Origin of the sequence: Paenibacillus nanensis (assembly GCF_003583765.1) — a bacterium.
Taxonomy (GTDB): Bacteria; Bacillota; Bacilli; order Paenibacillales; family Paenibacillaceae; genus Pristimantibacillus; species Pristimantibacillus nanensis.
On the sequence record NZ_QXQA01000007.1, the window covers coordinates 57672 to 115342 of the forward strand.

23 protein-coding genes (2 of these 23 cut by a window edge) are annotated in these 57671 nt (G+C 53.2%); 21 read left to right on the top strand and 2 right to left on the bottom strand.

Annotation, left to right across the window (positions count from 1 at the left end):
• Both D3P08_RS12890 and D3P08_RS12895 read left to right on the top strand, forming a co-directional pair.
• Window positions 1–459: the final stretch of a GDSL-type esterase/lipase family protein gene (locus tag D3P08_RS12890; RefSeq protein ID WP_162848455.1), read on the top strand. The gene continues 2769 nt to the left of window position 1, outside the view; the window shows 459 of its 3228 coding nt (coding positions 2770–3228); its start codon lies beyond the left edge, outside the window; the stop codon is at window positions 457–459.
• Between the two features lie 166 nt (window positions 460–625).
• Window positions 626–3610 (top strand): sialidase domain-containing protein, encoded by a 2985-nt coding sequence (locus tag D3P08_RS12895; RefSeq protein ID WP_119600102.1) that lies wholly within the window; start codon window positions 626–628, stop codon window positions 3608–3610.
• A gap of 105 nt (window positions 3611–3715) precedes the next feature.
• On the opposite strand, the gene D3P08_RS12900 is transcribed toward D3P08_RS12895, so the two are convergent.
• Both D3P08_RS12900 and D3P08_RS12905 read right to left on the bottom strand, forming a co-directional pair.
• On the bottom strand, window positions 3716–5482 hold the full coding sequence (locus D3P08_RS12900; protein ID WP_119600103.1) for a sensor histidine kinase: 1767 nt from the start codon (window positions 5480–5482) through the stop codon (window positions 3716–3718).
• Window positions 5479–6909 (bottom strand): response regulator transcription factor, encoded by a 1431-nt coding sequence (locus D3P08_RS12905; RefSeq protein WP_162848456.1) that lies wholly within the window; start codon window positions 6907–6909, stop codon window positions 5479–5481. The genes D3P08_RS12900 and D3P08_RS12905 overlap by 4 nt, the downstream gene beginning before the upstream one ends.
• A gap of 293 nt (window positions 6910–7202) precedes the next feature.
• On the opposite strand from D3P08_RS12905, the gene D3P08_RS12910 reads away from it, so the two are divergent.
• The 19 genes from D3P08_RS12910 to D3P08_RS13000 form a co-directional block, all read left to right on the top strand.
• On the top strand, window positions 7203–9098 hold the full coding sequence (locus D3P08_RS12910) for a beta-N-acetylhexosaminidase (RefSeq protein WP_119600105.1): 1896 nt from the start codon (window positions 7203–7205) through the stop codon (window positions 9096–9098).
• 38 nt (window positions 9099–9136) lie between these two features.
• Window positions 9137–10537 carry a sulfatase family protein gene (locus D3P08_RS12915; protein ID WP_119600106.1) on the top strand — a complete coding sequence of 467 codons (1401 nt, stop codon included), beginning with the start codon at window positions 9137–9139 and terminating at the stop codon, window positions 10535–10537.
• Between the two features lie 358 nt (window positions 10538–10895).
• Window positions 10896–11171: a dockerin type I repeat-containing protein gene (locus D3P08_RS12920; RefSeq protein ID WP_162848457.1), complete on the top strand. Its 276-nt coding sequence runs from the start codon at window positions 10896–10898 to the stop codon at window positions 11169–11171.
• Between the two features lie 239 nt (window positions 11172–11410).
• On the top strand, window positions 11411–12349 hold the full coding sequence (locus D3P08_RS12925; RefSeq protein WP_119600108.1) for an ABC transporter permease: 939 nt from the start codon (window positions 11411–11413) through the stop codon (window positions 12347–12349).
• A gap of 30 nt (window positions 12350–12379) precedes the next feature.
• Entirely contained in the window at window positions 12380–13276 is an 897-nt protein-coding gene (locus D3P08_RS12930; RefSeq protein WP_119600109.1) for a carbohydrate ABC transporter permease, read from the top strand.
• A gap of 68 nt (window positions 13277–13344) precedes the next feature.
• Window positions 13345–14967, top strand: a complete 1623-nt coding sequence (locus D3P08_RS12935; protein ID WP_119600110.1) for an extracellular solute-binding protein — start codon at window positions 13345–13347, stop codon at window positions 14965–14967.
• 212 nt (window positions 14968–15179) lie between these two features.
• Window positions 15180–16952: a sensor histidine kinase gene (locus tag D3P08_RS12940; protein ID WP_119600111.1), complete on the top strand. Its 1773-nt coding sequence runs from the start codon at window positions 15180–15182 to the stop codon at window positions 16950–16952.
• 122 nt (window positions 16953–17074) lie between these two features.
• Window positions 17075–18430, top strand: a complete 1356-nt coding sequence (locus D3P08_RS12945) for an ABC transporter substrate-binding protein (protein WP_119600112.1) — start codon at window positions 17075–17077, stop codon at window positions 18428–18430.
• Entirely contained in the window at window positions 18402–20057 is a 1656-nt protein-coding gene (locus D3P08_RS12950) for a helix-turn-helix domain-containing protein (RefSeq protein WP_162848458.1), read from the top strand. Before D3P08_RS12945 ends, D3P08_RS12950 begins: the two co-directional genes overlap by 29 nt.
• Window positions 20058–20285: 228 nt before the next feature.
• A complete protein-coding gene (locus tag D3P08_RS12955; protein ID WP_119600114.1) occupies window positions 20286–21302 on the top strand; it encodes an S-layer homology domain-containing protein in 1017 nt (338 codons plus the stop codon).
• 90 nt (window positions 21303–21392) lie between these two features.
• Window positions 21393–26276: an endo-alpha-N-acetylgalactosaminidase family protein gene (locus tag D3P08_RS12960; protein WP_119600115.1), complete on the top strand. Its 4884-nt coding sequence runs from the start codon at window positions 21393–21395 to the stop codon at window positions 26274–26276.
• A 123-nt stretch (window positions 26277–26399) separates the two neighbouring features.
• On the top strand, window positions 26400–30344 hold the full coding sequence (locus D3P08_RS12965; RefSeq protein ID WP_119600116.1) for a family 20 glycosylhydrolase: 3945 nt from the start codon (window positions 26400–26402) through the stop codon (window positions 30342–30344).
• 33 nt (window positions 30345–30377) lie between these two features.
• Window positions 30378–35264: a discoidin domain-containing protein gene (locus D3P08_RS12970; protein WP_119600117.1), complete on the top strand. Its 4887-nt coding sequence runs from the start codon at window positions 30378–30380 to the stop codon at window positions 35262–35264.
• 137 nt (window positions 35265–35401) lie between these two features.
• The gene (locus D3P08_RS12975) at window positions 35402–40414 is read left to right on the top strand and encodes a discoidin domain-containing protein (protein ID WP_162848459.1); all 5013 of its coding nucleotides are present in this window, start codon (window positions 35402–35404) and stop codon (window positions 40412–40414) included.
• Window positions 40415–40492: 78 nt separating this feature from the next.
• Window positions 40493–44287, top strand: coding sequence for an alpha-L-fucosidase (locus D3P08_RS27300; protein WP_162848460.1), 3795 nt, complete (start codon window positions 40493–40495; stop codon window positions 44285–44287).
• A gap of 72 nt (window positions 44288–44359) precedes the next feature.
• A complete protein-coding gene (locus D3P08_RS12985; RefSeq protein ID WP_119600119.1) occupies window positions 44360–50242 on the top strand; it encodes an Ig-like domain-containing protein in 5883 nt (1960 codons plus the stop codon).
• Window positions 50243–50306: 64 nt separating this feature from the next.
• Window positions 50307–53312, top strand: coding sequence for a DUF4838 domain-containing protein (locus D3P08_RS12990; RefSeq protein ID WP_119600120.1), 3006 nt, complete (start codon window positions 50307–50309; stop codon window positions 53310–53312).
• Between the two features lie 85 nt (window positions 53313–53397).
• Window positions 53398–57315, top strand: a complete 3918-nt coding sequence (locus tag D3P08_RS12995) for a glycosyl hydrolase family 95 catalytic domain-containing protein (protein ID WP_119600121.1) — start codon at window positions 53398–53400, stop codon at window positions 57313–57315.
• Window positions 57316–57577: 262 nt separating this feature from the next.
• Window positions 57578–57671, top strand: partial view of an extracellular solute-binding protein gene (locus D3P08_RS13000; protein WP_119600122.1) — the 5' end (the start) only. Its footprint extends 1271 nt past the window's final position; 94 of the gene's 1365 nt are visible here — the first part of the coding sequence; the start codon lies at window positions 57578–57580; its stop codon lies off the right edge, out of view.

A 57671-nucleotide genomic window follows, 5' to 3' on the forward strand; every position in this document is an offset into this window, starting at 1 on the left:
TTTCTAGAGGCTTCCCCGCTCGCAGAAGGACTTAACGTACTCCATGCGTCAGCGGAAGCGCCAGGCGTCATCCGCATTATTGCGGCCAGCGCGGGCAGCGACCATGCCGTTGCGGAAGGCGGACCGCTTCTGCGGTTGAGCTGGTCGGCTATGCAGACGGAGACTTCAACGATCGGAGCGGTCGGCGTCTCCTCCTATACGGTTGGCGACGAGGCCGGTCGGGAGACGGAAGTCGCGCCTTCCGGGCATGCGGTTCGAATAGAGCCTGAAGCGCTTAGAACGCCGGACGTAAACGGCGACGGCAAAGCTTCAATAGGGGATCTGGCCGTCATTGCCGCTCATTACGGGAAGTCCGAATCGAGCCCGGATTGGAACGAGATGAAGAGGCTGGACCTTGACGGCAGCGGAAGCATCGATATTGGGGATCTATCCGTTGCGGCAAGAGCCATCATGCAATAGGACGGAGATTTATCGCGCCGGATTTGGCGGTTGGCCCTTCGGGACGTGTTGCCGGCTTGGCATGGAAAGGGGGTGAAGCGTTCGAACGCCCGGTCATTCACGATTGGCGAAGCGGTTGGAACGTAACAGGCAGTAGAGTTTATTAAAACAGAAGGAGTTGAATGAGTTGAAGAGAACATTGAGTCTGTTGCTGGCCGCCGTCATGTTGTTCGGTTTGCTTCCATCCGTCGGGGCGGCTGCAGAAGAAGCGCCCGAGCAGAATAGCCCAGCCCCTGTGTTCAGAGTTGAGAATCAGCGAATTTATAACAATCATTACCCTGACCTTAATCCCTACTTGGACCAGCTAAAAGCACTGGAGGAAGGAACAATTATTACACGCTTCCGTTACAGCGGCTCCTCCATCATGACGCTGTTTTCGCTTAGCAATAATACGATGCCTAACGGCCATTTCCAGATGTACATTACGCCTTCCGCGGTCGGGAGCGAGAATCGGCTGCAGGCGCCTGGACAAACCTCGGTTAATACGCATGTAAAAGCTGATGTGACGGTAAGGCCAAACGAGGTTCATACCGTCGCGATGGTCATGGATAAGGAACAAGGCTACAAGTATTTTCTTGACGGCAAGCTGATTAAGACGGACACGACCTCGGCCAAGGTGTTTTTAAACAACATCTATCAGCCGAACAGCGCCAAATTGGGCATGACGGACAGAGCCGCAGGATCCAATATGTACTTCTTCAATGGGGAGATCGATTATGCGGAAGTGTACGGCGAAGTGTTAAACGATGCGGATTTATTGCGGATTACGGGCGTAACCGCGGCGAATCAGACGGAGAACCCGCTGCCGGACGGCGCGCTCATTACGGAGCCGTATCACGTGTACAGCGCCGGTCTTTACGGCTCGAACAACTATCGGATTCCGTCGCTTCTTTATACGAAAGAAGGCACGTTAATCGCGGGCATTGACAAACGCGTCCCTCACGGCGGAGATTCTCCCAACAATATTGATATGATGGTTAGACGTAGCTTAGATAATGGCGACACATGGGAGCCGGGCATTGTTATTAACGACTACCCGGGCGCAGCGTCCAATATTGACCAGGCCCTGCTGCAAGACGAAGAGACGGGAAGAATCTTCTCGCTTGTGCTCGGCTTCCCTGAAGGCATCGGGTTCCCGCAATCCGTCAAGGGCTCCGGCTACAAGACGATAGACGGCAAATTGTACCGCATTCTGCGAAATGCCGCTAACGCGGAATTTACGATCAGAGAAAACGGAGAGGTGTACGACAGCGCGGGCTTGAAAACGGCTTATCGCGTAGACGAGCTTCGCAATCTGTACAACAACGGCGTGAAGGTCGGCAATATTTATTTGAGCAATTCTCCATTGAAGCCGATTATGACGTCCTACCTCGAGCTGTGGTACAGCGACGATGACGGGGTCTCATGGGAAGGCCCGGTCGATATGAACCCCGGATTAAAAGAAGATTGGATGGCGTTCCTTGGCGCAGGCCCGGGCAACGGCATTCAGATCAAGGAAGGGCCGCATGCGGGACGCCTCGTGTTCCCGGTTTATTTCACGAACGAGAACCGCTCCCAGAATAGCGCGGTTATTTATAGCGACGATCACGGCGCGACATGGCACCGCGGAGAATCGCCGAATGAAGGCCGAATCGTTGGCGGCGTCACAATGAACGAAAGAACGTCGACCGGAAACGAATTAACGGAGGCGCAGGTAGTCGAGCTGCCGGGCGGCCAATTGAAGATGTTCAGCCGCAACTACTCCGGCTACGCCCAAATCTCGACGAGCCTCGATGGCGGCGAAACGTGGGAAGCCGAAGTCGTGACGGAGCGCGATTTGGTTGCCGCCTATTGCCAAATGACGGCAATCCGTTATAATGGGCGAATCGACGGCAAAGAAGCGGTTATTTTTGCCAGCCCAAGCAGCTCCACAAGCCGCATTAACGGAACCGTTAAGGTCGGTTTGATCGAGCAGGACGGCACGTATCCGAACGGCGAACCGAAATACCGTTTCGACTGGAAGTATTCCCAGCTGGTGAAGGAAGGCCATTACGCTTACTCGAGCTTGGCGAATCTCGCAAACGGCGAAATCGGGTTATTCTACGAAGGCACGGGCGATACAAGCATGAGCTTCATCAAATTTAACGTCGACTACTTGAAGTGGCAGCGCCAAAGCGAAAAGCCAGTACCGCAGTTGACATCCATCGCGATCGAAAACGCGCAGCCGAACGGTTATGAGGCGAATGATAAGCTAGCGGTAAAAGCGGTATTTGACCGATACGTGATGCTGAGCGGGGATCGGAAGCTGCAAGGAACGATCGGAGAAACACCAATTGAATTCTCGATGACGAGCCAGAATGAAGCGGGAACGGAATTCGTGTTCGAGTCGGACTTTCCGGAGCTCGCGCCGGGCTCCTATGAGTTAAACGCTAACTTCTCGGATGAATTGAATATTTATAACGTGTTCGGCATCGCGTTTGAGAAAGAAGGCAGCGGCTTGCAGACGCAGGTTCAAGCCGGCCAGGCAGAGCCTGAAGGCGCGGCTGCCGTATTGACGGGCGACCGCGCGGTAGAAGCGGGCGGTAACTTCCAATTGTCGCTCGGCGTAGCCAATTTAGAGGAGACTGCGTATGCAGGCGACTTCACCGTACAATTCGACAGCGGCGCTCTTGTCTTCACGGCAGCGGAATCCGCAGCCGAAGGCATCAGCCTCGTTGAATCGAAGGAAGTCGAAGCGGGCAAGATTCGTTTCATTATGGCCAGCTCCGGAGCGGAGCATGGGATCAGCGGCGATAAAGAGCTGCTCGTTCTAACGTTCCAAGCGAAGGAAGCGGAAGAGAAGACGACGACGGTTATCGAGGTGACAAGCGCAGCGTTAGGCCATGGAGACGGCACGGAGACGGCTGCTGCTGGCGCGGCACATCGTGTTACTTTGACTGCAGCTAACGGCCTGCCAGGCGATGTGAACGGCGACGACAGAGTCAGCATCGGCGACCTCGCGATCGTAGCGGCTCATTACGGCAAAACGTCAAGCAGCCCGGATTGGAATACGGCTAAGATCGCGGACTTGAACCGCGACGGCAAGATCGATATTCAGGACTTGGCGGAAGCGGCAAAGCTATTGTTAAATTAAGCCCAAAGTCTCGTACCGAATACATGGACAAAGGCGCAAAAGAAGAAGCCGTTCCCATAGGGACGGCTTTCTTCGCGCAGGCATATGGAGTGGGGCATGAACTGCTCAAGCCGGCGTTATCGGCAGCAATAACCGTACGACAGTGCCGCTTCCTAGCCAGCTGTTGATCTCGATGCCGTATCCCTCCCCGTAATGGAGACGAATCCGGTCGTTAACGTTTTTAATGCCGATGTGTTGATTGGCTGCGCGGTCTTTGGAGCGCAGCGCGCTCCTGAGCTGGTTCAGACGCTGCGGCTCCATTCCGACGCCGTTGTCTGTTACGATGATTTCCATATGCCGATCTTCCCGAAGCTCCGCTTGAATGACGACTTTCCCTCCGCTCGCATGGGGTTCAAGCCCGTGGGTTAACGCATTCTCGATAAGAGGCTGAATGATCATTTTCGGGATAAGGACGCTCTGCAGCTCTTCCGTAATATATTCCTCGAACTGGATTCTTCCCGGGAATCTCCCTTGATGTATAGTAATATAGGAGCTAATAATTTTCAGCTCTTCCTCCAGCGTGACCTCGTTCGCCCCCTTAATGCTGTAGCGCAGCATCCGGCTTAAGGCCGCAGTCATTTCGTAGATATCCCGGTTTCCCTTCACAATGGCAATCCCTTTAATGGCGTCGAGCGTATTGCTAAGGAAATGCGGATTGATCTGACTTTGCAGGAAGGACATCTCCGCGCGCTGCCGCTCGATGTCAGCTTGGTAAAGCTCGCCGGTCGTCTCCACCAGTTGCTGAGTCAGGTCATTAATCCGGTTGAGCATCGTGTTGAACTGAGTGGAAATCACCTCAATTTCGGCGTAGCCCTCCAGCTCGACCTTCGTATGCAGCACCTCGAGATTGCCGCTCTTCAGCCGTTTCATAAATGCGATCAGCTTCCCGAGCGGTTTCAGTATATTCATCATCAGGACGATATACGGAATGGTGACGAGCGCGAGCGTAACGATAATCATGATATAGCTGGTTCGTTTCAGCCCTTCAAGCTCTTTTATCAGATTGCCGATTGGAACCGCGGAAAGAATATTGCCGTTTATTTCAGGCAGTGCGAAAGATTGAATGGCGTATGATTTCCCGCCGATCTTTTCAATAACGGCATTTTCCCCGTAATCGGAGTAGAGCGCTAGCTGGTCCTCGTCCAAATTCAGGACTAACCCGGCCGCGTTGGCGAAGGCAAGCTCGCCGTTCGTTCTGAGATAAAAGCTTGTGCCCGAAAGGCGGGGAAACTTTTCAATCTCCGATTGGATCGATTTGGCATCCAGCACAACCGCAATGAAGCCGATTTTTTCTCCATACCGGTACGTGTCGCGGGATGCGAACAGGTTCATGCCGAATAAAAAGGAGTCGTTGACCAACTTCGGATCGTCATGAATGAACCCGCCGTAACGAACTTTAACTTCTCTTTCGTCAAGCTTGCCCATCAATTCGTGCGCCAGTCCGATTTTTCCGGTTAGCGTGGTGTGCTTCCCGGCGGCGTTCACAATAATAATGTCCGTAATATCGGGGTTGGTGCTTTTAATAACGCCCATCAGGCTGTTTACTTTTTTTGAAAGCTCGTATGTTCGCAGCTTATCGTTCTCCGCAAGGAAGTCTTGGACGGTCGAATCATAGCCGAGATTAATCATAATTCCCGAAATTTTGGCGTAGTTATCCGATACCCGCTGCCTCAGATTAGACACAAGCTCCATGTTGTACTGCGTATTTTGGCCGACGATGACATCGCTGGATTGCCGGAACGCCATGATGCTGACGAGGGGGATGACAGCTAGGAAAATCGCTCCGATCGCCAGCACCTGCGTTCGAATAGAAAGCTTGCTGAAGGCCTTCATCGCGATTCCCTGTACTGCGTTGGCGTCATGCCGTTCAGCCTTTTAAAGATGCGGGTGAAGTAGAAATAGTCGTTGAAGCCGCATTTTTCTCCGATCTGGCTGACCGTCAAATCCGTCTCGGCGAGCAGCTTGCAGGCATATTGGATTCGCTGACGGGATAAATATTCCACGAAGTTTTCTCCAACCTCTTTTTTGAACAGCTGCGACAAATAAGTGGGGCTTAGGTAAAACCTCTCGGACAAGCTCTGGATCGATATTTCCTGGTTAAAGTGATGGTGAATGTACGTAACGATTTCCTTGATGCGGTTATGCGTCACGCCGGCAAGTCTGGAGGATAACTCGTCGGACAGCTGATTAAGGGTGTGCTTCACTAAATAATCAATCATAGCGTCAGCATGGCCGTAATCGTAAGAGAGCTGATCGTAGCCCTCTAGAAACCTTGCGTTTGCTTTAACGCCTTCCCTTGTGAACAGGTACATAACGGTGTTGAAAATCATGTAGGCGTCCTTAATCGATAAGGTATAGCTGTGGAACAACGGCCTGCAGGACTCCATAACCGACACGAAGCGGATCCGGTCTTTCTGGGCAAGCGCCCCGGCAAGCTCCGACAGCAGGTCGTCCATCTTCGATTCCGATGAAGCAATCGGCCGATAAACGCCGCTTTTTCCTGTGGAGAAGCTGCCATAGGCCGCTATCGTTGCCGCTTCAAGCGACGCTTCCAGCTCGGCGGCGCTGGCGGAGGACGTGCCTATCCCGATGCTGTATTCCATGCCGCTGCCGCTCCCGGATAAGTCAAGGAAGCTTAGGAAGTCATCTGCCAAATAGCTGTAGAGAAGCAGCCCGACCCGTTTTTTATTCATCCGGAAGCGGATATGATGAATGTCCTGATTGGGTGATGGCACGTAGCCATGTATGACAACCGGCGTGACAGGCATATCCGCGCTTACCGGCATCCCGGCGGAAGATAGCTTCTCTTCCAGCTGCTGTATGTTCCCGGAGCACAGAACCTCGTACAGCTCTTGTGCGTCACGGTCGGGCTTCGCCCCGGATCGCTCCTTCAGTGACTGCGAGATTTTGGCAAGCATAGTCTCGATTTCCTCGATTTCGAACGGCTTAAGACAGTAGCCGAATGTTCCGTAATTGAGCGCTTTCTGTGCGTAAGCGAATTCCGCATGGCCGCTGAGCACGGCGAATATCGTGTGCGGGGAAATTTCTTTGCCTCGCTTGATCAGCTCGAGGCCGTTAACGAGCGGCATCTTAATATCGGTCAGGACAAAGTCCGGCTGAAGCTTCTCGATTAGTTCTAGACCCTCCTTACCGTTCTCAGCCTCCCCGACGACTTGAAAGCCATATGTTTTCCAGCGAACGCCGGCTTTTATCCCTTCAACAATCCACCGTTCATCATCCACGATAATTGCTTTGTACATAGCAAAGCCCCCTTTACAGCAATCGTACATGAGCTTCCTTACGGAATCGTATAGAAAAAAATAAGATAAATATGCAAAATACTATGAATTCAAATAAAAGTAAGCACTTTCATATTTATTAACCGTGAATACAATGTTTTATCTATACAGCGCAGCACTAATTGTTCATTATAATATGGCTGAATACAGGTTGGAAATCATTTTTCGGATTGGACGACAGGGGTTCCAGTTCCTTCCTTGCCGGCTATGCCGATTGAGTCAGAACGATATTGAAGTGACAGGAGCAGAGGAAGATGAAAATTCATGTGACAGGGATAACGGAGAATCAGAGGCAAGCGCTTTCCGAAGCGGCAAGGTGCTTGAGGGTTTCGTTGTCGGCAGAGGGCCTCCCCTTGCGTTTCGAGAGAGGGAATAGCGGAATAATCGTTCAATACGACGGGCAAACGGCAGTCGTTTCCTGTGAAGGAGGCTCCCAATTTGTTCGAGCGTTCGGACTGGTTGTAGAGGGCATTCGAAAAGGGAAGCCGTTCAGTATCCATGAGACGCCCTGGTACAGCAGTCTGGGCGTCATGATTGATTGTTCGAGGAATGCTGTTCTCCATATGGACGCGTTCCAATCAATCGTTCATCGTCTCGCGCTAATGGGCTATACCCATATACAGCTGTATACCGAGGACACTTACGAGATGGAGAGCTATCCCTATTTCGGTTATATGCGAGGACGTTACACGACGGAGCAATGGAAAAGTATGGACCGCTATGCGGCGATGTTCGGCATCGAGCTGGTTCCTTGCATACAGACGCTCGCTCATCTCGGTCCAGCGCTGAAGTGGGCGGCGCATGCGGATCTGGTCGATTGCAACGATATTTTGCTGATCGACGAGCCGAAGACATACGAGCTGATCGAAGAGATGTTCCGCACAATGGCGGGCAATTTAAGCAGCAGGAGCATCAACATCGGGATGGACGAAGCGCATATGATGGGGCTGGGCAAATATTTGGACAAGCATGGCTACCATGACCGGTCTGCGCTGATGATGAAACATTTCACCAAGGTGATGGAAATTGCTCGTTCGTATGGCTATAAACCGATGATGTGGAGCGATATGTTCTTCCGGCTTGCGAGCGGAGGCGAATACTATGACCCCGATAGTCCGATCCGCGCGGACATCGCGGCTATGATCCCAGAGGATTTGAAGCTGGTTTATTGGGATTATTACACAGAGGACCGGGCGAAATACGACGGAATGATGAAAAAGCACAAGCAGCTGAGCGACAACATCGTATTCGCCGGCGGCGCGTGGAAGTGGATGGGTTTTACTCCAAATAATGCGTTCAGCCGTCATATCGGCATCATGGCGCATGAAAGCTGCATCGAAAGCGGCATCCGCGAGACGCTCGTTACGGCATGGGGTGACAATGGCGCGGAATGCTCCTTCTACGCCGTTCTTCCTACCTTACAGCTGTGGGCTGAGCTTTGTTATAAGAACACGGGAGACGAATCCGTTCTGCGGGAGCGCTTCGCGACATGCGCCAGCGGCGAATACGAGGATTTCATCTCTTTGGATCTTGCCAATCTCGTGCCGGACAATCCTTCGCCGGGACGAAGCATGGGTAACCAGGTCAATCCGAGCAAATATTTGCTGTACCAGGATGTGCTGTACGGGCTGTTCGACAAGCATGTGCTTCCCGAAGCATATAAAGAGCATTACTACAGAAGCGCGGCGCTGTTGAAAGCCGCAGCAGGCCGCAATCCGGAATGGAGCGTTCTTTTCGAGACGCAGGCTGCGCTCTGCAGTCTGCTTGAGCTCAAGGCGGTGGCCGGAATCGAAATTCGAGAGGCGTACCGCAGCGGAAACAAAGAGGAACTCGCGATTTACGTGGAGATGCTGCTTCCGGAGCTTAAGGCAAGGACCGAGCGGTTTATGAACGTTTATAAGAAGCAATGGATGCAGGAGAACAAAATCTTCGGTTTGGATGTGTTCGATCTGCGAATGGGCGGCCTTCTTCAACGGATCGAAACCGCGATGGCTCGCATCAGCCAATATCTTGGGGGCGGGGTTTCGCACCTGGAAGAGCTGGAGGAACCGATTCTGACGTTCGACGCGAGGGAGGAGAGCGAGACGAAGGTGATCAGCGCGGCCTTGTGGCATGCGATCGCCACGCCTTCTGTTCTTGCCGGCATATAGACATAGGCTTACTACGACATCAGGGAGATGAAATGATTATGAGAATTTTATTATTGGACTTGGACTCGCTACGTCCCGATCATCTTGGCTGTTACGGGTATCATCGAAATACGTCGCCCAATATTGACCGCATTGCCGGGGAAGGTGTGCTCTTCACCAACTACTATTGCTCCGACGCGCCTTGCATGCCTTCCCGGACGGCACTCATGTCGGGCAGGTTCGGGATTCATACCGGTGTCGCGGGTCATGGCGGCACAGCGGCGGATATGCGGCGGGACGGTGCGGGACGGCGCTTCGAGGACCGGCTTAAGCGGGAAACTCTTCCCTATGTGCTGCGGGAGCAGGGCTATAAAACGGCGACGATCAGCACGTTCGCGGATCGGCATTCCGCATGGACATTCAATGCCGGCTTTCACGAGGTTCATAACATTGGAGAGAACGGGCTGGAATCCGCGCATCAAGTGCTGCCGACTGCTCTCAAGTGGCTGGAGGACAACGGACAGGCGGAGGATTGGTTCCTGCATCTGAACTTCTGGGATCCTCACACTCCATACCGGGTACCGGATGCTGTCGGACATCCGTTTGCGGACGAGCCGCTGCCGGAGTGGCTGACGGAAGAGGTGTTCCAGACCCATCTGCAGAAGGAAGGACAGCATAGCATCACGGATATGAATGCGCTGGCGAGGTCGCACTACAGCAGGTGGAGCCGGCACAGCAAGCAGATCGAAGCTTATGAAGATATCCGTCTGATCGTCGATAATTACGATTGCGCGATCCGGTATATGGATGATCATATCGGTCAGGTGCTGTCGATGCTGGAGCGGCTTGGTGTTATGGAGGATACGGCGATTCTCGTCACCGCGGATCACGGGGAGAACATGGGGGAGCTCGGCATTTATTCCGAGCATGGCACAGCCGACCAAGGCACCTGCCGTATTCCGATGATTTTCCGTTGGCCGGGCGGCGAACGCGGCGTGACGAAAGAGGGGCTGCACTATCATCTGGACCTCGCGCCTACGCTTGCCGATCTTGTCGGCGCCAGACATCCGGAGCGCTGGGACGGTATCAGCTATGCCAACGATATTCGCCGCGCGTCCGACAGGGGCCGAGACTATCTCGTGCTGAGTCAGTGCGCCCATGTCTGCCAGCGCAGCGTCCGATTCGGAGATTGGCTCTACATTCGCTCCTATCACGACGGTTATCATGGATTCCCGAAAGAAATGTTATTTAATTTGAAGGCGGATCCTTACGAGCAGCATGATATGTCGCAGGAGCGGCGTGACGTATGTAAAGAAGCGGTCTATCTGCTGAACGAATGGCATGACGATATGATGGCGACGATGGATTGCGACACCGATCCGTTATGGACGGTTATGAAGGAAGGCGGACCGCTGCATGCCGAGGAATATAGGAGCTGGCGGGAAGAACAGCGCGTATAGCAGAACAGCAGGGCGTCTCCCCGTCTATGGCGGATCAAACGGAGACGCCTTGTTTATGCCTGAGGATGGACCAGACTCTGTTAAGACCGTTGTTCGACTTGCGCGCTTGATCAAATATCATCATGTTCCTTCAAATATGATCATTCTGATTAATCCTTCGATACGGTATGATTCGATTCAGCCGAACAGCATGAAGCGCGTTTACTTGGCTAAATCGACAAAGTGAAGGAGTATTCGCATTGAAAAAACGAAAAAAAGTGACGGGGAGGATCAAGCGATCCGGACAGACGGGACGTTCATTGCATTGACCTTGCGAGCCAAAGTTGTCGATACGTCTTCCAGGGGAGAAATTGAAGTCGTGCAAGTTACGGTGAGCGACCCGCAAGGTGCGGAAAGGAATGCGGCGCCCGTTACCCGGAGCATTACGGTTCAGCCAGTCGATCCAGGCAATCTGCTGGATGTGAATAAGGACGGCAGAGTGAGCATTGGGGATCTTGCGATCGCAGCGGCACATTACGATAAAAACGTCGATAGTCCGGATTGGAGCGCGGCGAAGGCTGCGGACGTAAATTACGACGGCAAGATTGATATTACAGATTTGGCGCAGGTGGCCAGAAAATTGTGGAATGAGTGATTCGAACCTTGATCGGCTTAACAGCCTTTCAAGGTTTCTTTTTTGGACATATGTACAAATTTAAGCCGCCTATGTCGAAATATGCGATTGAAAATGTATGAAAGCACTTTCATGAGGGAGTCCACATAGAAGATGGATTCTGTCCATACTCCGCTTCCGCCGTCCCTACTATACTAAGAAAGCGGAAACAAACGGTTCCATGCTAATAGAAAAATAGAACATGCAAGGAGTGACTTCTAATGCAGAGCGGGGAGAAAGTTAGAACATCAAGGAACCTTTGGAAGACGATGCTTCAGCACAAGTACTTTTATCTGATGGTTCTGCCGGTTCTCATATGGTACGCGTTATTCGCTTATGGGCCGATGTATGGCGTAACGCTGGCTTTTAAGACGTTCGACTACAGCGGCGGCATTTGGGGCAGCCCATGGATTGGTTTCGAGCATTTCCAAAAATTATGGTCGGACGCTGATTTCCATACGGCATTCAAGAACACGATCATCATCAGCTTAATGAAGCTGCTTATCAATTTTCCAATGCCGATTATTCTGGCTATTCTCATTAATGAATTTTCGAGAAAAACAGCCAAAAGGTTTTTCCAGACGGTCTTAACATTCCCGCATTTTATCTCATGGGTTGTGCTGGCCGGTATTATTACGATTATCCTTAGCCGAGACGGTGTTGTGAACCAAGTGTTGATGGTTTTCGGTTTCGATCCGATTTCGCCTCTGACGGACAGCGATTCCTTCCGGCCTCTCCTTTATTTCACGCATATGTGGCGGGAAGTTGGCTGGGATTCGATCATTTACTTGGCGGCGCTGGCTGGCATTAATCCCGAGCTGTATGAGGCGGCTGAGATGGACGGCGCTAACCGGTTCAAACGATTGCTCCATATCGCATGGCCAGGAATGAAGAGCACCGTGGCGATCCTGCTTATCCTGCACGTAGGCCAGATGCTTACGCAAGGCGCAAGCTTCGTCCAAATCTTTAACCTGTACAGCTCGCCGGTTTACGGCGTGGCGGATGTCGTCGATACGTATATTTACCGGACATCGTTCCAGGTAGGCGGAGATTTCGGTTATATGACGGCAGTCGGACTTATTAAATCCGTTATTAGCCTCGTGCTTCTCGTCGTCGCCAATACGATTGTGAAGCGAATGGGCGAGGAAGGACTTTATTAAACACAGCTACGGATAGGAGGTTATCAGACAGTGAAGCTAACGGAAGCTAAGAAGAAAAAAGGACTGAGCCCCTTCGATATTGCCGTATATATCGTGCTCGGACTGCTGTCCCTCATTACATTTTTTCCGTTCTACAACGTGCTCATTATATCTATCGCCAAGTTCGAGGTGATCAGCCAGCATAATCTTTATTTGCTGCCGCTCTCCTTCGATCTGACGGCATATAAGGTCATTTTATCCGACGGGAAGTTCTGGAGCTCCGCGATTAATACGGTTATCGTAACGGTCGCCGGCGTGCTGTTCAGCATGGCGATATCGGTTACGGGCGCTTATGCGCTCTCCAAGAAAGGAATGCCGGGCCGCAACGGGATGCTGACGCTTATTCTATTCACCATGTTTTTTAATGGCGGGCTTATTCCCTTTTACCTCATCATCAAGGATTTGGGACTCGTCAACAATATTCTCGTTATGATTATTCCGGCGGGCCTCAACACGTTCTACTTAATCATTATGAAGAACTACTTCGGCACGCTGCCGGAGAGCTTGGAGGAATCGGCGAAGCTGGACGGAGCCAATGACCTGTATATTTTGTTCAAAATCATTTTGCCGATCTCCGCTCCGTTCATTGCAACCTTCGGTCTGTTCTACGCGGTGGAGCGGTGGAACGAATGGTGGTACGCGCTTATCTTCATCAGCGACTCCGCCAAGACGCCGCTTCAAATTTATTTGCGGGAGACGCTCATTACGAGCAATCAGCTGCTGAATACGTTGGCCCAACAAGCGGCGGACAGCGATTCCAGCAAAGTATATACGCCGGCTTTACAGATGGCGACGATCGTCATCTCCAGCGTGCCGATCCTGATGGTGTATCCCTTCTTGCAGAAGCACTTCGCCAAAGGGATATTGGTAGGCTCCATTAAAGGATAAGGAAATTCATATAGATGCTTGTCCTGTCCTAACAAAAGCTTCAAAATGAGAAAAGGGAGGATTCATGGATGAAACGTATTCAAAAGTTTGGCGTCATCTTGGCATGTATGACATTGTTCATCGGATTGCTAGCGGCTTGCAGCGGCAACAACGGGAACGAGAAGCCGTCAGAGAGCGAAAGCCCATCTGCGGGAGGAGAAGAAAATCCGTATAGCGAACCGATGGAGGTTTCCGTCTCATTCTGGGACGTAGAAGCAGAAATGGCTAAGCTTAAGGACGACCCGATCGTGCAAGAAATTTTGCAAAAGTTCAACATCACGATCAAACCGGTTAATACGACCTGGGACGACTATGGCCAGAAGATTCAGATGTGGGCCGCTTCCGGACAGCTGCCGGATGTATTCGCGATCGACGCGATCGGCACGCAGTATCAGCGCAAGTGGGTTGAGCAAGGCGTCGTTGCTCCGCTGCCGGACCTGGCAAAGTACCCGAACCTAGCCCAATATTTTGAGGCGCCGGATATTGCGGGATTGGCTGTTGACGGCAAGCACTACACGATTCCAAGAAGGATGTTCCCGAGCGTAGACTGGAGCGCGCTTGACCGCACCGTCTACTATCGTTGGGATTTGGCGCAAGCCGCCGGCATTACGAAGGAGCCGGAGACGTGGGATGAATTCAAGGCGATGCTGGACGCCATCGTGAAGGCCGATCCGGAAGGCAAGCAAATTACGGGCCTGACGGCAGCTCAAGTGAAAATGCTGGGCGGATTGTTCTGGCTGTACGGCAACCCTGTGGCAACAAGCGACGGCAGCGGCGCGGACTTCAAGTGGATCAAGGAAGACGGCAAGTTCATTCCGGCCGTATTCTCGAAAAACGCGTTGCCGGCCCTTCAAAATATGAAGGAAATGTATGACAACAATTTGATTGACCCGGACATTGCGCTGACAAGCCCGGATATCGCGTATGACAAGTTTGCTTCCGGCAAAGCGGCAGCGATGCTCTCCGGCGGCGGCTTTGTCAACCTGGACTTGAATATCAATACGAAGCGTTGGGCAGCCAGCTACCCGGATAAGGATATTTCCGAAACGGTCAAAGTACTCAAGCCTTTGACCGGACCTGACGGCGAGCGTCATCATGCGATCTTCAAGACCTACTGGTCCGAGAGCTACTTTAGCGGCAAGATTGATCCGAAGAAGCTCGACCGGATCTTGGCTCTGTATGATTACGTATTATCTCCGGAAGGCAAAGATCTTCTCACTTACGGCAAAGAAGGCGTCGACTACAAGGTAGAAGGCGACAAGAAGGTTTTGCTGAGCGATACTCCGCATGTCGAGAAGTATCCGTTAACCGGCTTCCTAAGAGATCTGGTCGCCTATGAAACGGCAGACCGCTATGATATGAATAACCCGGCAATCGCCAATGAGGGCATCCGGCAGCAAGCGGTAGACTACATGGATTGGATTCTGGAAAATACGAAGGTGCCGGAATACGACATCCGCTTGACTTACTTGTCGACTCCGACCAAAGACAGCTTTACCATTTTTGATCATGACGATTTGTTGAATGTCATGCTGTCTAATGATCCTGTGGAGAAAACGTGGCAAAAAATTGTTGACGGCTATAAATCCAAGGGCCTTGACAAGATGATTGAAGAAGTAAACGCCGCTGCAGCGGAGCAAGGCATCGAGTAATGATGAGCTGTCCATTCAGGCAGAAAAAAACCGGAATGGTGTACGATAATAATTGATATGGACATTCCACGGCGTACGCCGCTGGAATGTCTCTTCTTTATCCTCGAAAGATACAAAGTGTATCGTGCGTGATGCAAAGAAAAAGGATTTTTGTTGGGAAATGTTTAATGAATAGTAAAGGTTTTCTCCATCCCTCGCGATAAGGAGCCCATATGCACAAAAATATGCGGATGTCGACCACGTTAAGGCTGTTTTTCATTCTGGTCGTCATCATACCTGTTATCCTCATCAGCTATATTATTTTGCATATCTACAAGCGGGATATTCTGGAACAGAATAAAGAGAGATCGCTGCAAACCTCGGAGGCGCTCGCCTATTCCGTAAGCCAGGAGATAAGCAGGATGTCGGGCTTATTCGCTTCCATCGGCGTCGACCGGGATGTGTTCGAGACGGTATCCGCCATCCACCATTCCACAGGGATCGAAAAGCAAGCGGCCAGTTATAATCTTAAAATACTGATCGAGAAGTACACCGCTTCCGTCTCTGGGCGCGTTCTTTCGGTTAATTTCTTTTTTGACAATAATCAATCGTATTCTTATCTCAAAAACGTGATGACAGACGAGAACAATATTCGCGGCGAGAGCTGGTATAAAGAAACGCTCAACGCTCGAGGCAACGTCCGGTTTCTGGGAATGATTCCGAATTTGCTTTACGGCAACTACAATTTGTATTTGATGGCTGCAGCCTTTTCGCCGCAAGAGCTGCATTCCCTCTCATCGCTGGAAATGATTTTGTTCACCTTTGAAAGCGGCGCCTTTGACCATATCCTCCAATCTCGCGACAATTCGGAATCGATTCTGCATATTGTGAGTGACGATCATCAAATCATTGCTTCGAATACGATTGTGGACCGTGGCAGTCTCATTACGAACAACTGGATTTCTAACCTCGACAGTCAATCAAAAGGCGCTTTCGTAGACAATGAAAATGGCGGTAAGCACCTGGTCACTTATGCCAGAGTCGACAATACGGATTGGTTCATTGTACAGATGATTCCGTTCAGCAGCCTTATGGAGAAATACAATAATGTAAATTCCTTTGTATGGCTGTTAGCTGTTTTCATTATTTTGGCCCTTGTGCTCATCTCTTTCTATTTTGTTTCCAATGTAACAAAGCCGCTTAGCGAACTGCTTCGGCAAATTGTACGTGTAACGGGGGGAGACTTAAGCGCGAGATGCACCGAATCAGGAAGCTTGGAAATGGTGCGCTTAGGACATTCCTTTAACCTCATGACCGCTCAGATTCAGGACCTGCTGGAACAACATGAGCAGCAGGAGACGGAGAAGCGAAAGGCGGAATTTGCTGCCCTTCAGTCGCAGATTAACCCACATTTCCTCATTAATACGCTAAATTCCATCAAGTTTATGGCTTTAATAAGCAAAGCGGATAATATACGCAGCATGACTCACGCGTTGACCCGAATGCTGGCGTCGTCCTTTAATCGCGGAGGACTTCTGATTACGGTCGAAGAAGAAATCGATTTGCTGAAGCATTATCTTTACATTATGGAAATTCGTTTCGGCAGACCCATTGAGACGGATTGGGATATCGGTCCTAACGTTACCCGCTACTACCTGTTAAAGCTGCTTCTGCAGCCTATTCTGGAAAACAGCATTATTCATGGTCTCAAGGAGGTCAATTATCCCGCGAAGATCCAAATTTCGATCCGTCAGACGGACAATGATCTGCTTATCGCCATTGCAGACAACGGAGTAGGCATGCCGGAGGAGCTGTTCGCTGATCCTCAGGGAAAATCGCCGATTTATTCCTTTAGCGGGATGGGGAATAAAAATGTGCATAACCGAATTCAGCTGCATTACGGCCGGGGGTATGGTCTTCATTATGAGCCGCATCAGCCAAATGGAACGAAGGTGACCATCCGGCTCCCGATAATTACGGAACCGGACGAAAGCGTAGAGCCGTAAGTCCAAAAACGATGACATAAATGATCAAATACGAACCAAAAACGTCATATTGTTCTGTTTCCGTTCCATGTATGATGAGGTTCATATTTTAAAACGCATACATTTATTGGGGAGAGGAACAAATGAGGGGAAGAAGGGGAAGGCTTATCGCTGTGGCGCTCATTCTCTTCGCAGTCGGATGGACGGCCGGTTCCGTTCTTATGGAGAAACAAGATGGGGGGAACCAGGGCGTCTTTACGAACGAATCGTCCCGCGCGCCGAATCATCATCAACCGATCCGCTTGAAACTCGGAATCTGGGAATCGAAGACGGACATCGAGTTTTGGACCAAAAAGGTGAAAGAATATTCTAGGCTAAAACCGAATGTGACGGTTGAAGTGGAGACAATTCCGGATAATAGCGGACAGTACCTTAAGGTTCGTTATGCCGCCAATGATTTGCCGGATTTGTTTTATTTGAAATCCGGTCATTTGCCGGTATACAAGGATTCCCTCCTTCCGTTGAATGGATTAGACGCGGCTCGAAGGAATAAGTTTCCCGGCGATATCGAGGGAGAGATTGTAGGATTGCCGCTCGTTTCGTATTCGGAATATGTCTATTATCATCCCAGCATTTTTCAAGAAGTAGGTATCGAGGTGCCCAAGACCTTGGATGAATTTATGGACGTTCTGGAGAAAATCAAAGACCATGGCCAATATATTCCAATCGCGATCGGCGGCAAGGACGAGTGGACGTTCTACCCGTTCATGGAATTTGGACCGGCGGTTCTAGCCAAGGATGTCAATTATTTATCCCGTCTGGCGAATACGGAGAAGCCTTTTGGTCCCGGATCAACCTTCGAGACATCCGCCAATATGCTTAGCCGGATTGCAGACCAAGAACTGGCGGGACCGAATGCGCTGAACATCGGGTTTGATCAGGCGACGCAATTGTTCCAGTCCGGCCAAGCGGCCATGATCGCGCTTGGGCAATGGTACTACTCCGAGCATCAATCGAAAGTGAATTATGATAGCGACCTGGATGCTTTTGCGCTGCCTTGGAGAGCGTCAAAGACGGAACAGATTTATTCGGCAACCATGCACGACCATTATATAGCAGTCAACAGACATTCCAAGCACACCAATGAAGCCGTCGCGTTTCTGGAATGGATGTTTAGCCCCGAAGTCTATCAAACCTACATTAACACTTCACAAAACACATCTACGCTGATTGATGTGGAATCCACCCTTCCTTTTTTTGCGGAAGTAAGAAACAAGCATCCTTTTGTCCCCTTTCTCTATAACGGACAGGATGAGAACTATATCCGAATTAAAAACGCTGCACAATATGATGAGAAGAAAAGCGGACAGGAAATATTCGCAGGCGCAGAAGTGGCGGACATCCAGAGAAAGCTGAACGACAACTGGTCAAAGGCAGTGCAAGCCTTAAATGATGCGGGAGGCGATAGGGATGGCGAAATTTCAAGCTCTCATCGTTGACGACGAACCTCTAGCCAGGTTGGCGCTTCGGGAGTACATTTTATTGACATCAGCCGATATTGAAATTGCGGGCGAAGCAGGCGACGGATTCGAAGCTTTAGCTTTCTTGAAAGAGCGTCAAGATATTGATCTCATTCTTGCCGACATTCAGATGCCGCGCATGAACGGGGTGGAGCTGCTGAAAGCGGTGCGCGAAGCGGCTTTTCCGCAGCAGCCTTTGGTCATTATGCTAAGCGCTTACAGCGACTATTCCTTTGTCCGAGATTCCTTTGTGCTCGGCGCGTTCGACTACATGCTGAAAGCGAAACTGGACGAAAACTATATCATCCCGGTACTTGAGAAGACAGTGGATGAATTGAATCGAAGACAAAGCCTCCTGGCGGATTCTCTCCCGTCTGATGAAGAAGAAACGGTCTGCTCGATTCTGCACCGCTTATCCGTGCTCCAAGAAACGGGGCAGCCTATGCTGGAGCAGAAGGAGGATTGGAACCGAAGCTTAGCTATCGTACGAAAGCACATGGGCGAAAAAAATCAAGAGGTTGCGCTGATCAGGCTTTCGGAGGCCGTCCCATTCGAGGATACCCACCGCATGATTCTTCAAACAATCAGAAGCGTAACGAATAAAGAGAGAAATGAAGGGATATGCCGAGTTTGCCGCCATGATGACCGGCATTACACGATATTTTTTACGTTCCCCGAGCAATGCAGCACAGTCGTCATCCGAAGACTGACCCATACGGTACTAACCGATGTTCAGATCAGGCTGCGTCAGTTTTTGAACTTGCGGATATCGATCGGAATCAGCCATGTTGCGAACGGCGTTATGCAATGGAGCCGGCTCTTTCAGCAGGCGGAACGGCTATCCGTCCTTAGTTACTTTCACGGCTATGATCATCTTTATTATCCCGAAGCGGCCAGACAAACGAGTATGCCGTCCGACAAACATAATCAATGGAAGGACAAGTGGAACTTGTTCAAGACGGAGCTGCTCAAATCATTAAAAGAAGCGGATCAATCGGTTTATAAGCGGCAGCTGCAGGATGGGTTCGGTTTGCTGATCGAGCGCTATCCTTCGTTTCCCGAACGGATCAAATCGGAGCTGAGCGAGATGATATGGGAAGCGGGGACGGTCATCTCCCGAAACGGTATTGCCTGGAACGATATCCAAGCGGTATTCCCTCATCCCGCCGAACAGGTTCGCCAGCTGGAGACTTGGGAGGAGACCGTTAAATGGATCGAGCAATTTCTGGAGCTGCTGCACGAGAAGCTGCATCCCGTCAGCAAAGGCGCGTCTGCCTGGCTTAGTCCGGTTGTGGCTAAAGCGAAGGCCATTATCGAAAAGCATTATGATGAGGAAATCTTATTGTCCACCATTAGCGAGATGGTAGGGGTCAGCGAAAGCTACCTCAGCAAACAATTCGCGAAGGAAACCGGCGTCAATTTTATCCCCTATTTAACGAATCTTCGAATCGAAAAAGCAAAGCAAGCCCTCGAGAACGGATTGAAAATTTACGACGTAGCCGAAAAGGTAGGGTATGTCAACCCCGAGCACTTCAGCAGAATCTTCAAAAAAGTAACGGGCGTCAGCCCAATCGCGTATCGCAAAAAATACGAGAGGCAGGCCTAGCCCAGCTCCTATTCCGCGCAGGAATCTAGAACAAAAATGATCAATATGAGGTCAAAAATGATCATTCGTAACGCGTCCTATAATTTGTATGCTAAATAAGCACCTAACCCGTGTACCCTCACTTTCCTTCGGGATTGTGAGGGTACACGCTCGTTGTAGGTGACGAATTCGTTTTCGTCTTTTCTAGTCTTGGAAACGTTTTCAATTTGAAGAAGGGTGGGTACTAGGATGAAACGTAAATGGTTGCTGAGCACGATGATTTGTATGCTGTGCAGTATGGTCTGGATGGCGGCGGTCAGCGCAGAGAAGCTGTCGGATTTCTCCTTGCGGACTTCGGAGAAGGAAACGCCGGAGGAATTGTTCACCATCACCTTGCATGGCAGTCAGATTCAAGATATGTACGCGTATGAAGCCAAGTTCGAGTTCGATCCTGCCAAATTGGAAGTCGTAAAAGCGGAAACCGCCATTAAGGGCTTTTCCGTTCAGCCGGTTATCAAAGATAACGTCGTTACGATTGCCCATACCAAAATCGGGAAGGTGAGCGGCGAAAAAGGCAGCTTGGATATTACGACAATCACTTTTAAAGCCAAAAAAGCGGGCTCCTCCAACGTGAAGTGGACTTCCATGAGACTGCTCGACAGCGATTTGAAGGATCAAACCTTCACGCCGAATACAATAACGACATTTACGAAGCTGTTCAAGGACGTCGTCAAGCACTGGGCCAAAGACGACATTATGGAGATGGTATCTCACGGTGTGGTAGAGGGAGTAGACAAGGAGCGTTTTGCTCCGGATAGCCAGGTGACGAGAGCGCAATTCGCGACGTTGATCGCCCGCGCGCTGAAGCTTAAAGCGGGTACAGGCGCGATGCCGTTCAAGGACGTAAAGTCCGGCGCCTGGTATGCGGACTCCGTAAAGAGAGCCTATTCGGCCGGCATTATCAATGGCGTTTCCAGCGCTTCCTTTGCCCCGGAAAAAAAGATTACCCGCGAAGAGATGACGGCCATGCTGATGAGAGCGAAAGCTTATGCGGACGGCGTGAACATCAACAGCCTTACGGCAGGCTCCATTGATTCATTCACCGACAAGAACAAAATCAGCGAATGGGCGAAGCAATCCGTCGGGTATACGATTTCCTCCGGTTTAATGAAGGGAAGAACAACGACGACATTTGCGCCGAAGGAAAACGCGACGAGAGCGGAATCGGCCGTTGTAATCAAAAGATTGCTGGCCGTCATTGACTAAAACCAGCTGCCGCGGCGATGAAACCATGGGGAGGAGGGGAGAAACAAGGCCGAAGCGTGCTAGCAAGCAAAAACGAGGGAGGTTGGCGTTTTGAGAACACGATTGAAGGCAATAAGTCTTCTTGCGGCGATGGCGCTGGGGGTGCAGCTGATGATGCCGGCTGCGCCGCTATTCGCGGCTGAAGGCGGAGGCGAAGTCTACTTCAAGGACTATCATGACAATGACATTACGGGCTGGACGGCAGCCAAAGGAACAGCAACGATTACTCCGGATAACGGAACCGTCAAAGCGGTAACGACAGGCGCTGTCATCCTTGCGGATACGGCCTCTCCAAGCCTTGCCGACGGGGAATACGAAGTGAAGCTGAAGTTCGCGGCGGCACCAAGCCGGTTCGGCCTTGTGTACCGCTATGCAGACAGCAACAATTACAACGTCATTCAGTACGATGTGAGCGGGTGGGGCTGGGACTCGGTCCAAAACGGATCCGAGACTTACGGCAACCTGACATCGGCGAACAGTCCGACCTTCGAAGCAGGCAGAACGTATACCTTCAAGCTTCGTTATGCGGGCGACAACGTTCAGCTGTGGATCGACGGCGTTAGCGTGTTAAACGCAAGCTTGCCGACTGTGCTTATGGGTGAAGGAAAGATAGGTCTGCGCAGCTGGTTCAACAATAAGACCATTACCATCGACGATGTGAAGGTGTCGGAGGTCGAGATTGCAGAGCCAGTCGCCAAACCGATTACCGTAACGGACACCATCGAGTCCGAGCGTATGAGCGTTGTCATTGACCAAGAGTTTCCGCGCGTGCAGAAGTACATATGGAAAAGCGGCAATGCGGAAATGCAGGGACAGATGAACGGTCTTAATGAAGTGAAAATCAATCAGGTTTCCTATTATCCGACTGCCGCCTCCTACCGGAAGTCTGCAGACGGGAGAGCAGCCGAGTATACGCTCGAAATACCCGAAATTGCCGTGACGCTTGAAGCAAAGCTGTCGGTTCAGGATAACGAGCTAACCTTCGAAATGGTCAATCTTCTTGAGGAGGGCACGGAGAAGGTTAGAACGATTGAGTTCCCTAACCATGACTTCATATCCGTTCACGCTGCCGAGCCGAAAGCGCATGAGACGGCGGCATGGATAACGGGCGACTGGGTTCCCGTTCAAGAGGAGTACAAGGATCTTGCGCAGGGGGCGGCGGATGTTAACGCCGGGCGCACATACGCCTTCCTTAATAACGATAAGCTGGCGGCAACCGTCATCACGAATGTCGTGAACGGATTCGATAAAGTCCGCGTGAAAGTGGCGAATGACCCGGTGCTGAATAATAAGAAAGCATCCGTCTCCGGGGGGACATGGATCTATCGGAACAATACCGTTCTGGAGCCGGAGGCTTTACCGAGGGCGACAGTCGTATTAACGCCGGATGCGAACGACGATGAAATCATCGACTGGCAGGATGGCGCGGTCGCATACCGTGAAGTGGCCGAAGCGCCGTACGGCAGCGATTTGATTAACAAAAGCTTCTCGTACATCAGCATGAACATCGGCTCAACAACCACTTCGCCATTTCTGCGCGCATTCGATAACGCGAAAAAAATATCGAATTTGACGGACGGATTTGGCCAGCTCGTATTGTTCAAGGGGTACCAAGCGGAAGGCCATGACGATTCCCATCCGGATTACGGCGGCCATATCGGCATACGCCAAGGCGGCAAGGAAGACTTTAACTTTGTGCTGGAGGAAGGCAAAAAATATAACATTTACGGCGGCGTTCATATTAACGCCACGGAATATATGACGGATGCGTTCCAGTACAAGCACGAAAATATGGTCCTTCCTTTAAGCAAAGGCTGGGGGTGGCTGGATCAGGCTTACTATGTGAACAAAACGAAGGATGTGGAATCCGGGGAGCTTGAGCGGCGCCTTCAAATGCTGAAGGATGATACAGGCGATAATCTGAGCTTTGTCTATGTCGATGTTTACTCCGGGGCGGACTATAACGCGAAGAAGCTGGCGGAGTATATTAACGAACGCGGCTGGATGCTCGGTACGGAATACGCGGGTCCGATTTTTGAGCAGGCGGCTTGGGTGCATTGGGGGACGGATCCGGCTTATCCGAATAAGGGGAATGACAGCAAAATCGTCCGGTTCCTCCGCAATTCGCAAACCGACGGCTTCTTGTCGACTCCTCTCCTCAAGGGGATGCAGCAGGCCGGGGTCGGCTATTGGCAGGGCAATCCGGAATCCAACAGCTACAAAGCGATGACTTCCACCTTCTTCAACCACAATTTGCCGACAAAGTACATGCAGAATTTCGATATTTTGAAGATGGAGACGGACCGCATTCTGTTCGACAATCATGTCAAGGTGGAGCGCCAAGCTGACGGGAAAATTCACTTAAGCAAGGACGGACATGATATCGCCGTTATGACGGACAGTGATCAAGTCACCAATAGCACAGTCTTCATTCCATGGGATCCTCATACGGAGGATAAGATCTACCACTGGAATCCGGCCGGCGGCGCAACCACATGGACGGTTCCAGCCTCTTGGAATGAAGTAGAGACGGCGAAGCTATATAAGCTGACAGATCTTGGACGTGAATGGGTTGCCGATGTTCAAGTAATCAATGATCAAGTGACGCTGCATGCCGAGGCCGGCATCGGATATGTGCTGTACCCGGATACGGCTCCTGTTCAGCCGGCAATGGTCTGGGGTGAAGGAAGCCCTGTGAAGGATATCGGCTTTGACAGCCAAGGCTTCAATTATTGGTCTAAAGCCTCATCTGCGTCTGCAACGAATCGTATTTCATTTGTGAAAAACAGCAATGCGGACGACCAATTGAAAGTAACGGGACCGGCAGACGCAACGATTACGCAAGAGATGACGGGCCTTGAAGCGGGCAAAACCTATACGGCGTCCGTGTGGGTCAGCATCGACGGCAAGCGGGAGGCTGAAATCGCCGTTCGGCAAGGCGATGAAGAGGTCGCGAACCACCTGGACAACACGGAGCTGGGGTACTTCAGCCAGCAGCACAAATATTACGGAAAGGCTTTCCAGCGCATCAAGGTGTCATTCGACGCCAAGAGCGATACAGCGCTGCTCATCCTGAAGGTGGCGGAAGGAGACGCAGCCGTCCTGTTTGACGACGTAAGAGTATGGGAGAATCCGTCGAAGACCGACGCAGGCGAGTCGGTCTTGTTCGAGGACTTCGAGAATGTGGACGAAGGCTGGGGACCGTTTGTCTATTCCCGGTCCGGTCCGGTACGAACGCATCTGGTTGAAAAAGCGGAGGATTCGTCCAAGCAATATTTCACCTATGTGCTGGACGGGAAATGGTCGCTGAAAACGAATGAGGAGGGTGTCGGCAATTGGCTGCGGACGCTGCCGCACACGCTTCGTTTGGAAGAGGATCACAGGTACAACCTGACCATGGATTACAATTCCGATCAAGCAGGCATGTACAGCGCAGCCGTTCGGGTTAATGAGAACGGCGCGGTACGCGAGCTCGCGAAGGAGGATTTGGCGGAAGGGAAACATACGCTGGATTTGAGCTTCGCTACAGACGGCGCGAAGGACGCATACTTAGAGATTGTGAAGAACTTCAACAATAATCAAAAGGAATTGACGGGTACGCTCGTATTGGACAATATTCGCGTGAACGACGAAGGCCGGATCGAGCCGGAAGAAGGCGTTCTGGTTGACCGGATCACGCTCTCGCCAAAAACTTTGGATATGAACAAAGGGCAATCGGCCGTCATCAGTGCGCGCGTTGAGCCGGCCAATGCTTATGACCGTTCTTTACAATGGACGTCCAGCAATCCTGAGGTTGTGAGCGTAGACCGTGACGGTAAAGTAACGGCTCTCGCAACGGGGACCGCTGTCATTACAGCAGCCGCAAAGGATGCCAGCGGAATAACGGCAACGGCAACCCTGAACGTGTATGAGCCAAACGAACAAATTCCACAGTCTCAAATGACTGCGTCAGCTACAAGCTTCCACCCGGGCGACGAGCCGTCCAAGGCGCTTGACGGAGACCCGGCTACCATGTGGCACACGCCATGGTACTCGACGCAATTGCCGGACAGCATCACGCTGGACCTGGGCGGTTCCTATGTCGTGAATCAATTGAATTACACGCCAAGAACAAGCGGTCAAAACGGCATCATTACGAGTTATAACCTGTACGCGAGCACCAACGGAACCGAATTTACGCTTGTGGCCAGCGGCGCTTGGGAAGGAGACGCTAGCGTCAAAAAGCTGCGGTTCGCCGGTACTCCTGCCACCCATTTGCGACTGGAAGCGACGGCCGGCGTGGGCAACTTCGCGTCGGCGGCGGAGCTTCAAGTATTCCGAGTTGCGGGTGACGAGGCTGATCCCGATCCGTCCACTTCTCTCGCGGCCCCGGCAGCGGTCGTCTCCGGTCAAGAGTTCGCCGTAACGCTCGGTCTGCGTCATATCGAACAAAATATTTACGCTCAGCGATATGCGGTCGACTATGACGAAAGCGTAATGGAATTCGTGGCGATGGAATCGTTAATTTCAGGGGTAGCCATTCTGGAACCTTCCGCCGCAGAGGATGGCACCGTTCATATCGTTGCGGCAAGCCAAGGCCAGGGCAACTCGGTTACAGGCAACCCGGATGTAGTGAAGCTGACGTTCAAGGCCAGAAACGTTGCGGACAAAGCGAGCGGTTCAATCGCGGTTGCTTTAGCCGAAATCTCTACCGGGCTAGGCGAAGAATCAACGCCTGCGCTTGTCAGCAGCTTGGTTGAGATCACGCCAGCAGTGAGCTCGGGCGATCTGAACGGGGATGACCGAGTGAGCATCGGCGACCTCGCGATGATCGCGGCACATTATGGCAAGACGGATCAAAGCCCGGATTGGAACGAGGCGAAGATTGCCGATGTGAACAGAGACGGCCAAGTTGACCTCGCCGACCTTGTGTTTGTAGCAAGAAAAATGGTTTAAGCTAAATCCGGCCGGCATATAGGAAAGATCTCAGCATGAGACTAGGCACACGATGTGATGAACATTGCATAATGCGCCTAGTCTTTCTTTTTGCCAATTTCTAACGAAAGAAGGCGTTTGAGGTTGAAAAAAACAGTGAGTTTATTTTGCATATTAGCCATGCTATGCAGCGTGGTCTCTTTACAAGCGGCCTCTGCGGACGGCGTTGTCAATGCAAAACCTAAAGTTATTCCAAGCTTGCAGCAATGGACGGGCGGAACGGGCGCCTATACGATCAATGATACATCTCGTATCGTATATGCCGGCGGCACGGAGCTGAAGGCGACCGCGGAGCTGTTCCAGAAGGATCTGATTGAGATTACAGGGCAGAATCTCCCGGTTGTGAGCGGCGAAACGCCGAAGAGCGGCGATTTCTATTTGACCCTCACCGGTACCGAGGACCCTTCGATCGGCGAGGAGGGCTATCTCTTCGAGGCTGGCGATTATGTGGCCATTCGCGCGAACACGCAGACCGGCGTGTTCTACGGAACTCGAACGGCGCTGCAAATTCTCGAGCAGGACGCGGAGAAGGACAGCATCGCCAAGGGGACGGCGAAGGATTTCCCACAGTATGAGGAACGCGGCTTCATGCTCGATGTCGGCCGTAAGTTTATCCCGATGAGCGACCTCAAGGAATATGTCAAGATTATGTCCTACTACAAACTGAACGATTTCCAGATTCATTTGAACGACAACGAAATATTCAAGGATAACAGCAGGGCGCATTGGAGCAAATACGAGGCCTTTCGCCTGGAAAGCGTCAAATATCCGGAACTGACGGCGAAGGACGGCCATTATACGAAGCAGGAATTCCGCGAGCTTCAGGACCTGGCGAATGTCCGCGGCTTGACGATTACGCCGGAGATCGATACGCCAAGCCATGCGCTGTCTCTGACTAAGCTCAGACCTGATCTGGTCCGGGACGACATGCCGGTGGACCATCTGGATATTACGAATCCGGAAGCGATCGCCTTCATTAAGGACGTTTGGGATGAGTACTTGGACGGCGGCTGGTTCGATACGGACACGGTGCACTTCGGGGCGGATGAATTCGCTCCCAACGACCGTTCGACCTACGAGGTTTACCGGGAATTTCTGAACATCATGAACGACCATTTCAAGTCCAAAGGGAAAAAGGCGAGAATGTGGGGCAGTCTGAATGCATTCCCCGGCACAACGGAAGTGGATAAGGATATAATCGTTCATGCCTGGAACAGCGGCTGGCAAAATCCGGTCACTTCGGTAGCCGAAGGGTTCAAGGTCATTAACACGCTGGATGCTTATCTCTACATCGTGCCGAAGGCCGGTTATTACTATGACTATTTGAATAAGCAATGGCTGTTCAACAATTGGACGCCCGCCTTTGTCGGCGGAAGCTCACAGCTGAATCCGGATGAGCCGAATTTATTGGGCGGCATGTTCGCGATTTGGAATGACATGCTCGGCAAAAAGGTTAGCGCTTCAGACGTACACGACCGCTTCTTCGAGGCAGCGCCGGTAATGGCGGAGAAGATGTGGAGAGGCCAATCCACGGATTCGACCTTTGCCGAGTTTGAGCGTCTTAGCGACCTGCTCGGAACAGGCCCGGGCTCCAATCTGTTCCATGACGTAACTTCGGCCGGGGATCTCGTCGTTCATTATTCGTTGGATGAGGGAAGCGGAGATACGGCCGCGGATTTGTCCGCCAACGCTTACGACGGCCGCTTGAGCGGGGCGGCTTGGACGAATGAAGGGAAGGCCGGAGGAGCGCTTGTGTTCGATGGACCGAGCGACCATCTCGCAACGGAGCTTATGACGAAGGGCTTCCCATGGACGGCCAGCGCTTGGGTGAAGCTTGATACGGATTCGCAGTCCGATGAAATTGTGCTTATGGAATCCGAGTTCGGCGCCTTGAAGCTGAAGCAAAAGGGCACCCCGTACGCGGGCTTCTCGCGCGAAGGCTTCGATTATAGGTTCGAGACAGCCGTCCCAGCTGGCCGATGGGTGCATGTCGCGTTCCAAAGCGACCTAAGCGGCACGTCCTTTTTCATGGATGGCGAGCTGAAGGGCAAATTGGCCGATAATACGCTGCTCCCCGTTGCAAGAATCGGCAGCGAATCGAATGCGCCTCAAGGAATGATCGACGAGGTCAAGGTGTACGATCGTCTGCTGAACGGCAATGAAATAGCAGCGGAAGCAGGTTCGCCGCCTTGGACCATGAATCTCGCATTCAATAAATCGGCGACGGCATCCTCGGTGGAGGCGAGCGCGTTCCAGCCCGGTCTGGCCGTTGACGGAGCAGTGTCCAGCAGCTCTCGCTGGTCGTCCGCGCATACGGACAACGAGTGGATCACGGTTGACCTTGGCGAGCGGCAGGACATAAGCAAAGTTGTTCTGAAGTGGGAAGGAGCCTATGCCAAAGGCTACAAGCTTCAAGTTTCGGAAGACGGGCAGCGCTGGACGGACGTCTATGCGACGACTGCAGGCGTCGGAGGCGTCGAGACGATTAAATTCCCGACGGAACGGGCGAAGTTTGTGCGGATGCTAGGCACGAAGCGTTCGAGCACCTACGGTTACTCGTTATACGAATTCGAGGTGTATGCGCCGAATCCATACGAGCCGGTGCCGGTCCCCGAGCCGGTGCGGTATTCGGAGACCTTCGAGGATCAGAATCTGGACAACTGGATTCACCCCATTGGCGCTGCCGGGACGAAGTCACTGACCGCATCGCCGTCGAACGCGAACGAGCATTCGGTTCAGTTAAGCGCTAATAATACGAGCAACGTGTTCGTGGATCAAAGCTCTCCTGTCCTGAAGGACGGCGAAATCGAATTTAGGATAACGCCGCAAACCGATGGCATTCGCGCCGGATTAATTTTCCGCTATGTGAATGAAGGAGAGTGGGCATCCGTCGGGTATGACAACGGGGCTTGGTATTGGGTGAATGCCCAAGACAGCTACGGACGGATGACGAACAACGTGGGCGCGCAATTGAAGAAAGGCGCGACCTCCACCGTCAAAGTGAAGTTCGAGGGATCGCATATTACGCTGGTTGTGAACGGAACGACTTATTATGAAGGAGCGATCGCGTCGCTGCCGAACCAAGCCGGGCAAATGGGCGCCAGAGTGTTCGGACCGACAGTCGCCGTATTCGACGACTTCCATTACTCGAATAACGTGGCGGAAGTGCCGGTAACCGGCATTGAGCTGAACAAACCGGCCATCGTCTTACAAGAGGGCGAAAGCGCGGAGCTTATCGCGCGCGTGCTGCCGGGCGGCGCGACGAACAAAGCCGTCATCTGGGCAAGCGGCGACGAAGCGAAGGCGAAGGTCGAGGTGGTGGACGGCAAGGCCATCGTTACCGCTGTCAGCGCGGGCACTGCGGAGATCAGCGCCACAACCGAATCGGGCGGCTTTACGGCGGTCAGTCAAGTAACCGTTCTTGCCAAAAACGACGAAGGGCCAGCCACTGCGCTCGTTGCGCCGGTCAGCGTGAAGGCGGGAGAACCGTTCAAGGTCCGACTCGGCCTGCAAAATCTCGAGAGGGCGGCATACGCGCAGGATCTGCTGGTTCAATACGACTCGGCTCTGATGAAATTCGTCTCTGCCAAGTCGCTGCCAGACGGCGTATCTCTCGTGGAGAGCAAAGCTTCGGCCGGAGCTCTTCGTCTAGTCCTGGCAAGCCAAGGCGAGACCAATGGCGTCAGCGGCGACACGGAGGTTATGGAGCTTACGTTCACGGCGAAGCCGCTGAGGCAAGCTGAATCGGGCACTATTACCGTTGCGGACGCGAATCTTGGGTATAGCGACGGTGCGGAGGAGAAAGCGGCCGCTTCGACGGTCACGATCTCTATCGTACCGGGAGAGCCGAATCCGGACGTGAACGGGGATAACCGCGTCAGCATCGGCGACCTGGCGATTGTCGCCGCGAACTACGGCAAGTCGGAGCAGGATGCGGATTGGAACAGCGTGAAGCATGCCGATGTCAATATGGACGGCAAGATTGACCTGAGCGACCTGGCGGCGATAGCCCAATCCATTATGGGATGACAGCTCAAATAAGCGGGAATAGGGGGAATTAAATTGAGAACGTTCAAGCATGCATCGGCGATCACGGCAGCCTCATTAGCCATCGTGTTAACGCTCTTCTCTTTCTATCTGCTGCACGCGGATAGAGCGGAAGCGGCTTCGGTCGGCGCGATTACCAAATTTGAAAAGACGGACGACAAAACCTTCACGATTACGGCCGGCAGCGATAAGGTGCGGGTCATCTTCAACCGGGAAGATATGGTTCGCATCTGGCTCGGCGTCGGGGGCAATTTCACTACGCTCAGCGGGAAATTCGGACCGGAGCCTGCCGAGCCGATCGTCGTAAGCGATGACTTCGGACAGGTGGAGGTCGATTGGTCGGATGAGGGCGATTATTACAAGATGGAGACAAGCGAATTTGTATTGCGGGCTTACAAAAGCCCGCTCAAGTTCGCCATGTACCAGAAGGATAATGAAACGGTGGTATGGGAAGAAGCGGCCAGCTTGACGCATAACGGCACATCGGCCACGCAGCAGCTTGTGCGCGGCGAAGAGGAGTACTTTTATGGCGGCGGCATGCAGAACGGCTTCTTCAACCACCGCGACCGCAAAATTTCGATTGCTGCGAATTATGGGGACTGGGGAAGCGGCACGGTGTCCAATCCGTCGCCCTTTTACTTAAGCACCGCAGGTTATGGGGTGCTGCGCAACACGTTCCAGAACGGCACGTACGATTTCGACAGCACGCTGAGCTTGACGCATCAAGAAAATCGGTTCGACGCTTATTATTTCTACGGAGACAGCATGAAGGACATTTTGGACGGCTATACCGACTTGACCGGCAAACCGACGCTTATCCCGAGATGGGGGATGGGGCTTGGCGACGCGAACTGCTATAACAAGCCGCCGGATACGACGACGGACGTCATCGACAGAATTGCCAAAACGTACCGCGATTATGATATGCCAGGCGGGTGGATTCTGCCGAACGACGGTTATGGCTGCGGTTATACGCAGCTAAAGGAAACCGTTGACGAGCTGGAAAAGCTGGGCTTCCGTACGGGATTATGGACGCAAAACGGTGTGGACCGAATTGCGGAGGAGGTCGGCGAGGCGGGCACGAGACTTGCGAAGCTGGATGTGGCTTGGGTCGGACCTGGCTATGATTTCGCCCTTGACGCAAGCAGGCAAGCGCTTGAAGGCATTGAAAACAATTCGGATTCGCGCGGCTATGTCTGGTCGGTCGGCGGCTGGGCGGGCACGCAGCGGTACTCGACCGTCTGGTCGGGGGATCAGGCAGGGAACTGGGAATATATCCGGTTCCACATTCCGACGTATATCGGGGCCGGCCTATCCGGCATTCCTTATGCGTCAAGCGACGTAGACGGCATTTTCGGCGGAAGCGCCAAAACCCAGGTCCGCGATCTGCAGTGGAAGGCCTTTACGCCAACGATGATTAATATGTCCGGCTGGGCGGCGAGAGATAAACAGCCGTGGGTATGGGGCGAGCCTTATACGAGCTACAATCGCGACATACTGAAGCTGCGCGAGCGGCTTACCCCGTACTTCTACACGTATTTGAACGAAGCGTACGAATTCGGGGTTCCGATGGTGCGCGGGATGGTCTACGAGTACCCGAGCGATGTGAATGCCAAGGGCACGTTGACGCAATATCAATTCATGTCCGGCGAATCGTTCCTGGTCGCGCCCGTCTATCAGGATACAACCGTAAGGAACGGGATTTACTTGCCGAAGGGCAAATGGATCGATTACTGGACCGGCGAGGAGCATTACGGCTCCAAGATGCTGGATGAATATGAGGCGCCGCTCGAGCGTCTGCCGCTCCTCGTCAAGGGCGGGGCGATTATTCCGATGTACCCGGAGGCGCTGTATGACGGCCAGGTGCCGCCGAATCCGATCACGTATGATATTTATCCGTATAAGACATCCAGCTTTACGATGTATGAGGATGACGGAAATACGAAGGAGCATCGCGACGGCAAATTCGCGACCACAACCATTACCTCCATCGCGCCTGAGGAGGGAGCGGGCGACCTTGTCATACAGGTCGGGGCGAGCGTTGGGGATTACACGGGCAAACTTGCGAAGCGTACGAACCAATTCATGGTCCATATGCCGAATGAGCCCGATGCGGTCACTGTAGACGGAAGCGAATACGCGAAAGCCGCTTCGAAGGCAGCTTGGGAAGCATCGGTCGGCGGCTGGTACTACGATGCGGCGGACAAAGGCGGGATTCTCTATGTGAAGACGCCCGACCTTCCTGCGGACGAAGCCTTTGAACTGAAAGTATCCGGGTTCGTCGCGGATACGACGCCGCTTCTGGAGGAAGTGAAGATCGAGCTCCCTCAAGTAGACAATGATCCCAGCCGCATTCCGCAAGGGGATATGATGGCGACGGCGACAAGCGCCGATACAGGGGCGCCTGCCGCGAATGCCCTGGACGGCAACTTTGAATCGATCTGGAGCACGCCGTTAACGGGAACCGCTGCGTTGCCGCAGTCCATTACACTGCATCTCGGATTCAAGCAGCCGGTAAATAAGCTGAAATACATGCCGAGACAGTACGGCGGCGCAGACGGAACGATTACCCGGTATAACGTCTATACGAGCTCGGACGGCATCGCTTATACATTGGCGAGCAGCGGCGAATGGGCGGCGAATAAGCAGGAAAAGTCAGCTGCTTTCGATACGGTGGAAGCGCTGTATGTCAAACTCGAAGCGGTGGAAGGGGTTGGCGGTTTGGCTGCCGCTTCCGAAGTGAATGTCTATCGAGATCTAACGAAGCCGGCTCCAACCGCCATTGCCAAAAACGGGATGAAGGCTTCGGCGTTAAGCTTCCAGCCGGGTGCCGAAGCGGCCAAGGCAATTGACGGCGATCCCAATTCCGTATGGCATACGAAGTGGGACGGATCGGATAAACTGCCGCAATCGATCATTGTTGATCTCGGCAAGCCTTATTCGATCAGTCAATTCCGTTACGCGCCGCGCACGGATGCCGGAAACGGGACGATCACATCGTACAACTTGTACGTAAGCACGGACGGCCAAACCTATACGAAGATATCCGAGGGCTCCTGGATCCGGAACAATCTGAAAAAATACGTCATGTTTGACGCCTTGACCGCGCGTTACGTGAAGCTGGAGGCGGTCGCCGCTGTCGGCGGCTTCGTATCCGCCTCGGAGCTCGATGTCTATGAAGCCCCAAAAGCTGCGCCAGTCATGCAATTAATCTCGGAGGGCAAGCCGGCGTCAGCTGACAGCGAAGAAGCCGCGAACCCGGCCTCCGCAGGAAATGACGGCAATCCTGCAACGAAATGGTCGGCTAATGACGCGCTTCCGAATCATACATGGACGGTCGATCTGGGCGAGATGTATTCGATTCAATCCTCGGAGGTAGCCTTCGAGCACAGCGATAAGCTGTACAAATACAAAATTGAGGTGCGTGAAGCGGGCGGTACGAATTGGATTACGGTCGTTGACCGGACGAACAATTCGACGATAGGCGAGGTCATTACGGATCAATTCGGCAGCCGGGGCCGGTACGCAAAAATTACGATTACGGGGCTGCCGGATGCCGGATTCAAAGCAAGCTTCAAGGAGTTCAAGCTTTACGGCATTTCGTTAGGCGAAGCACAGCCGCCTACCGGCATTACAATCGATCAACCGGCGCTTTCCCTGCAAGTTCTCGGCGAGCCGGTTACGCTGGTCGCGACGGTCGAGCCGGCGGATGCAACGAATAAGACGGTAATCTGGTCTAGCAGCGACCCTGGTATCGCCAGCGTGGACAGCAGCGGTAAGGTTATCGCAAAAGGTGAGGGGACTGCGGTTATCACTGCGGCTACGCAAGAGGGCGGCTTAACGGCAACAAGCGAGGTGACCGTAACCGGCCAGCCAGGACTGATCGAAATTCCGCAAAGCCAGATGACCGCATCGGCGACGAGCGAGCAGTCGGGCGTTAATGACGCAAGTCTGGCGCTTGACGGCAATCCGGAAACGCATTGGCATACCCGATGGTTCAACGTCGATCCGCTCCCGCAGTCTTTAATTGTCGACCTGGGCGGAACGTACACCGTTAGCAAAATCGGCTACTTGCCAAGACCGGAGGCCAGCAATGGAACAATTACGGCTTACCAGGTGTACACCAGTCTCGACGGTGTCCAATATACGAAAGCGTCCAGCGGCAATTGGCTCCGCAACAACAAGCTGAAGGAAGCCAACTTCACGCCTGTGGAGGCAGCCTATGTGAAGCTGGAAGCGGTTCAAGGGGTTGGCGATTTCGCTTCCGCCGCTGAGTTTACCGTGTTCCGGACAAATCCGGTCGCTACAGAACCTAATGCCCGACTAACGGGACCAAGCGCTGTTCGGACGGGAGAGAGCTTCCAGGTCTATTTCGGCTTAGACGGCTTAAACAAGGACGCGTATGCGCAGGACGTTACTATCGACTATGACGCCTCCTTGATGGAGTTTGTCTCGGCGAAATCGGTTATGGAGGGCGTCCAGCTGGTGGAGACCATCGCGGAGGAGCCAGGTAAGCTTCGCTTCATTCTGGCGAGCGAGGGCGCCGGTCACGCAGTAACCGGGGACGCGCGAATATTGGAGCTTAGCTTCAAGGCGAAAGCGCTGGCGGCGGCCGCAAAAGGAACAATTGAAGCTGCGGATGTTATTCTTGGTCATGCGGACGGCCAAGAGACGAAGGCGAAAGCAGCAGCCATGGAAATTGAATTTACAGTCTTTACGCCTGGGGATAACAATCAGGACGGCCGTATAAGCATCGGAGACTTGTCTCTTCTGGCGGTTCATTACGGCAAGGATGAGACCAGCGCGGATTGGACGCAAATCGCGCATTTGGATATTGTGAAGGACGGACGAATTGACATTCTGGATCTGGCGCATTTGGCAAGCAAAATATTGAATGTGTAATTGAACGGCGTATTAGGAAGCGTTAACAGGTCTATGATGGCTAGGCAAGGCGTCATAGGCCTGTTTTAAAAAGCGTCGTTACAGCAGAGGCGGTCAGTCGGATGTATGGTCTTGTCCAGTTAGGGAGGAAGCTTGCCATGCGCAATTTTATAATGATTCTTTTTTCATTCTGTTTATTGATCGCCTGCTTCCATTCATCCGGGTGGTTGCTCAATGCCGAAAAAGCGGAGGCGGCAGAAGGACCAAACACGGCTAATTTGCTTCCTCAAACTAACATCACCCTAAAGCAGGTCAGCAGCGAGGAAACACAGGGAGAGGATGGCAGGGCGGTTAACGCGTTCGACGGCAATCCGAATACGTTCTGGCATTCGAAGTATTCCTCCGGCACCGATGCTCACCCTCATACGCTAGACTTGGGTCTTGGAGGGACGCACGAAATTAGCGGCATTCGGTATCTTCCGAGACAGACGGCTAATTCGAACGGCTCCGTCAAAAGCTTCGAGGTCTACGTGAGTGTGGACGGGGTCAATTGGGGAGAGCCAGCGGCTTCCGGAACGTTCGAGAACAGCAAGGATGAGAAGGAAGTATTGTTCGGAGAGCCGGTTATTGCCAACCATCTTCGTTTCGTCGCATTGAGCGAAATGAACGGCCAGCCCTTTACGACGATAGCCGAGCTGAATGTCCTTCAAACCGAAGCGAATCGTGAGCTGGAGAAGGCGCTGAAGTCAGATCCTGAGTCGGTATCTCTCGAGGTTGGCCAAACGAAGCAAGTTCATGTCTCTTGGTTGTTTGGGAGCGAGGCGAAGAAGGATGTAACAAGCGTTATCCGCTACACATCTCTTGACCCGGAAGTGGCTACCGTAAGCAATAGCGGCGTGATTACGGCTAGAGACGCAGGGACAACGACGATTCGGATGGAGCACGGGGATGCGGCGCCAGCTCGGGTTACCGTACAGGTAACGGGCGGAGAAGCAAACCGCGATTTAACGGTAACGCAAGAAGGGAGTCTCGTTACAATCGGTAATTGGCATATGGCCCGTGTCTTTGATACTTCGAACGGTAAGCTGCGGACTCTAAAGCTCATGAACAAACGCTCCGGCAATACGGCCGAAGTGCAGGGGGGCGAGGAGTTTATTCTGTATTTGGCGGATAATGCCCGGCTGCTTGCCTCCGACCTCAGCCTGGACGGATGGGACGTGCGGGATGAGGAGGACGGCGGCAAAACGGTTACCTTTCGCTTTCAGCCCAAAGACCAGATAACGGTCGCACTGGTTGTAAATATGAAGCCCAATGACCATTTCATGCGCAAACATCTGGACATTCAAAGCGCAAATGAAGGCCTGCATTTGAATCGGATCGAGCTTGAATCGTTGAGCGTTCCGGGTCCATTCTGGTCAACTCCTGTAACGGGACGGGAAGGTTTCGGTCAGCCGGTCTACGCCAACGATCTTTTCTTCGGCGTCGAGTTTCCAGGGGCGGACAATAGGCTGGTCAACCAGAAGGTCGTATCGGCATACGCAGCCGGGAATCCCGAGGCGGGAGCCGGCAGGGTGATCACGAAAACATCGGTGACGGGCGCCGCGCCTTCGAAGGAAGAGATCCGAGCGGCATTTTTGGCTTATGTCGATACGATCGCGCTGCCGCCTCGGTTCCAGCTGCAGTATAACGGCTGGTTTGAGCTCTATCATGACGCGAACTCGCAAAGTCTCCTCAGAACCTATAAGGAAATCGAGAAGGGTATGAGCTCATATGGGGTGCGTCCTCTCGATATTTATGCGGCGGATGATGGATGGGCGGATTGGAACAGAGGCTTCTGGGATTTTAATCTAGCGACCTTTCCGAACGAATTCCGAGACCAAGCCGAGCTTCTGAAGCATTATCAATCGCAGTTCGGCGTATGGCTGGGGCCAGCGGGCGGCTATAAGTCGCCGGGCGCGTTCTCGTCCCGCCTGCAACGCGAATACGGGTACGAAACGATCGGCGGCTACATGGATGTGACGGGTCCGAAATATACACAGGCTTTAAAAGAAAGGATGATGGCGTTAACCGATGAATTCGACATCCAATATTGGAAGCTGGACGGATTCGTTATGGTTGACAACGCGGTTACAAGCGAGCCCTCCTACTTTACGCGATTTTGGGATACCTGGATCGATATTTTTAAAGATTTGCGAGAGCACGAAAAGGAGATTTTCCTGAATATTACGACGGGAAGCAACAACAGCCCTTGGCTGCTGCCGTATGTGAACTCGATCTGGCTTAATATCGGGACGGATGCCGGCTATCGCGGAACGGGCAGCGACCGGGACCAGATGCTTACTTACGTGGATGACAAATATTATACGCGATTCAAGGTGCAGCAAAGCCAAATGCCGCTGCGATTTATTTACAATCATGAGCCGGTTCACGGTATTTATGTCAAAAATCCGGCTGGCCGGGATTATACGCAGACGCTTGAGGAATTCCGAAAGTACCTGTTTATGTGCCTCGTTCGAGGAACCGGATTTGTCGAGGTGTATTATTCGCCTAGCCGCTTTGATGACGCCCAGTGGACGGTCAACGCGGACGCGCTGAAATGGGCCGAAAACAATTTCGACGCGTTATCCCAGACGGATATGATCGGCGGCAGTCCGATTGCGGGCGATGTATACGGCTATTCGGGCTGGACGGCGGAAAAAGGCGTCGTTGGCCTGCGCAATCCTTCCTCCCAGACGAAGACTTATGCGTTGAAGCTGGATACGCTGATCGGCGTGAAGGATCGAACCAAATCCTATTACCGCAGCACAGTTTATCCATATGGTGCGGCGCAGGACGGCCCGTACGCATACGGTGACACGATCACTGTGACGCTTGAGCCGTACGACGCTTTTGTGTGGCAGTTTGAGACGGCTCTCGACGAGACGAGTCCCGAGATCGTCCGGGCGCGAGCGGCAAGCGGAAGCCAACTCGAGCTGATCTTCAATGAGCGGGTGGAACGCGCAGCGGCAATCCATCCCGCGAATTACAGTTTAAACAACGGAGCGGCGGTGGAGAGCGCCGTACTTGGCGAGGACTTCAAAACGGTTATATTGACCGTATCCGGGCTGCGCCAAGGCGTGCCTTATACCCTGACTGTTAACCATGTCCAAGATATGGCGGGTAACGTCATAGCGGCGGACACCGCGCGCGAGCTTTACCGCGCGGACGATGGTCTCGTGGCGCATTGGGAATTCGCCGAGCAATCGGGCGGTATTGCGCAGGACTCCTCCGGCAACGGCAACGCCGCGGTCATTCATGATGCTGAACGCACGGTCAGCGAAGACGCGAATGCGCTTCGTTTCAACGGCGTCTCCTCCTATGTGGAGGCAGGGACGGCAGCCTCCGTCACATCAGCGGGGGATATGGCCGTTTCGGTTCGAATCAACACCTTGTCATCACAGAAGCAGGTCATCATTCAACAAGGCGCCCCAGGCGCTGCGGCAGGGTATTATCAGCTGAGCGTGAACGAGAATGGTTACGTGGAATGGCTGATGAGCGACGGGGCAACCGACGCAGGCTTCCTGGCCGTCTCGGATACCGCAGTGAATGATGGGCAGTGGCACCGCATCGTTGCGGTTAGGGAAGCGAACGGACTTGGCAAAATTTATGTGGACGGCAAGCTGGACGGCTCCGGCTATACGGGAACGAGCGTCAACCTGCAGCCGTCGGATCTATACATCGGTGCGAATGGTCCTGGAGGACCTGGCCAAACGCAGCACTTTGACGGAGAACTGGCCGATATCCGGATTTTTAACCGCAGCCTCCCCTATGATGAGGTTGAGAGCATGGATACGGACGCGCCAAGCTTCCTTGCGCAGGAAAATTGGTCGCTTCATTACACAGACAGCGAGCATACGGCGGGGGAGGACGGAAGAGCCGTTAATGCGTTCGACGGCAGCCCGAATACGTACTGGCATACCCGGTATTCACCGGACGCCCCCATGCCTCATGAGATCCAAATTGATCTCGGCGAAACGCATGAATTGAACGGCTTCGTCTATACGCCGCGCAAGCAGATGAACGGCAGCAAATTCGCGAACGGCATCGTGAAGGATTACGAATTCTACGTCAGCATGGATGGCGAGCGTTGGGGAGAACCCGTCGCGTCCGGTATGTTCGCTCCGGACAACACGGACAAGGAGGTCTTATTCGGCAGCGGCGTGATCGGCCGCTATGTGCGGCTGGTTGCGCGCAGCGAGATTTACGGTCAGGCGTTTACCACCGCCGCGGAGCTGAATGTGATTCAATCCAAGCATAACCGGCTCATGAAGACAATGAAGGCGAGCAAGCCGTCCGTATCGCTTGCGCCAGGCGAGTCCGAGCGTCTGCAGGTTACCTGGCAATTGGGATCGCTGTCCAAGTTAGACTTAACGGAGCATGCCGCTTACTCGTCGGACAATGCGAATATCGCGTCGGTGGATGACCAGGGCAATATTACGGCGGTCGCGGACGGAACTACCATCATACGAATTCAATATGAATCGCTTGAACCCATTTTTGTACCGGTAACAGTAACATCCGGCTCTCCGCAGCATGTGAAGGCGACGCTTTCAGGACCTGATGAGGCGGAATCGGGGGAACAATTTGAGGTGAAGCTCGGACTCCGTAATGTGAATCGTCCCGTTCTCGCCCAAGATATGACGCTTCGCTTCGATTCTTCGAAGATAAACTTGGAAGCTGCCGATTCGTTGACCGGCGGTGTTCAAATTGTAGAATCGAGCCTTATTGCGCCTGGTCATATTCGCTTCTTCGTCGCAAGCACAGGCGAGGCCAATGCTGTGGTAAGCGACTCCGAAATTTTGGAACTAACGTTTACCGCGAATGAGGTTGCTGAATCACTAAGCGCTGACATTAACGTAACGGCGATTACGCTCGCCGGTCGCGATGGGAGCGAGTTTGCGGCGGAGCCCGCCGAAATAAGCGTTACCCTCACCGCCGCTAATCCTGGATTAACCTTGGATATCAATGGCGACGGCAGAGTGAGCATCGGCGACCTTGCGATTGCAGCCTCTTATTATGGCGCATCAGCGGCAAGCCCGAATTGGCAGGAAGCTAAACGCGCCAATGTGAACGGAGACGAACAGATCGACATCGCGGACTTAGCGTTGATTGCCCGTCAGCTTCTACAGTAGACGGAGACAGCATTCAGCAGACACGGGAGGAAGAGCAAAGGCTCTTCTTCGGGATATTTAAGGTTTGGGGGAACGATGATGAATAAACGAATTTTGGCACTTATGTTAGCCATGATGATGGCTTATGTTAGCCTTCCTGTATCCGCTTCCATAGAAGCGGCTGCCGGAAGCGAGGAGCTGCTCGACATCGGGTTTGGCGGAGCCTTCTCGACAGACAAGGGCTATACGTCGGCTACGGGCGAAATCATGGACGGCGACGTCAGCCGGAGGGCGGGAACGGAGCAGCTGGTGTTCGGCGAAGGGGTCGTATTAAACGGAGGTACGCAAGGCATTGAATATGTATCCAATCGTTCTTACGGCGCAACGACGGTAAATGACGCGGTTATCGTGGAAGCAAAATTTAAACCGCAAGCGAATCAAAACGCGCTTAGCACGATTATTGGAGTTATGGGGAATATGTATGCGCGTTATCAATCCGCCACGAGAATCGAATACGGATTCGCTGTAAATAACAACGGCACATGGACGGAATACAAAGGCAATACGGCCGCTCCAGAGACAGGGAAGGAGCATAGCTTCGCCCTAGTCTACCAGCCCACCGCAAACGGAGCCGTGCTTCGCGCGTTTCTAAACGGCGCGGAGCTCACGCCGGCAACCTCTGCGAGCGGGCGCGCGGCGATCAGCGGAGGGGGGAGCGGCAAATTCAGCTTCGGCAATGAAGTGCATGCGGCGGGATTAAATCGCGGCTTCAAGGGCTCGATCGCCCAAGCGGTGGTCACCGGCTTCGATGGAGCCTTTGATCCGTCGCTGCTTAAGACGATGGAGCTCTCCTCGATAGACCGCAGCTTACTGGTTATGGGGCTTGGAACGCTGTCAGACGGAGCATACGCCCCCTCTGCCGATGAGCTGGCCGCTGGGCAGGTTACGGTGACCGGCGGGCAAATATCGGGACTTGGCCGAATTGTTCTAAGCGGCGATAACTCTCGAATCAGCTTCGCGCCGTCAACCGCAATTGTTCAGAATGGCGTTCTGGCAAGCGGTTATGCCGCAGAAATTTCGGCGCATCCCTCTGCGCTTAAGCCGGGCGCTACGCTGATCGACCTGGCCGGCGCGGTCCAGCTGCGACGTTCGGCGGCAGGCGAAAAGCTGGACGTTCTAGCGGCAGGACAATTCGCGGGAGAGATCGATATAACCGGCAAGCTGACCGGAGAATTTAATCACATTTCTCTTATCTACCGACATTTGAGTCCGGCCGAGGCGGAAATAGCAGTATGGTGGGGGAACGAGCAGCTCGGCGCTCCCATTATCCTGGACGCTGTGCCTAGCGCGGCCCATAATGCCGTCATTTTCGGCGGCGACTTAACCGGCGCCAGCGGCGCTAGCGTTGCCGGCGATATATATGGGGCGGCTTTCGGAAAGCTGAGCGGCCAATTTAAGGGCAGCATGCTTGGGCTGATTGGCGGGCCGTGCGTTCTGCCGGAAGGGCTCGAGCCCGGCAACCGAATCGCTATATCCGCCAATGAATGTCCGGCAGCTCTCGCGGCTAAAGCTTCAATGGTGCGGCCGGAGCCGCGTCAAGTGGCCTGGCAGCAGTATGAGCAAACCGCTTTCCTGCATTACGGGATTAATACGTATTACGACGTGGAGTGGGGGAACTTCAACGAGGACCCGAACCGGTTCCAGCCCACGGAGCTCGATACGGACCAATGGGCCCGCACACTCAAAGAGAGCGGCTTCAAGCTGGCGATTCTGACCGTGAAGCATCACGACGGGTTCCTTCTGTACCCGTCTCGTTACACCGACTTTGACGTGGCGAGCAGCTCCTGGCGGAACGGCAGCGGGGATGTGCTCCGCGAATTTGTGGATTCGATGCGCAAATACGGTATCAAGGTCGGCGTCTACCTATCCCCGGCCGATCACCGGGAATATACAAAAGGCACTTTCGGGAACGGCAGCCCGCGCGTCATGCGCACAATTCCTACATTAGTGGAAGGGGACGACCGAGCAGGCGACACCTCCCTTCCGGCCTTCCAGCTGCCGGCGACCGACTACGGCGCGATTATGCTGAACGAGCTTTATGAAGTGTTAACGCAGTACGGCCCCATCGATGAAGTGTGGTTCGACGGCTCGCAAGGCAATATTCCGGGGAATCGGGCGGAGGCCTACGACTGGGACAGCTATTATTCGCTCATTCGCGAGCTCGCGCCGAACGCCGTCATCGCTGTCCAAGGACAGGATGTCCGTTGGGTCGGCAACGAATCCGGCAGAGCCCGCGAGAACGAATGGAGCGTGCTGGGCGCCAAAATGAACGCGAACGGCATACAAAGCTATTATCCGTCTTATCAGTCGTCGGATCTAGGCAGCCGGGCAGCGCTGGCAAGCGCCGCAGCGAATGGCATGAACTATTTAACCTGGTGGCCCGCAGAGGTGGATGTCAGCATTCGCCCAGGCTGGTTCTACCATGCCAATCAATCGCCGAAATCCGTCGCGCAGCTTCGCGACATCTATTACCAATCGATTGCAAGAAACTCCGTGCTGCTTCTGAATATCCCGCCAGACACGCGCGGCAAGCTGCCTGACGCGGATGTGGCCAGATTGAAGGAGTGGCATCAGCAAATGAAGCGCGAGTTCGCCGTCAATCATGCGGAAAATGCGGTTGTCGCGGGCGAGAATGGCGCGCCGGGCGCGGATCCGAGCCAAGTCAAAGATGGATCCTATGACACGTCGTGGTCTTCCGCGTCTAATCAGCCGAGCAGCCTGACCTTTAAGCTGGAAAGCGCGGTAACGGTTGATAAAGTCATGCTCCAGGAGGACATTCGTCATGGCCAGCAGGTCGAATCGTTTGCTGTTGATGTGCGGAGAGCAAACGGGGACTGGGAGCAGATTGCCGCAAGCGGAGTCATTGGCTATAAACGTGTGGTGCTCCTTCCGCAGCCGGTAACCGGCGAGGAATTCCGAGTGCGCATGATCAGCTCCAGGGGGCCCGTCTACTTAGCTGAGGTTGGGTTGTACCAGACGGGCGCGCAGCTGGCGGATAAAACGCAGCTTGACTCCCTGCTTGTCGAAGCGCGGATGCTTCACGACAATGCCGCAGCAGGCACGGAAATCGGTCAATATCCCGCCCCCGCGAAGCAAAGCTTCGCCGCGGCGATCCTCGCTGCAAGCGGCGTCGCGAAGAATGCTTCGTCCACTCAGCAGCAGGTGAACGACGCGGCTGCCGCATTACAGTCCGCCATCGACGCGTTTAAAGCCTCCGTCATCAGTGTCACGGAATTAGCTGTTTATTTGTCTGGACCAGAGACCGTTCAGAAGGGGGCAGCCTTCACGATCCGTGTCGGATTGAACCATGTGTCGGAGCCGGTATACGCCGAGGATATCACGGTCCATTATGATCCCTCAGCCATGGAGTTTGTTGATGCTCAATCTCTTGTAAGCGGTGTAGAGCTGCTGGAAAGTAAAACAATTGAGCCAGGCAATCTTCGGATCATTATGGCGAGCGCGGGGCAGGCGAACGGCGTTACAGAGAAGACGGATCTGCTCGCGCTGCGTTTTTCCGCGAAGGCTGACTCAGCGGCGGAGAGAAGTACGATTGAGGCCGCCGAGCTGCTTACGGCAAATGAGACGGGCGTGGAAACGAGCGCAGCGCCGGCAGCCCTTTCAATCGAAATATCCGAAGCGGGGCCGGCAGTTCCTGGCGACGTTAATAATGACGGCAAAGTAAGCATTGGAGACCTTGGTATGGCCGCGGCCCATTACGGCAAATCGAAACAAAGCAGTCCGGATTGGGAGCAAGTGAAACTCGCGGATGTCAACGGGGATGAAATAATTGATATCTCGGACATAGCGGAGCTCGCCCAAAAGCTTCTAGGTTAGCGGACTTTCAGGTAATAGGAGGGGCAGGCAGGCGAAACCGGCTTGTCCCTCGACTTTACAGGAGGAATACGAATGATTAATAACCGCTGGATCAAAAAAAGCGCAGCTCTGTCCGTTACGGCAGCTCTTCTATTCACGACTTTTTCTTGGCCTGCCGCCGCACAGCAAGCGGCGGCAGCAGAGCCGGCCGCGTCCAAGGCTGCGATTGAAGCCGTTTCAATGGTTGACCGAAAAATTCGTTTTAACGACAACTGGCGATTTCAAAGAGAAACAAACGGGAGTATCGCGGGGGCCCAAGCTCCCGATTTCGACGACAGCGGATGGCGGGAGCTGAATTTGCCTCACGACTGGAGCATCGAGCTCGACTTCAATCCCAATTCCCCGGCTACGCATGAAGGAGGATTTCTGGACGGGGGAGTCGGATGGTACCGCAAGACGTTTACGCTTCCCGAAACAATGGCGGGAAAAAGCATTTCCATCGATTTTGACGGCGTTTATATGAATAGCTCGACTTACTTGAACGGGCAGCTGCTGGGCACTTATCCTTACGGCTATAACGCGTTTTCTTACGATATTTCCGATCTTGTCTATACGGATGGCAGGCCGAATGTGATTGCCGTTAAGGTCAACAATACCCAGCCCAGCAGCCGCTGGTACTCCGGCAGCGGGATATACCGAAATGTCTACTTAACGGTTACAAATCCGATTCATGTCGCAAGATACGGCACCTTCGTGACAACGCCGAATTTGGAGACGGCATACGCGGAAGGACGGGCGGATGTGCGGATCCAGACGAAGGTGGCGAATGATTCCGACCAGCCGGCCGAAGTGAAGGTAAGGTCTACGATCTATGATGCCGAGGGCACAGCGGTCGCGTCCGTGGAATCCGAAGCCGAAACGGCGTCTCCCGCGTCTATAAAGGTGTTCGAGGACCAAGCGGTTATACCGGATCCGACGTTATGGAGCCTCGATCAGCCTTACCGGTATAAGCTCGTATCGGAAATTATCGCGCAGGGCGAAATTGTGGATACGTATGAGACGCGTTTCGGCGTAAGGTATTTTGAATTTGACAATAACGAAGGTTTCTCCTTAAACGGCGAATACATGAAGCTGCATGGCGTATCGATGCACCACGATTTGGGCGCGCTCGGAGCGGCCGTTAATTACCGCGCCATTGAAAGGCAAATGGAAATCATGAAGGAAATGGGCGTAAATGCCATTCGGACGACTCATAATCCAGCGTCCCCGGAGCTGCTTGAAATCGCGAATAAGATGGGGCTGCTCGTCATTGAGGAAGCATTCGACGCTTGGAAAGTGAGCAAAAAAACATACGATTACGCAAGATTCTTCTCGGTATGGTCGGATCGTTACAACGCGACATGGGCGGAGCATGATATTAAGGAAATGGTAGACCGGGGCAAAAACGAGCCGTCTATCATTATGTGGTCGCTTGGCAACGAGGTTTATGACGCGACGAGCGCCTCCGGAGGCCCGACGGCCGTCCAACTGAACCAGTGGGTGAAGGAGGTCGATACGACAAGACCAACGACGATCGGACAGAACGCCATTCGGGGAGACGGCGTCAATGTCTCGCTGCCCTCACCGCAAGTGAAGGCGGTTATGGATGCGGTTGACGTTGTTGGCTTGAACTATGCGGAAAACAACTATGCCGGGTATCACGAAGCCTACCCCGATTGGATTCTATATGGGTCGGAGACGTCATCGGCAACGCGCTCTAGGGGCGTATATACGCATCCCTATGAATATAACAGGATGCGGACCTATGCGGATTACCAGCAGTCCTCCTACGATAATGACGTTGTCGGCTGGGGGAACACGGCGGAGGTTTCGTGGAAGCACGATCGGGATTTGAAGCATATCGCGGGCCAATTTATATGGACGGGATTTGACTATATTGGCGAGCCAACCCCATATTATAACTCCTATCCAGCAAAAAGCTCTTATTTCGGCGCGGTCGATACAGCGGGTTTCCCGAAGGATATTTATTATTACTATCAGAGTCAATGGACGGACGAACCGATGGTTCATCTGCTGCCGCATTGGAACTGGACGGAAGGAACGACCGTACGGGTATTGGCCTATACGAACGCGTATAAAGTCGAGCTGTTTTTGAATGGGGAATCCTTGGGCGAGCGGAGCTATGTGAACAAAACAACATCGTTTGGAGCGCCTTACAAAGAAACGGCTGACGGCAAAACGTATTTGGAATGGGCGGTGCCGTTTGAAGCGGGGACGCTGGAGGCTGTGGCGAAAAATGATTCGGGCGAAATCATCGCGAGAGACCAGGTCGTAACCGCCGGAGAGCCCGCGGCCGTTCGATTAACGGCGGACCGGCATGTGATTACGGCAGACGGCGAGGACCTGTCCTTCATTACGGCGGATATTGTGGACAGCGAAGGCAATATCGTGCCAACTGCCGACCATCTTATTCAATTCTCGGTATCGGGAGGCGGCGAAATTGCGGGTGTAGACAATGGAAACGCGGCCAGTGTCGAACGGTTCAAGGATACGAAAAGAAAGGCGTTTAACGGCAAAGCTCTCGCCATTATCCGTTCGGATAAAGCGGCTGGAGAGCTGCTGATTACGGCGAAGGTATCCGGTCTTCTAGGCGATACGGCCAAGGTGTTTAAGGTGGCGGTCGGCGACAGCGAACAGCCAACGCCGGTCGGCATCGAATTCCTTCAGCTGACTACGGAGCTGGGGGAAGCCCCTGCGCTGCCGTCATCGGTTCAAGTTTATTACAGTGATTCGACAACGCAAGTTAAACGAGTGGTTTGGGACGGCATCGATCCCGCTGAATATGCTCATATCGGTCAATTTACAGTAGAAGGAACGATAGAAGGCGTTTCGAAGAAAGCCGTTGCCGTTATTACGGTGTCGGGTATTGCGGCGCTAAAATCTTTGTCTGTTGTGACGAAGATTGGGGTGCTTCCAACGCTGCCGGATAAAGTAAGCGTCATGTACAGCGACGGTAGACAGAAGGAAGCAGCCGTCGTCTGGGATGCCATTCAAGCTGAACAAGTAGCGCAGGCCGGCAGCTTTATTATTGAAGGCACCGCGGAAGGGACAACGCTCCGAGCGAAAGCATCGATAAGAGTAACCGACCAAGTGCAGAGGACTAACATAATGCTGCGTCAGGATGGCTCGTTATTCCCGAAGCTCGAAGCTACTTTTACCGGCGCGGGGGACCAGCTTAGTCATATCAATGACGGACTCAAGAGCTATACGGATCTTCCCAAAAATCGATGGACGAACTGGACGACCTCGCCGCGCGACGGAGGCGACGCGATTACGGTTGATTTCGGCAAGACTTACGGCGTTGACAATCTAAACCTATACATCTTTACCGATCATGGCACCGTTGTGCCAAGCGCGGTTACCGTTCAGTATTGGGACGGCTCTACATGGGTGCCTGTCAGCAACCAAACGAATCCCGTCCCTTATACGACGGAACGGAATGAAATTCGATTCGATAAGGTGATGACCGACAAGCTGAAGTTCCACCTGAAAGCTTCGCAAGCCGGCAAGTTTTCCGCGTTAACGGAGGTTGAGGTTTATGCGGATACGCTTGCTGTCGGCTCAACAGCTCGATTAGGCGGAATAAGCGTAAACGGCGAACCGTTGGCGAATTTCGACGCCGGCAAGCACGAATATTCGCTTACTTTGCCATACGGAAGCGGCCTTCCCGAGGTCGAAGCGGTTGGAGCGGAAGGCGCGGCCGTAACAGTCATTCCGGCTTTTTCAATCCCGGGCTCGGCTGTCATATATGTCGTTTCTGAGGATGGGCTCGCCGAAGCCGAATATGTTATTCATTTGGACATGGAGGAGGCAAAGCTGGTTTCGGCTGAGCTGATAGCAGACAGCGCAAATATAAGGGAGGACGATATCGTCGAGCTCCGGGTCACAGGCTTGCTGGAGAGCGGCGAGTCAATAGACTTGACGGAGATGAATCCGTCTTACGCTTATCCACCGGGTATCGTTAAAATCGAAAATAACAAGCTTTACGCGTTAAACGAAGGGGAAGCGAGGGTTACGGCCACGGTCGCGTACAAAGGGGCTACGGTAACGACGCCGGCTGTTACGTTCACTATCGCGCCCAATGCGGCGGATAAAGTAATAGAACGATTGGAGCCGGTGAATGTCGTCGTAGACCGCGGCACTGCGCCCGTACTTCCTGACGCTGTGGTCGCCCATTACAACGTGGGGCTGCCGAGAGAGGTGCCCGTTGCTTGGGATGCGATAGACCCGGCTCAATACAGCAGACTGGGCGAGTTTACGGTATTAGGCAGCGTAGAAGGGACCTCGTTGAAAGCGACGGCCAACGTTGTCGTGAAGGGCGTTGTGGCAGTCGAGCATATCTCCATGGCGGTGCTGCGTAATCAAGCGCCTACTTTACCGGATAACGTTACGGCATATTTCAGCGATGGAACGGAAGCGCCGATGGCTGTTCAATGGGAGAGTATCCCGGAGGGGAGCCTAAGCGCTGTAGGAGCATTTGAGCTGAAAGGCGCCGTGGAAGGGACTGAGCTGTCTGCCATAGCAAGTATTCGAGTCACCGAGCAGATCGGCAGCATGCGGAATATCGCGAGGGCGAAGGAAGGCTACGATTACCCGAAAGCCGAAGCCTCCTTCACGAACAACGGTCCTGCATCGCTGGATAAAATTGAGGCCGTCAACGACGGTGTAGTGTCTTATAACGATACGCCTCACAATCGCTGGACCAACTGGCAGCGCACGCCCCGCGCCGGGGACTGGGTTTCGATTACATTCGGCGACTTCGGGCCTGTTGAGCATGTAGTTGACAACATGGAGATTCATTGGTTTGGCGACAGCGGAACCTCGTATCCGGCATCGTTTAAGATTCAATATAAATCCGGAGACGATTGGCTGGATGTCGCCAATATGAAAAGCGCCCCTCCTTCGTCCACGCTTGGCGAAGCGAATCGGTATACGTTCGACCCTGTGCTCACGTCGGCATTAAGAGTGGATATGAGGGCTCAAGCCGGGAAAAGTCTGGCGATTACGGAAATCAATATTTTCACAAAAACCGCGGCGGCAAGCGGAGAGCCGGCGATTACCGATATTCAGCTGGACGGCAGCAGCATTATCGACGGCTTTGTTCAGAATGGCAGCCGGTATGACTACCAAGCTCGTCTTGACAGTATGGAGGATATTCCTGAAATTACGGCAACCGGAGAGGATAACACAAGCATCACGGTCGTACCGGTTGTAACGGCGCCGTCTACGGCTAAAGTCATCGCAAAATCGGAGGATGGTCTAAAGACAGTAGAATATTACATTCATTTCATGATCGACGACGGAGCATCGGATCGGGCCAAGATGTCATTGGACGGACCGGCATCTGTGGAGGCAAAACAGTCCTTTACCGTTGATCTAGGCATGCTTCAAGTCAAGAAGCCGGTGCAGGCTCTGGATGTGCGGATCGCTTATGACGCGGACAAATTCGACTTCGTCGAAGCAGCATCCAAGCTGGAGCATGTGAAGGTTGTGAGCGCCGACTCGGCGGAACCGGGGATCGTGCATCTCATAGCGGCGAGTTTGGGCGCCCAGAACGCCATTTATGGAGATGGAGCCATTATCGAGCTGGTATGGGCCGCCAAGGACATCGAGCAGGAAACAAACGGCGTGATCGAACTCACTGAGGTTGTGGCCGGCTATGCGGATGGCGGCGAGACAGACATCGCACCTGCATCCTATACGATTCGAGTTACGCCAAGCCTTGCGCCTGCCAACCCGGATGTGAACGGAGACAACAAAATAAGCATTGGCGATCTGAGCATCGTAGCCGCTCATTACGGCAAAACGAAGGACAGCCCGGACTGGAACGCCGCGAAGCGCGCGGACATGACGGGCGACGGAAAAATCGATATCGCAGACCTTGCGGAGCTTGCGAGAAAGCTGCTTCAGGAATAACCAGCGCGAGCGGGAGAGCTCTCCAGCTCTCCCGTCATTAAGGATAAAGAAGAGGTGTTTTTGAATGATGAACGTGTCCAGAATCAAGCTCCTAAGTCTAGCATTCGTCATTTGCTTTTTAGCTCAAGCGGCGTCGTTTAGCCCTCGGACATACGCGGACGCAGCTGCCGCCGCAGCGGAGGAGGAAGGCGTGACGCTCGTATCCGACCGCCAAAGCGAATCAGCGGTCATCTGGTGGAGCAAGGATCGTGCTTCCGAGGTCGCGGCGTTTGCGGCTGAAGAAATTCAGAGCTACGTCAAGCAAATAACAGGGGCCGATATCCCGGTTTATGAAGGAGCGGTAACAGGCGATGGCGCTGCGGAGCTTGACCATCTTGCCAGCGCATTGCTGGTTGTTAGCGGAGAGGATGCGGACGCGCTTGCCTCGGGCAGTCAGCCGGCGGACATTCCCGCCGAGTGGCTCGCTTCCGCTAATGCTTCGCTTGTAGGAGCGGCGGATGATTCATTCGCGGCGGAAACTCAGCCGGGCCGAATTGTGCTTGCGGGGGTAAATGAGCGCGGCACTTTGTATGCGGCTTATGAACTGCTTGGCAGCGCCGGCGTGGAGTTTTTTGCTCCGGCATTTGACTTTTACGAAGGAAACGCGGAGTATGTGCCATCCTCCGGGACATTGACGCTACCGGCCATGAACGGCGTCTCGGAGCCCAGCTTTGAATTCCGCAGAAAATATGTAGAGGAAGGCTGGAGCCACACGGCGGAAAACCTGCCGCAGCTGATTGACTGGATGGCCAAAAACAAGCTGAATACGCTTGTTGTTCCCTACGATTATATCGCGCAGGGGAAAACCAAATGGGATGATTGGCGCGGGGAGTTGATCGACGATCTCGAAAAGCGCGGGATGATCGTGGAGGTTGGCGGACATGGCTTCGAAAGCTTCCTTATGCGGGAGAAATACGGGGAGTGGCATCCGGAATGGTTCGTCTCCGGTTACAACGTGTTTAACATTGCCAATGAGGAAGCGGTGGACACGTACGTCAACGAGGTGGTCGACTATTTGAAAGCGCGTCCCGAAATCGGCATCTTCGATTCCTGGCCGCCCGATGTCGCGACATGGCCTCCCGCCGTGCTGGCGAAGTTCGGCACGAACGCCAACGCCTATGCTTATGTCGTGAATAAGCTGCACGCGGCTGTCAAGGAGCAGCTGCCAGGCGTTCGGATTGAAGCGATCGCCTATGCGACCCACGTCAATCCGCCAAGCGCGGAATACCAATATGACGAATCCGTTCTGATTGATTTTGCGCCTTATTTCCGCAGCTATCGGGATCCCGTATTTTCGCCGGCCAACCAATCCGTCATCAGCCAGATTAACAGCTGGAAAGAAAGGTTTGACGGCACGTTTACGATGTACGAATATTACCGGCGTTACGCGTTCCACTCCCTTCCGGTCGTATTCCCTCGGTTGATCGGCCAAGAGCTGCCCTACTACAAAGAGTTCGGGATGGATGGAATTGGCACGTACTCGGAGCCGGGCGACTGGATTACCTTTGAGATCACTCACAGTATTCTTGCGAAGATGTCCTGGAACGCCGACGTAAACGCGGAAGAGCTCATCCAGGACTACATCGAAAGCAGATACGGGACCGCGGCTGACGAGATGGACTCGTATTTCCGGCTCGTCGAGGAAGCGGGAAGATCGATATACAACTCGCCGACCGGCGACATGAACAATACGGCGCGTGTAACGGAAATGAGAACGAAATATTTGCAGGCCAAAACGCATTTGGAGAACGCCTTGACCAAGACGGCTGGCGGCAGCAAGGAAAGCTTCATGATCGAGCGGTTGTTATGGAATATCGATTTCGCCGTCGCGGATGTGAGTATCGATTATTACCGCCTGCTCGGCGATAACGCGAACATGGCCTCGGCGAGGGCGCAGGCGCAGGATGCTTTGAACGCGCATCGCTTCGACGGCATTATTTTGCAAAACTCCTACTCCATTCGCGAATACATCTCGGGCTACGGCAATACCAACTGGATATACGACATGTACCGGGGCGAATTGAAGCATGCGCCGATGGTTACGACAATGGGAACTTATCAATCCAATCATTTGAGCCACATCGTGGACGACAATCACGAAACCGTATTCTGGTCAAACGCCGCTCCTCTTGTCGGCGATTATATCGGTATCGATCTGCAGTCCGTCAAAAACGTCAATGAGATTCGTTTACTGATGTCTAAGCCGGATAAACCGAATGATTACATTCGCAGCGGCGTTATTGAAGTGTCCAAGGACTTCAAACAATGGGAGACGGCAGCGACGTTAACCAACCAGCCGGAAGCATTCATAACGCTTGAAGAGGGAACGGAGGCGAGATTTATTCGAATCCGGTCGACGGCCGCGCAGACTCAGTGGGTGATTATCCGCGAGTTTGCGGTGGAAGCCGTTGATCGGGAAGAGCCGCAGGAGCAGCTGCAGTCCACCCTTGAAGCGGAGCGCAGTGAAGTAACGGCTGGCGAAACAATCGAATTTACGGCGGGATTCAGGCATATCCCCGAATCGATTTATGCCTTTGAACTGACTGTCAATTATGATGCTAACGCGCTGGAGTTTGTAGACGCTCAATCCGTCAAGGACGGTTTAGCGCTGGTCGACAGCATGAACACGGCTAACAAGCTCAGACTTATCGCCGCAAGCGAAGGAGCGGACCATGCCCTTGAAGGAGACTTGCAGCTGATCCGGCTTCAATTCAAAGCAAAGGATGTGGCGGAGGACGCGGCAAGCGCGGTTTCGATATCGCAGGCTGCGCTTGGCAACGAGTTAGGCGTTGAAGTCACCGCGCTCCCATCCTCGGCGGCTATCACGGTCCATCCAATGCCTGTCGGCGTCCCGGCGGACATCAATAAGGACGGCAAGGTCAGCGTCGGAGACCTGGGCTTCGTCGCGGCTCATTACGGTAAAACGGCCACTAGTCCGGATTGGGCGCAGATTAAGCATGCGGACCTGGATAAGAACGGTGTCATCGACCTGCCTGATCTCGCAGCCGTGGCTTCGGCTATCTTAAACTAACGACAAAAATCCCCGCAGCGAAGAAGAGCCGAGGTTTAGTCTGCGGGGATTATTTTTGCTGGAAAAGAAACGAGGAGGGGCTAGTGTGAAAAGTCGAATGAATCGTTTAGCAGCCAGAACCGCGGTATTGTTGTCCGTACTTATGACTTATTCGGTATTCGCAAGCGCGTGGACTGTAGAAGTCGGAAGAAGCTTTTCCACCGCGTATGCGGATAACTCTTCGCGGGCGCCTGAAGAGGGAGCCGCGTCGAACGACCTTGCCCTATGGTACGACGAGCCGGCTGCAGCCTGGGAGACGGAGGCGCTGCCTATCGGCAACGGACATATGGGCGGCATGGTATTCGGAGGCGTAGAGCAGGAACGCATTCAGTTCAATGAAAAGACCTTATGGAGCGGCGGACCGGGAGCGGACCCGAATTATCAATATGGAATAAAAGACGGAGCTCAAGGCCATGTGAACACAATCCGCCAATTGCTAAAGGAAGGGAAAATAAATGAAGCCAGGTCGCTGTTAAGCCGAGTTACGGGTGTCATGGGGGCTAATGATTATTCATTTGGCGCGTTTCAGGCCTTTGGCGATATTTACCTGGATTTCGGCAAGCAGACCGCGTTTACCGTAACGGCCAGCTCGTCTAATCCCGCTTACGGCGAAGGAATCGAGAAGCTGACGGACGGCTCCATCGACACGAAATGGTATTCGGGAGCCGAAGGCCGTCCTCCTTTCTGGATTCAATGGGAATATTCGGAGCCTAGTGTCGTGACCGGTTATTCTTTAACATCGGGGAACGATGTGCCGGACCGCGACCCGAAGGATTGGACTTTGAAGGGCTCCAACGACGGAGCGGAGTGGACCTTGCTCGACACAAAAACGAATGAGCAGTTTGCTTCGCGCAAATTAACAAAAACGTATAGCTTCGCGAATGAGACCGCCTATAAATATTACAAGTTCGATCTTACGACAAAAGGCGGCGCCCAAATTCAATTAGCCGAGCTGAAGCTGAACGGACCGGATGCGGAGCCGGAGGCGTATGCCAATTACCGCCGGGAGCTGGACATTCAGGACGCGATGGCAAGAGTGTCCTACACCCAAAACAGCGTGCGTTACAAGAGGGAATACTTCCTCAGCTATCCCGACAAGGCGATGGTTATGCGGTTAACGACGGACAACAAAGAACCGCTAAGCTTCGACGTGCGCATGACAGGCGCCCAGCCTTCCCACTCCGTAGCCGCACAGGGCAGCGATACGCTTATTCTAAGCGGTTTAGTGCCCAGCAATAAGATGGCCTATGAGGCTCAGCTCAAGGTGCGCAGTGAAGGGGGAACCGTAATGGCGGCGGACGGGAAAATTTCTGTTGAAGGCGCCGATGCGGTAACCATTGTTATGTCGGCGGCAACCGATTACGCAAATGATTTTCCAGCCTACAAAAGCAAGGTGACGCCAAAGGCTAAGGTAGAGGCCGTCATGAGCGCTGCTGCGGATAAATCCTACGAGCAGCTGCGCAGCGCCCATTTAGCCGATTACCGGGAGCTGTTCCATCGCGTGTCGTTGGACTTGGGCGGCGAGCCCCCCGCTATTCCAACCGATGAGCTGTTAAACCGCTACAAAACAAACACCGGCTCAGAGATGGAAAAAAGAACGTTGGAGGCGCTGTTTTTTCAATATGGCCGCTATCTGCTCATTGCGTCATCGCGCGAAGGATCGCTCCCCGCGAACCTGCAGGGGGTATGGAATCAAGCGAACAATCCGCCATGGAACAGCGATTACCATACGAATATTAACGTGCAAATGAACTACTGGCCGTCCGAGGTCGTAAATCTGGCCGAAACGGATATTCCCTATATCGACTATATCGATTCGCTGCGCGAGCCGGGCCGCGTAACCGCGCAAAGACATCATGGCATCGAAGGAGAGGGCTGGGTCGTGCATACCGTCAACAACCCGTTCGGTTATACGGCGCCAGGCTCCGACTTCTACTGGGGCTGGTCCCCAGCGGCAAACGCGTTTATGGTTCAGCAGGTGTGGGATCATTATGCGTTTAGCGGGGATGAGCAGCTGTTAGAGGAGAGGCTGTACGACATTATAAAAGAAACGACGCTGTTCTGGACCAAATATCTCGTGGAAGATACGGACGGCAGCTTGGTGTCCTCGCCTTCGTATTCGCCGGAGCAAGGGGATGTCGGGATCGGCGTTTCCTATGATCAAGAGCTGATCTGGGAGCTGTTCACCCAATTTATAAAAGCCAGCGAAATCCTTGGCGTGGACGAGGAGCTTCGAGCGAAAGTAAAAACGATGCGCGACCGGCTGTGGCTGCCGCAGGTCGGCGCATGGGGACAGGTGCAGGAATGGAAGGGCGAGCTGGACGACCCGTCGAATCAGCATCGCCACATCTCTCATCTAATTGGCTTATATCCCGGGACTCTCATCAATGAGGTCGAAACGCCGGAGCTGTTCAAAGCGGCAAGAGTGACCTTGAATGCCCGTGGAGACGGCGGCACGGGGTGGAGCAAGGCGAACAAAATCAATTTGTGGGCGCGAATGCTGGACGGCGACCGCGCGCATAAGCTGCTTGGGGAGCAGCTGAGAGGAAGCACCTTGCCTAATTTGTTTGATACGCATCCGCCGTTCCAGATAGACGGCAACTTCGGCGCCACCTCAGGGATCGCGGAGATGCTGCTGCAAAGCCATACCGGAACGATCGACCTGCTTCCCGCTTTACCCGCTGATTGGGCGGCAGGCAGCGTAGAAGGACTTGTCGCAAGAGGCGCCTTTGAGGTGGATATAAAGTGGAAAGGTACCATTCTACGTGAAGCGGTCATTACGTCCAAGAAAGGAAACGAGGCGCGCGTCAAATACAAACATTTTACCCAAGAAGACGCGATCGTGGTGGTTAGCGCCGATCGGAATCAACCCGTGCCTTATACGGTCAATGGCGATGTCCTTTCGTTTGCGACACAGCCGGGCGGGCAGTACAAAATCATCTCGCGTGTAGAGACGCCTGCTCCGCCGATTAAAATTGACGACCGTGACTCCTCTATCACATATACGGGAACTTGGAGCCCGTACAGCAATCCAAGCAATTATTTGGGAACCGAAAGCTTCAGCAATCAACCTGGGGCCACGGCCGAATTGACGTTCACTGGAACTGCCATTACATTCATTAGTGCGCTTCAGCCGAATCACGGACGATTCGATGTCTACCTCGACGGAGAGCTCGCAGCCGAAAATATTGACGGTTATGCGCCTTCGACCATCAAGCAGCAGGTCCTGTTCGAGAGAGACAATCTCCCAGGGGGCGTTCATACGATTAAAGTGGTCGTAAAAGGAACAAAAAACACGGCGTCATCGAACACCATTGCGATGGTGGACGCTTTTGAATATGTGCCCTATGAGGAGGATGACGAGGAATTGCCGGCGGCTGCTTTAACCGGTCCAGCGTCTGTTGAGAGCATGGAACCATTTAAGATACAGCTCGGCTTTAAAAATCTTCAGGAAGAGGTATTTGCCCAGGATATTCAGTTGGCTTATGATGCCGATCGTTTTGAATTTGTTTCAGCCGTGAGTGCAATCGATGGCGTTCAAGTATTAGAGTCAAAGCAAACCGCCCAAGGCGTATTGCGTCTCATTGTGGCCAGTGTGGGAGAAGAGCATGGAATAGCGGAGGATTCGCAGGTTGCGGAACTGACCTTCCGCGCTAAAGCGGTAGATGAGCGAACGACAAGCACAATAGCGGTTACGGCTGTTCTGCTGGGAGACGCAGAGGGACATGAGACGGCGGCTGGAACAGCGCCCTTGGCTATCGAGGTAACGCCTCTTCAAAAAGGCAATCCGGATATGAACGGTGACGGAAAAGTGTCGATCGGCGACCTCGGTATGATTGCCGCGCATTACGGCAAGGATGCCAGCAGTCCGGATTGGGAGCAAATCAGAATAGCGGATGTAGACGGCAATCAAAGAGTTGATATCCTTGATATGGCTCTCGTTGCCCGCAAAATACTCGAATAAATCGTTATTGCCCGGAAAATAATGGGTGCATGCAACAGCCGAAGGAGGAGATGTATGGGAGTTTAACATACATCTCCTTTTTTTTGGGGGAGTTAGTTCGCAATTAAGTACAAAAATGATCAAGTTCACTACAAAAGAGATCATGTGATGGCGCTTTTGCAGGTTATATAATGAAAGCGCTAATTGGGACTAAACACCTAGAGCGCCAAAAAAAAGGCTAGATGTAAGAAAGATGAACATCACTTTGGGGAGGTTACATGTTATGAAAAGCAAGCTAAGAAAAAAAGTAACAGGGGGGCTCGCGCTATCCCTCGTCCTGCTGGCTTTGTCAGGATGCGGCGGTAACAGCGCGAATA

Coding starts and splice junctions, on each gene's coding strand:
- D3P08_RS12900 (WP_119600103.1), bottom strand. CDS start 5,482: ATGAAGGCCTTCAGCAAGCTTTCTATTCGAACGCAGGTGCTGGCGATC.
- D3P08_RS12905 (WP_162848456.1), bottom strand. CDS start 6,909: ATGTACAAAGCAATTATCGTGGATGATGAACGGTGGATTGTTGAAGGG.
- D3P08_RS12910 (WP_119600105.1), top strand. CDS start 7,203: ATGAAAATTCATGTGACAGGGATAACGGAGAATCAGAGGCAAGCGCTT.
- D3P08_RS12915 (WP_119600106.1), top strand. CDS start 9,137: ATGAGAATTTTATTATTGGACTTGGACTCGCTACGTCCCGATCATCTT.
- D3P08_RS12925 (WP_119600108.1), top strand. CDS start 11,411: ATGCAGAGCGGGGAGAAAGTTAGAACATCAAGGAACCTTTGGAAGACG.
- D3P08_RS12935 (WP_119600110.1), top strand. CDS start 13,345: ATGAAACGTATTCAAAAGTTTGGCGTCATCTTGGCATGTATGACATTG.
- D3P08_RS12940 (WP_119600111.1), top strand. CDS start 15,180: ATGCACAAAAATATGCGGATGTCGACCACGTTAAGGCTGTTTTTCATT.
- D3P08_RS12945 (WP_119600112.1), top strand. CDS start 17,075: ATGAGGGGAAGAAGGGGAAGGCTTATCGCTGTGGCGCTCATTCTCTTC.
- D3P08_RS12950 (WP_162848458.1), top strand. CDS start 18,402: ATGGCGAAATTTCAAGCTCTCATCGTTGACGACGAACCTCTAGCCAGG.
- D3P08_RS12955 (WP_119600114.1), top strand. CDS start 20,286: ATGAAACGTAAATGGTTGCTGAGCACGATGATTTGTATGCTGTGCAGT.
- D3P08_RS12975 (WP_162848459.1), top strand. CDS start 35,402: ATGCGCAATTTTATAATGATTCTTTTTTCATTCTGTTTATTGATCGCC.
- D3P08_RS27300 (WP_162848460.1), top strand. CDS start 40,493: ATGAATAAACGAATTTTGGCACTTATGTTAGCCATGATGATGGCTTAT.
- D3P08_RS12985 (WP_119600119.1), top strand. CDS start 44,360: ATGATTAATAACCGCTGGATCAAAAAAAGCGCAGCTCTGTCCGTTACG.
- D3P08_RS12990 (WP_119600120.1), top strand. CDS start 50,307: ATGATGAACGTGTCCAGAATCAAGCTCCTAAGTCTAGCATTCGTCATT.